The sequence below is a fragment of the Paenibacillus sp. Paensp111 genome (assembly GCF_059492195.1).
On the sequence record NZ_CP168527.1, the window covers coordinates 165,001 to 222,671 of the forward strand.

General features: G+C 45.2%; 51 protein-coding genes, 8 tRNA genes, 1 rRNA gene and 3 pseudogenes (2 of these 63 only partly in view). 55 read left to right on the plus strand and 8 right to left on the minus strand.

The window, feature by feature from the left end; translation table 11 throughout:
* The 15 genes from ACEN86_RS00895 to ACEN86_RS00965 form a co-directional block, all read left to right on the plus strand.
* Positions 1-2,114: ribosomal RNA gene (locus ACEN86_RS00895) — 23S ribosomal RNA — on the plus strand; it begins 815 nt to the left of the window's first position.
* Between the two features lie 87 nt (positions 2,115-2,201).
* Positions 2,202-2,293: transfer RNA gene (locus ACEN86_RS00900), tRNA-Ser, on the plus strand.
* Positions 2,294-2,356: 63 nt separating this feature from the next.
* Positions 2,357-2,430, plus strand: a tRNA-Met gene (locus ACEN86_RS00905).
* Positions 2,431-2,444: 14 nt separating this feature from the next.
* Positions 2,445-2,520, plus strand: a tRNA-Val gene (locus tag ACEN86_RS00910).
* Positions 2,521-2,525: 5 nt separating this feature from the next.
* A tRNA-Thr gene (locus ACEN86_RS00915) sits at positions 2,526-2,601 on the plus strand.
* Between the two features lie 16 nt (positions 2,602-2,617).
* Positions 2,618-2,694: transfer RNA gene (locus tag ACEN86_RS00920), tRNA-Asp, on the plus strand.
* A 77-nt stretch (positions 2,695-2,771) separates the two neighbouring features.
* Positions 2,772-2,847, plus strand: a tRNA-Phe gene (locus tag ACEN86_RS00925).
* A gap of 23 nt (positions 2,848-2,870) precedes the next feature.
* Positions 2,871-2,955: transfer RNA gene (locus ACEN86_RS00930), tRNA-Tyr, on the plus strand.
* 5 nt (positions 2,956-2,960) lie between these two features.
* Positions 2,961-3,033: transfer RNA gene (locus ACEN86_RS00935), tRNA-Lys, on the plus strand.
* 293 nt (positions 3,034-3,326) lie between these two features.
* On the plus strand, positions 3,327-4,448 hold the full coding sequence (locus ACEN86_RS00940) for a PucR family transcriptional regulator (protein WP_495632531.1): 1,122 nt from the start codon (positions 3,327-3,329) through the stop codon (positions 4,446-4,448).
* Positions 4,449-4,563: 115 nt separating this feature from the next.
* Entirely contained in the window at positions 4,564-5,685 is a 1,122-nt protein-coding gene (locus ACEN86_RS00945) for an ABC transporter ATP-binding protein (RefSeq protein WP_495632532.1), read from the plus strand.
* Positions 5,686-6,233: 548 nt separating this feature from the next.
* Positions 6,234-7,175 (plus strand): HPr(Ser) kinase/phosphatase, encoded by a 942-nt coding sequence (gene hprK, locus ACEN86_RS00950; protein WP_495632533.1) that lies wholly within the window; start codon positions 6,234-6,236, stop codon positions 7,173-7,175.
* Positions 7,176-7,187: 12 nt separating this feature from the next.
* On the plus strand, positions 7,188-8,249 hold the full coding sequence (lgt, locus tag ACEN86_RS00955; RefSeq protein WP_495632534.1) for a prolipoprotein diacylglyceryl transferase: 1,062 nt from the start codon (positions 7,188-7,190) through the stop codon (positions 8,247-8,249).
* Between the two features lie 7 nt (positions 8,250-8,256).
* Complete coding sequence (gene ppaX, locus ACEN86_RS00960) at positions 8,257-8,910, plus strand: pyrophosphatase PpaX (protein ID WP_495632535.1); 654 nt, start codon at positions 8,257-8,259, stop codon at positions 8,908-8,910.
* Entirely contained in the window at positions 8,910-9,407 is a 498-nt protein-coding gene (locus tag ACEN86_RS00965; protein WP_495632536.1) for an acyltransferase, read from the plus strand. The genes ppaX and ACEN86_RS00965 overlap by 1 nt, the downstream gene beginning before the upstream one ends.
* Before the next feature lie 81 nt (positions 9,408-9,488).
* Here the strand turns inward: ACEN86_RS00965 and ACEN86_RS00970 are convergent, their stop codons facing one another.
* The gene (locus tag ACEN86_RS00970; RefSeq protein WP_495632537.1) at positions 9,489-10,883 is read right to left on the minus strand and encodes a DUF4179 domain-containing protein; all 1,395 of its coding nucleotides are present in this window, start codon (positions 10,881-10,883) and stop codon (positions 9,489-9,491) included.
* Positions 10,876-11,400, minus strand: a complete 525-nt coding sequence (locus ACEN86_RS00975; RefSeq protein WP_495632538.1) for a sigma-70 family RNA polymerase sigma factor — start codon at positions 11,398-11,400, stop codon at positions 10,876-10,878. Before ACEN86_RS00975 ends, ACEN86_RS00970 begins: the two co-directional genes overlap by 8 nt.
* Positions 11,401-11,669: 269 nt before the next feature.
* Between ACEN86_RS00975 and ACEN86_RS00980 the strand changes: the two genes are divergently transcribed.
* The 10 genes from ACEN86_RS00980 (at position 11,670) to ACEN86_RS01025 (ending at position 20,189) form a co-directional block, all read left to right on the plus strand.
* On the plus strand, positions 11,670-12,845 hold the full coding sequence (locus ACEN86_RS00980) for an ATP phosphoribosyltransferase regulatory subunit (RefSeq protein ID WP_495632539.1): 1,176 nt from the start codon (positions 11,670-11,672) through the stop codon (positions 12,843-12,845).
* A gap of 41 nt (positions 12,846-12,886) precedes the next feature.
* Positions 12,887-13,513 (plus strand): ATP phosphoribosyltransferase, encoded by a 627-nt coding sequence (gene hisG, locus ACEN86_RS00985; protein WP_495632540.1) that lies wholly within the window; start codon positions 12,887-12,889, stop codon positions 13,511-13,513.
* A gap of 27 nt (positions 13,514-13,540) precedes the next feature.
* Complete coding sequence (gene hisD, locus ACEN86_RS00990; protein ID WP_495632541.1) at positions 13,541-14,848, plus strand: histidinol dehydrogenase; 1,308 nt, start codon at positions 13,541-13,543, stop codon at positions 14,846-14,848.
* Positions 14,849-14,851: 3 nt separating this feature from the next.
* Complete coding sequence (gene hisB / locus ACEN86_RS00995; protein ID WP_495632542.1) at positions 14,852-15,463, plus strand: imidazoleglycerol-phosphate dehydratase HisB; 612 nt, start codon at positions 14,852-14,854, stop codon at positions 15,461-15,463.
* A gap of 3 nt (positions 15,464-15,466) precedes the next feature.
* Positions 15,467-16,093, plus strand: coding sequence for an imidazole glycerol phosphate synthase subunit HisH (gene hisH, locus ACEN86_RS01000; protein ID WP_495632543.1), 627 nt, complete (start codon positions 15,467-15,469; stop codon positions 16,091-16,093).
* Between the two features lie 326 nt (positions 16,094-16,419).
* A complete protein-coding gene (gene hisA / locus ACEN86_RS01005) occupies positions 16,420-17,154 on the plus strand; it encodes a 1-(5-phosphoribosyl)-5-[(5-phosphoribosylamino)methylideneamino]imidazole-4-carboxamide isomerase (protein WP_495632544.1) in 735 nt (244 codons plus the stop codon).
* Positions 17,155-17,218: 64 nt separating this feature from the next.
* On the plus strand, positions 17,219-17,977 hold the full coding sequence (hisF, locus tag ACEN86_RS01010; RefSeq protein ID WP_495632545.1) for an imidazole glycerol phosphate synthase subunit HisF: 759 nt from the start codon (positions 17,219-17,221) through the stop codon (positions 17,975-17,977).
* A complete protein-coding gene (hisIE, locus tag ACEN86_RS01015) occupies positions 17,974-18,672 on the plus strand; it encodes a bifunctional phosphoribosyl-AMP cyclohydrolase/phosphoribosyl-ATP diphosphatase HisIE (RefSeq protein WP_495632546.1) in 699 nt (232 codons plus the stop codon). The genes hisF and hisIE overlap by 4 nt, the downstream gene beginning before the upstream one ends.
* A gap of 17 nt (positions 18,673-18,689) precedes the next feature.
* On the plus strand, positions 18,690-19,517 hold the full coding sequence (gene hisJ, locus ACEN86_RS01020; RefSeq protein WP_495632547.1) for a histidinol-phosphatase HisJ: 828 nt from the start codon (positions 18,690-18,692) through the stop codon (positions 19,515-19,517).
* A 276-nt stretch (positions 19,518-19,793) separates the two neighbouring features.
* Positions 19,794-20,189: a GNAT family N-acetyltransferase gene (locus ACEN86_RS01025; protein WP_495632548.1), complete on the plus strand. Its 396-nt coding sequence runs from the start codon at positions 19,794-19,796 to the stop codon at positions 20,187-20,189.
* Here ACEN86_RS01025 and ACEN86_RS01030 read toward each other — a convergent pair.
* A complete protein-coding gene (locus ACEN86_RS01030) occupies positions 20,186-20,569 on the minus strand; it encodes a hypothetical protein (RefSeq protein WP_495632549.1) in 384 nt (127 codons plus the stop codon). The two genes, ACEN86_RS01025 and ACEN86_RS01030, sit on opposite strands and share 4 nt — an antisense overlap.
* A gap of 113 nt (positions 20,570-20,682) precedes the next feature.
* Between ACEN86_RS01030 and ACEN86_RS01035 the strand changes: the two genes are divergently transcribed.
* Together ACEN86_RS01035 and ACEN86_RS01040 are read left to right on the plus strand one after the other, a co-directional pair.
* Positions 20,683-20,814 (plus strand): hypothetical protein, encoded by a 132-nt coding sequence (locus ACEN86_RS01035; RefSeq protein WP_495632550.1) that lies wholly within the window; start codon positions 20,683-20,685, stop codon positions 20,812-20,814.
* 4 nt (positions 20,815-20,818) lie between these two features.
* Positions 20,819-21,133 carry an HNH endonuclease gene (locus ACEN86_RS01040; RefSeq protein ID WP_495632551.1) on the plus strand — a complete coding sequence of 105 codons (315 nt, stop codon included), beginning with the start codon at positions 20,819-20,821 and terminating at the stop codon, positions 21,131-21,133.
* Positions 21,134-21,472: 339 nt separating this feature from the next.
* On the opposite strand, the gene ACEN86_RS01045 is transcribed toward ACEN86_RS01040, so the two are convergent.
* The 3 genes and pseudogenes from ACEN86_RS01045 to ACEN86_RS01055 form a co-directional block, all read right to left on the minus strand.
* Positions 21,473-22,495 (minus strand): MBL fold metallo-hydrolase, encoded by a 1,023-nt coding sequence (locus ACEN86_RS01045; protein WP_495632552.1) that lies wholly within the window; start codon positions 22,493-22,495, stop codon positions 21,473-21,475.
* Between the two features lie 432 nt (positions 22,496-22,927).
* A complete protein-coding gene (locus ACEN86_RS01050) occupies positions 22,928-23,563 on the minus strand; it encodes a response regulator transcription factor (protein ID WP_495632553.1) in 636 nt (211 codons plus the stop codon).
* Between the two features lie 267 nt (positions 23,564-23,830).
* Positions 23,831-24,662: pseudogene (locus ACEN86_RS01055) on the minus strand (transposase).
* Positions 24,663-25,359: 697 nt separating this feature from the next.
* On the opposite strand from ACEN86_RS01055, the gene fabD reads away from it, so the two are divergent.
* The 12 genes from fabD (at position 25,360) to ACEN86_RS01115 (ending at position 36,925) form a co-directional block, all read left to right on the plus strand.
* Complete coding sequence (gene fabD, locus ACEN86_RS01060) at positions 25,360-26,301, plus strand: ACP S-malonyltransferase (protein WP_495632554.1); 942 nt, start codon at positions 25,360-25,362, stop codon at positions 26,299-26,301.
* Positions 26,302-26,331: 30 nt separating this feature from the next.
* Complete coding sequence (locus ACEN86_RS01065; RefSeq protein WP_495632555.1) at positions 26,332-27,102, plus strand: SDR family NAD(P)-dependent oxidoreductase; 771 nt, start codon at positions 26,332-26,334, stop codon at positions 27,100-27,102.
* Positions 27,103-27,133: 31 nt separating this feature from the next.
* Entirely contained in the window at positions 27,134-27,535 is a 402-nt protein-coding gene (locus ACEN86_RS01070; RefSeq protein WP_495632556.1) for a phosphopantetheine-binding protein, read from the plus strand.
* A 10-nt stretch (positions 27,536-27,545) separates the two neighbouring features.
* Positions 27,546-27,926 carry a holo-ACP synthase gene (gene acpS / locus ACEN86_RS01075; RefSeq protein WP_495632557.1) on the plus strand — a complete coding sequence of 127 codons (381 nt, stop codon included), beginning with the start codon at positions 27,546-27,548 and terminating at the stop codon, positions 27,924-27,926.
* A gap of 5 nt (positions 27,927-27,931) precedes the next feature.
* The gene (locus tag ACEN86_RS01080) at positions 27,932-28,378 is read left to right on the plus strand and encodes a 3-hydroxyacyl-ACP dehydratase FabZ family protein (RefSeq protein WP_495632558.1); all 447 of its coding nucleotides are present in this window, start codon (positions 27,932-27,934) and stop codon (positions 28,376-28,378) included.
* Positions 28,379-29,629 (plus strand): beta-ketoacyl-[acyl-carrier-protein] synthase family protein, encoded by a 1,251-nt coding sequence (locus ACEN86_RS01085; RefSeq protein WP_495632559.1) that lies wholly within the window; start codon positions 28,379-28,381, stop codon positions 29,627-29,629.
* A 14-nt stretch (positions 29,630-29,643) separates the two neighbouring features.
* The gene (locus tag ACEN86_RS01090; RefSeq protein WP_495632560.1) at positions 29,644-30,102 is read left to right on the plus strand and encodes an ApeI family dehydratase; all 459 of its coding nucleotides are present in this window, start codon (positions 29,644-29,646) and stop codon (positions 30,100-30,102) included.
* Positions 30,099-31,367, plus strand: a complete 1,269-nt coding sequence (locus tag ACEN86_RS01095; protein WP_495632561.1) for a beta-ketoacyl-[acyl-carrier-protein] synthase family protein — start codon at positions 30,099-30,101, stop codon at positions 31,365-31,367. Before ACEN86_RS01090 ends, ACEN86_RS01095 begins: the two co-directional genes overlap by 4 nt.
* A 17-nt stretch (positions 31,368-31,384) precedes the next feature.
* The gene (locus tag ACEN86_RS01100; protein ID WP_495632562.1) at positions 31,385-33,823 is read left to right on the plus strand and encodes a beta-ketoacyl-[acyl-carrier-protein] synthase family protein; all 2,439 of its coding nucleotides are present in this window, start codon (positions 31,385-31,387) and stop codon (positions 33,821-33,823) included.
* Positions 33,824-33,838: 15 nt separating this feature from the next.
* Positions 33,839-35,344, plus strand: coding sequence for a phytoene desaturase family protein (locus tag ACEN86_RS01105; protein ID WP_495632563.1), 1,506 nt, complete (start codon positions 33,839-33,841; stop codon positions 35,342-35,344).
* Between the two features lie 29 nt (positions 35,345-35,373).
* Positions 35,374-36,084: a hypothetical protein gene (locus tag ACEN86_RS01110; RefSeq protein WP_495632564.1), complete on the plus strand. Its 711-nt coding sequence runs from the start codon at positions 35,374-35,376 to the stop codon at positions 36,082-36,084.
* A gap of 163 nt (positions 36,085-36,247) precedes the next feature.
* Complete coding sequence (locus ACEN86_RS01115) at positions 36,248-36,925, plus strand: HAD family hydrolase (RefSeq protein WP_495632565.1); 678 nt, start codon at positions 36,248-36,250, stop codon at positions 36,923-36,925.
* 415 nt (positions 36,926-37,340) lie between these two features.
* Here the strand turns inward: ACEN86_RS01115 and ACEN86_RS01120 are convergent.
* Positions 37,341-38,374: pseudogene (locus ACEN86_RS01120) on the minus strand (IS256 family transposase); the annotation flags it as partial.
* Between the two features lie 112 nt (positions 38,375-38,486).
* Between ACEN86_RS01120 and ACEN86_RS01125 the strand changes: the two are divergent.
* The 15 genes and pseudogenes from ACEN86_RS01125 (at position 38,487) to trxB (ending at position 56,895) form a co-directional block, all read left to right on the plus strand.
* Complete coding sequence (locus tag ACEN86_RS01125; protein WP_495632566.1) at positions 38,487-39,158, plus strand: HAD family hydrolase; 672 nt, start codon at positions 38,487-38,489, stop codon at positions 39,156-39,158.
* Between the two features lie 16 nt (positions 39,159-39,174).
* The gene (locus tag ACEN86_RS01130) at positions 39,175-39,813 is read left to right on the plus strand and encodes a histidine phosphatase family protein (protein WP_495632567.1); all 639 of its coding nucleotides are present in this window, start codon (positions 39,175-39,177) and stop codon (positions 39,811-39,813) included.
* Between the two features lie 115 nt (positions 39,814-39,928).
* Positions 39,929-40,456 (plus strand): annotated as a pseudogene (gene cysE, locus ACEN86_RS01135) (serine O-acetyltransferase); the annotation flags it as partial.
* Positions 40,457-40,719: 263 nt separating this feature from the next.
* Positions 40,720-41,325 (plus strand): TetR/AcrR family transcriptional regulator, encoded by a 606-nt coding sequence (locus ACEN86_RS01140; RefSeq protein WP_495632568.1) that lies wholly within the window; start codon positions 40,720-40,722, stop codon positions 41,323-41,325.
* 79 nt (positions 41,326-41,404) lie between these two features.
* Positions 41,405-43,108, plus strand: coding sequence for an MFS transporter (locus ACEN86_RS01145; RefSeq protein ID WP_495632569.1), 1,704 nt, complete (start codon positions 41,405-41,407; stop codon positions 43,106-43,108).
* A 921-nt stretch (positions 43,109-44,029) separates the two neighbouring features.
* Positions 44,030-44,869: a DUF3737 family protein gene (locus tag ACEN86_RS01150; RefSeq protein WP_495634178.1), complete on the plus strand. Its 840-nt coding sequence runs from the start codon at positions 44,030-44,032 to the stop codon at positions 44,867-44,869.
* 10 nt (positions 44,870-44,879) lie between these two features.
* Complete coding sequence (locus ACEN86_RS01155; protein WP_495634179.1) at positions 44,880-46,034, plus strand: MalY/PatB family protein; 1,155 nt, start codon at positions 44,880-44,882, stop codon at positions 46,032-46,034.
* 1,322 nt (positions 46,035-47,356) lie between these two features.
* Positions 47,357-48,205: a response regulator transcription factor gene (locus ACEN86_RS01160; protein WP_495634180.1), complete on the plus strand. Its 849-nt coding sequence runs from the start codon at positions 47,357-47,359 to the stop codon at positions 48,203-48,205.
* A gap of 18 nt (positions 48,206-48,223) precedes the next feature.
* Positions 48,224-49,351, plus strand: coding sequence for a sensor histidine kinase (locus ACEN86_RS01165; RefSeq protein WP_495632570.1), 1,128 nt, complete (start codon positions 48,224-48,226; stop codon positions 49,349-49,351).
* 241 nt (positions 49,352-49,592) lie between these two features.
* Positions 49,593-50,534, plus strand: coding sequence for an ABC transporter ATP-binding protein (locus ACEN86_RS01170; protein WP_495632571.1), 942 nt, complete (start codon positions 49,593-49,595; stop codon positions 50,532-50,534).
* A 30-nt stretch (positions 50,535-50,564) separates the two neighbouring features.
* Positions 50,565-51,704, plus strand: coding sequence for an ABC transporter permease (locus ACEN86_RS01175; RefSeq protein WP_495632572.1), 1,140 nt, complete (start codon positions 50,565-50,567; stop codon positions 51,702-51,704).
* Between the two features lies 1 nt (position 51,705).
* Positions 51,706-52,857: an ABC transporter permease gene (locus tag ACEN86_RS01180; protein WP_495632573.1), complete on the plus strand. Its 1,152-nt coding sequence runs from the start codon at positions 51,706-51,708 to the stop codon at positions 52,855-52,857.
* Positions 52,858-53,016: 159 nt separating this feature from the next.
* Positions 53,017-53,964 carry a ribose-phosphate diphosphokinase gene (locus ACEN86_RS01185; protein ID WP_495632574.1) on the plus strand — a complete coding sequence of 316 codons (948 nt, stop codon included), beginning with the start codon at positions 53,017-53,019 and terminating at the stop codon, positions 53,962-53,964.
* Between the two features lie 94 nt (positions 53,965-54,058).
* A complete protein-coding gene (locus ACEN86_RS01190) occupies positions 54,059-55,786 on the plus strand; it encodes a tetratricopeptide repeat protein (protein ID WP_495632575.1) in 1,728 nt (575 codons plus the stop codon).
* 152 nt (positions 55,787-55,938) lie between these two features.
* On the plus strand, positions 55,939-56,895 hold the full coding sequence (gene trxB / locus ACEN86_RS01195; protein WP_495632576.1) for a thioredoxin-disulfide reductase: 957 nt from the start codon (positions 55,939-55,941) through the stop codon (positions 56,893-56,895).
* Between the two features lie 188 nt (positions 56,896-57,083).
* On the opposite strand, the gene ACEN86_RS01200 is transcribed toward trxB, so the two are convergent.
* Entirely contained in the window at positions 57,084-57,467 is a 384-nt protein-coding gene (locus ACEN86_RS01200; RefSeq protein WP_495632577.1) for a RidA family protein, read from the minus strand.
* A 105-nt stretch (positions 57,468-57,572) separates the two neighbouring features.
* On the opposite strand from ACEN86_RS01200, the gene ACEN86_RS01205 reads away from it, so the two are divergent.
* Positions 57,573-57,671: the 5' end (the start) of a winged helix-turn-helix transcriptional regulator gene (locus ACEN86_RS01205; RefSeq protein WP_495632578.1), read on the plus strand. It continues 255 nt past the right edge of the window; the window shows 99 of its 354 coding nt (coding positions 1-99); the start codon lies at positions 57,573-57,575; its stop codon lies off the right edge, out of view.

Genomic DNA, 57,671 nt, shown 5'->3' on the forward strand with positions numbered 1-57,671 from the left:
GGTGGGGGTAGCGGAGAAATTCCAATCGAACTCGGAGATAGCTGGTTCTCCCCGAAATAGCTTTAGGGCTAGCCTCGGAAAATAGAGTTGTGGAGGTAGAGCACTGATTGGGTGCGGGGCCCGCCAAGGGTTACCAAGCTCAGTCAAACTCCGAATGCCATAAACTTGTATCCGGGAGTCAGACAGTGAGTGCTAAGATCCATTGTCAAAAGGGAAACAGCCCAGACCATCAGCTAAGGTCCCCAAGTGTGTGTTAAGTGGGAAAGGATGTGGAGTTGCACAGACAACCAGGATGTTGGCTTAGAAGCAGCCACCATTTAAAGAGTGCGTAATAGCTCACTGGTCGAGTGACTCTGCGCCGAAAATGTAACGGGGCTAAACACACCACCGAAGCTATGGCTTGATACATTGTATCAGGGGTAGGGGAGCGTTGTATGTAGGTTGAAGGTGTACCGTAAGGAGCGCTGGACAGCATACAAGTGAGAATGCCGGTATGAGTAACGAAAAGATCAGTGAGAATCTGATCCGCCGAAAGCCTAAGGGTTCCTGAGGAAGGTTCGTCCGCTCAGGGTAAGTCGGGACCTAAGGCGAGGCCGAAAGGCGTAGTCGAAGGACAACAGGTTGAAATTCCTGTACCACCGTAATCCGTTATGAGCAATGGGGTGACGCAGTAGGGTAGTGACGCGGACTGATGGATGTCCGTCTAAGCAGTGAGGCTGGTGTGTAGGCAAATCCGCACACCGTAAGGCTGGGCTGTGATGGGGAGCGAAAATTACAGTAGCGAAGGTCATGATCTCACACTGCCAAGAAAAGCCTCTAGCCAGGAGAAGGTGCCCGTACCGCAAACCGACACAGGTAGGCGAGAAGAGAATTCTAAGGCGCGCGGAAGAACTCTCGTTAAGGAACTCGGCAAAATGACCCCGTAACTTCGGGAGAAGGGGTGCCCCGGTAGTGTGAATAGCACGAGGGGGCCGCAGTGAAAAGGCCCAAGCGACTGTTTAGCAAAAACACAGGTCTGTGCGAAGCCGCAAGGCGAAGTATACGGGCTGACGCCTGCCCGGTGCTGGAAGGTTAAGGGGAGTGGTTAGGGGTAACCCGAAGCTATGAACCGAAGCCCCAGTAAACGGCGGCCGTAACTATAACGGTCCTAAGGTAGCGAAATTCCTTGTCAGGTAAATTCTGACCCGCACGAATGGCGTAACGACTTGGGCGCTGTCTCAACGAGAGATCCGGTGAAATTTTAATACCTGTGAAGATGCAGGTTACCCGCGACAAGACGGAAAGACCCCATGGAGCTTTACTGCAGCTTGATATTGGACTTTGATACGATTTGTACAGGATAGGTGGGAGCCTAAGAAGCAGGAGCGCCAGCTTCTGTGGAGGCAACGTTGGGATACCACCCTGATCGTATCGGAGTTCTAACCTGGTACCGTGATCCGGTATGGGGACAGTGTCAGGTGGGCAGTTTGACTGGGGCGGTCGCCTCCTAAAGAGTAACGGAGGCGCCCCAAGGTTCCCTCAGAATGGTTGGAAATCATTCGAAGAGTGCAAAGGCATAAGGGAGCTTGACTGCGAGACTGACAAGTCGAGCAGGGACGAAAGTCGGGCTTAGTGATCCGGTGGTACCGCATGGAAGGGCCATCGCTCAACGGATAAAAGCTACCCTGGGGATAACAGGCTTATCTCCCCCAAGAGTCCACATCGACGGGGAGGTTTGGCACCTCGATGTCGGCTCATCGCATCCTGGGGCTGAAGTAGGTCCCAAGGGTTGGGCTGTTCGCCCATTAAAGCGGTACGCGAGCTGGGTTCAGAACGTCGTGAGACAGTTCGGTCCCTATCTGTCGTGGGCGTAGGAAATTTGAGAGGAGCTGTCCTTAGTACGAGAGGACCGGGATGGACGCACCGCTGGTGCACCAGTTGTTCCGCCAGGAGCATAGCTGGGTAGCTAAGTGCGGAAGGGATAAGCGCTGAAAGCATCTAAGCGTGAAGCCCCCCTCAAGATGAGATTTCCCAATTAGTAAGACCCCTTGAAGACGACGAGGTAGATAGGCTGGGGGTGGAAGTGCAGTAATGCATGGAGCTGACCAGTACTAATCGGTCGAGGGCTTATCCAACAAGCTCGGAAGGACGCAGTCCAAGAAGAGCATACGCAGATTCGTTTCGTATCTAGTTTTCAAGGATTAATACCTTGATAATGCTTTGGAGAGATACCCAAGTGGCTATAAGGGGACCCTCTGCTAAGGGGTTAGACTGCGTAAGTGGTGCGAGGGTTCGAATCCCTCTCTCTCCGCCATTCTCATTATCTGGACTTAATAATTCAGATGAGAGTAGGACAAGCATTAAGGAATTTTATTATGGCGGCGTAGCTCAGCTGGCTAGAGCGTACGGTTCATACCCGTGAGGTCGGGGGTTCGATCCCCTCCGCCGCTATTATATTTACATATGGAGGCTTAGCTCAGCTGGGAGAGCATCTGCCTTACAAGCAGAGGGTCGGGGGTTCGATCCCCTCAGCCTCCACCATATGTGCCGGTGTAGCTCAACTGGTAGAGCAACTGACTTGTAATCAGTAGGTTGGGGGTTCAAGTCCTCTCGCCGGCACCATTTTTATGAATATTGCGGAACTGTGGTGTAGAGGCCTAACATGCCTGCCTGTCACGCAGGAGACCGCGGGTTCGAATCCCGTCAGTTCCGCCATTTATTCTAAATGGATATTTCCACAGTAAAGTGGGAAGGTACGACGACCACTTTATTTTTTATGAACAAATTTGTATGGCTCGGTAGCTCAGTCGGTAGAGCAGAGGACTGAAAATCCTCGTGTCGGCGGTTCGATTCCGTCCCGAGCCACCATATTTTTTTCTGAAAGTACATTTGGAGGCTTAGTGAAGTGGCTAAACACGGCAGACTGTAAATCTGCTCTCTACGAGTTCGGTGGTTCGAATCCATCAGCCTCCACCAGATAAGAGCCATTAGCTCAGTTGGTAGAGCACCTGACTTTTAATCAGGGTGTCGAAGGTTCGAGTCCTTCATGGCTCATCATACAAAACCGTCAATCTTTGGATTGGCGGTTTTTTTGTGCGTTCAGCCGTATTTTTGATGTTGTTTCACCTACAAGTATGCTTGCTAACTATACGAGATAGCTGATGAAGAGAACAACGGATCTAATTGGGCGCAAGCACGGGAGACTTAAATATGAAGGACGGAGCTGATAGATGACCGTGAGAGCGGGTTTGGAGAAGATGATTCGGGTAGATGGGTTATGCTACAATAGTGCTAACCATCGGAGTTAATCTTCTTTTAATGACATAGCTTAGAAAGGCGCCTTAATCATGGATATCCAAGTAGTGAGAGAGAAGCTTGAGAGAGTTGTCGGAGATACATTGAAGCAAAAGGAAGTACCTTTAAATGAATGGAGAACGCTGCAAAAGTCCAATCGAAATTCAGTAGGGAAGGGTCCTCACAGCCCGTTATTGAAGGGCAGCCAGCTGCTGTTCCCTTGGGCGCAGACGGATACTAAAGTTGTATGTCTAGTTGTGAACGCTGCTGATGTCTCTGACTCTGAGAGGGGACTCATTGAACTGGTCATTGAAGCCGCGCAGGAGTCCGGGATCGGCACTGTAGTGTCAGCTAAAGGCAATGAGGAAGAGCTGAATACTCAGCTTGGTAGCTGGCTTCAAACCCAACTTGAACAGGGGAACTTAAATGAGGAAATTCCTGATCGTATTGTAATAAAGTCTAGGTTAACCGGAACTGTAGTGCCTTTTCTCCTCAGTTATGAGAATCGGGCTCCTGACGAGATAACTTACGTCCAGTTAAGCAAACTGCTGAGCAGTTATTTTGATGGTGATATCACGTTAATCCCTTTGCAGAATAAAGAGTGGTTGATCTTGGTAGGTGAGTCCCTTCTAAGCGGATTCCGTGAGGAAAGTGATGAAGGACAGGATGCTGAGCGGGTCATGCTGTATGATCTGTGTCAGGGCATCTACGAACTCCTCTCGAATGAGTGGGGAGGAACAACCCATCTATCTGTATTGGAGCCTATTGTTGCCGTTCAGGGACTGGTATCCTCGCTTGCTCTATTAAGAGAAAGCTTGCAGCTTGGCCGGTTGTTTCATTTTACAGAGCATATCCATCTGCCATGGGCCTTATATCTGGAACGCTTGGTGTACAGCATCCCGGATGAACAGCGGAGACAATTCCTTGATCAGACTGTACCGCATAGCAGTACTACTGTATTCACAGATAATGAGACGCTATCTACGCTTGAGACCTTTTTCCAGCTGGATTGCAATGTAAGTGAAACGGCCAAGCGGCTATACATTCACCGAAATACCCTACTCTACCGTATGGACAAGATTAAACAGGAGACGGGTCTTGATGTGAGGAGCTTCCGCGACGCGGTTCTGGTGAAGCTTACTCTATTATTGTGTAAAGTGACGAAAAGAAAATAGGTTTTTTGTGCAGTTTGTGTATGGCGGTCTATAGCCCTATCGTTTAATATAAGAATATAAATGTATCCGATTACATTATTACTAATTATAAATTATGCTTAGGGGGCAATTACTCATGGCTGGTGTACGCTTAGAGCACATTTACAAGAAATATGCAGGATCTGATAAGGCAACTGTTGTTGACGTTAATTTGGATATTAAGGACAAGGAGTTCCTTGTACTGGTTGGTCCTTCCGGTTGCGGTAAGTCCACAACACTGCGTATGATTGCAGGTCTTGAAGAAATCTCTGAAGGTAAATTGTACATTGGCGACCGCGTCGTGAACGATGTAGCACCTAAAGACCGTGACATCGCGATGGTATTCCAATCCTACGCATTGTATCCACATATGAACGTATATCAAAATATGGCGTTCGGTTTGAAGCTTCGTAAAGTGAAGAAAGAAGAAATCGACCAACGTGTACGTGAAGCAGCTAAAATCTTGGACATCACTCACCTGCTTGAGCGTAAGCCAAAAGCTTTGTCCGGTGGTCAGCGCCAACGTGTAGCCTTGGGCCGTGCGATTGTCCGTGATCCACAAGTCTTCCTTATGGATGAGCCTCTCTCCAACTTGGACGCTAAACTTCGTGGTCAAATGCGTGCGGAGATCACTAAGCTGGTTAAACGTCTTGAGACTACTTGTATCTATGTAACGCATGACCAGATCGAAGCTATGACGATGGGTGACCGTATCGTAGTTATGCAAGACGGTATCATTCAACAAGCCGCTTCTCCTGAAGAACTGTACAACCAACCACAAAACATTTTCGTTGCTGGTTTCATTGGTTCCCCTACAATGAACTTTGTTACAGGTACTCTTGCTGAGTCCAATGGAGCAGTTCGTTTCAAAGCTCCTGGTCTTGATGTTGAGTTCCCACAAGGTAAAGCAGCGATCCTTAAAGAAAAAGGTTACTTTGGTAAAGAAGTTATCATGGGTATTCGTCCTGAGGACATTCACGAAGAGCCTGTATTCCTTGAAGCTTCTCCGAACACTATCTTCAATGCAAGTGTATTCCTGACTGAGAACATCGGTCACGAAATGCAATTGCACTTGAACGGTATCGGTAATGACTCCGTAATCGCACGTGTAGATGGACGTTCCAGAACACGCGAGGGAGACCAAGTTAAGCTGGCTATCGATATGAACAAAATTCATATCTTTGATAAAGAATCGGAATTGAACGTATTCTTCTCCTAAGAAGAATAATCAAGCCGAAACCGCCCTTCGGGGCGGTTTTTTTAGCTATATGGGTTATGCGGAGTGGCCAAGGGTCATAGTTAGAAATTTGGGGAACGCGGAGTTACCCAGGGTTGCAGTTAGATTTGAGCAACGTGGGTGAACTAGGGTTACAGTTAGAGATTTGGGAACGTGGGTGGCTAGGGTTACAGTTAGAATTTTGGGAGCGAGGGTAAGACCGGTTTGAAGATAGCAATTTATGAATGATTTAAGGAGTGCGCTCGGGTTAAAGGTAGAGATTTACGAAGGGATTTGAATTAAGCTCAGGATTTGAAGTGGGGCCCTGTTATGGGAAGTGCTGTATGGGCAGGTCGAGTGAGTGATAGGGGAATAGGATAGGGCTGTTGTGTTATATGGATTCAAACTGGCCGATGATTGATTTAACGGGCGATATCCATTACGATAAATACAATGTAAAAAAATGAGTATGAGCTAGAGCATGAGCAAGAGTATAAGAAGAAATTAGAGATCTGCAGTGAAAGGCCGACAGGTAGAAAGGGAGAGCACGTATGGCTAAAAAAGTAAAAGTATCGGAGCTCGTGAACCAATTTGGGTTAGAAGTACTTTCCGGTGAACAAGGCTTGAAACGCACGATCACTGTGGATGATTTATACCGTCCGGGCCTAGAGCTGGCAGGATATTTTGAATATCATCCTTCAGAGCGGGTACAGATTCTCGGTAAGACTGAGCTGGCTTTTTATAATATGCTGCCTGAGAAAGAGCGCCGTGAACGGATGGAGAAGCTGTGTCTAAGTCCGATTACGCCTTGCATTATCATCACCAGGGGACTTGATGTTCCAGAGGAGATGGTGCAAATTGGTGAAGAAAAGGAGATCCCGGTTCTTCGCAGCAATATGGCAACGACCATACTTTCGAGCCGCATTACAGGGTTCCTTGAGCGTAAGCTTGCTCCTACAGCGACCATTCATGGCGTGCTGGTGGATGTATACGGGGTGGGAATGCTCATCACGGGTTCAAGTGGAATTGGTAAGAGTGAGACGGCGCTTGAGCTTGTTAAACGCGGACATCGCCTGATTGCCGATGATGCTGTTGAGATTCGACAGACCTCTGATAACCAGCTTCACGGGACGGCTCCAGAATTGATCCGTCATCTGCTGGAAATTCGCGGAGTCGGAATTATCAATGTAATGACCTTGTTTGGTGCAGGGGCAATCCGCAATAATAAGAGAATTACTCTCGTGGTGCGTCTGGAAGCTTGGCAGCAGGAGAAGCAGTATGACCGCCTTGGACTGGATGAAGAGACCACCCGAATTATTGATACGGATGTGCCTCTTGCGACGATTCCGGTTAGACCGGGACGAAACTTGGCCGTTATTATTGAGGTTGCTGCAATGAACTTCAGATTGAAGCGTATGGGCTACAATGCAGCACTGCAGTTCACCACGAAGCTCACCGAGACCATCGCGGAAGATGTAGATGATTTGGATTAGGAGCGTGTAAGAATGGAAACGTTGTTATTAAATCCGATCGCTTTTTCCATTTTGGGGCTTCCTATCCGGTGGTACGGCCTGATACTAGGCACGGCGGCTCTAATTGGCATGCTGTTGGCGATTCGGGAAGGAAAGCGGTTCGGCATTTCGTCCGAATTTTTCATGGATCTCGTGCTGTTTGGAGTTCCTTCCGCAATTATTGGAGCACGGATTTATTTTGTGGCTTTCAAGTGGGATGATTACAAGAATAACCTGCTGAGTGTATTCAAAGTCTGGGAAGGCGGTATAGCCATATATGGGGCACTGATCGGTGCCATTATATGCGCGGTCATCTATGTCCGGCGTAAAGGATATAGCTTCTGGCGGATAGCAGATATCTGTGCGCCAGGCCTGATCGTCGGCCAGCTCATAGGCCGCTGGGGGAATTACGTGAACCAGGAAGCGTATGGCGGACCTACAACGGAGACGTTCCTGCGCGATCACCTTCACCTGCCTTCTTTTATCGTGGATCAGATGAATGTACAGGGTACCTATCACCACCCTACCTTTTTATACGAATCGTTATGGAATGTAGCTGGTCTTGTCCTGTTGCTGGTGCTGCGCCGCCAGAGGTTCCTTCGTGCAGGTGAACTGTTCTTGTCTTATTTCATCTGGTATTCAATCGGCCGTTTCTTCATCGAACGGGTACGTACGGACAGTCTGGCGTTCAAGGGTCCTGATTGGTTAGCTTCCTTCATGGATGCTCTATGGGCTCCGATGAGAGCGATGGGATTCGAACCTGGTGCGCTGGATCCCCAGTACGGAAATATACGGATTTCGCAGCTGCTGGCTATCCTCATCATTGTAGCTGCTGTCATTCTGATTATTTACCGCCGCAAGACTGGCTTGTCCGCCGCCCGGTATAGTGATCCGATTACCTCTACCAAGGTACCGGCTGAAGATCACCTTCCCGAGGCCGCGCCTGGGCCGGGTCCGGGAACGTATAGTGAAGTAGTTACGGCTAACAGCAGAATAGATTCGAATTTAGACATAGAGACAGAAGATAGGATCAAAATGGAGGATAAGAAGGAGTAGCGAACAAATGATTGAAACTGTACTGTTCGATTTGGATGGAACCATTGTAAATACGAATGAGCTGATCATCGAATCATTTCTTCACGTTATGGATAAGCATCACCCTGAACCTCCTTTCACCCGTGAGCAGATTATTCCCCACATGGGGCTCACGCTGGAGCAGCAGCTTCGGCAGTTCACGGGCAGGGAGGATGTAGCGGAGCTTGTTACCGACTATAGAGCTTACAATATGCTTCACCATGATGCGTTGGTTAGAGAGTTCCCGAATGTGCACAAGGTGATCTCAAGGCTTCACGAGAAGGGGATTACACTCGGGGTAGTCACTACCAAGATGAAGCCTTCAACGATTTTGGCTTTGGAGACCTTCGATCTATTGAAGTTCATGAAGGAGATCGTAACGCTAAATGATGTAGAGAATCCGAAGCCGCATCCCGAACCGGTCCTGACGGCCATTCAGCGTCTTGGTGCAGATCCAAAGACGACGCTCATGGTCGGAGACAGCCCTGCTGACTTGCAGTCGGCACGCGCTGCGGGAGTTAGGTCTGCAGGGGTTGCTTGGTCACTGAAGGGTGCCGAAGTACTGAAAAAGTATGATCCTGACTATATACTTAATGACATGACCGACTTATACGGTGTGCTCGGAATGGAGTCTGAAGGATAGTGAGAAAGGTAACCCGTTATCCGGTAGAGGGGCCAAATGCGCTTTGGCAGCTGTACCGTACGGTAAGTCCTTGGAAAGGCGTCTGGAATTTCATTGTGATACAGTTAACCCGCTACTGTCCGATCCTGCCGCTGAAGAATTGGATGTATCGCCGGCTGCTGCGGATGCGGGTGGGTGATCATACGGCCATTGGGCTTATGGTCATGGTGGATGTGTTTTTTCCGGAGAAAATTACGATCGGCCGTAATTCTGTGATTGGTTATAATACAACCATCCTGGCCCACGAGTATTTAATAAAGGAATACCGCCTGGGTGACGTCATCATCGGCGATGATGTGCTGATCGGAGCTAACTCCACCATTCTGCCTGGTGTTACGATAGGCGATGGAGCAGTGGTAGCTGCCGGATCGGTCGTACATAAGGATGTTGAAGCAGGCACCTTCGTGGGCGGGAATCCGCTGCGGGTGCTGAAGCGGAACAATCCGGAGGGTGATTGAGGTTGAAGAATAGAGGGTACTGTCCTGATGCGGACGGTACCCTCTTTTGGCATGCATGAACTTGTATGGTGGAACCGAAGATTATTGGATTGGAATCGTTATGGGCTGCCGAATCTCATTACCCGGATAACTGGTGATCGGGATGGTGAGCGGCTGCGGATAGGATTTCGTATCGATAAAATAATGATAGACGTCAAAGGCGTCATTACTGGAGCTGGTGATTAAGGGTTCAGATATATGACTCTCCGAACGTATAGTTCCACCCGGATGCATATTGCCTTTGCCATCCGTATAACTGTAATCCAAACCAAGGCTGCTTGGGGAGTTGGAACCTCGTTTGACATGAAACTGAATCTCTGTGGAATTGGAGTCGGTAATTACATTACCCAGCGTAACTCTATTATCGGGGGCATGAATAAGCTCGCGCTTGCTTGTATCGACTACGATACTTAAATGATCACCGATAGATTCTTCAATGCCATCAGAACGGAATTGCAGACTTGAGAAATCTGTATAATACAAGCTGTTAAAGTACATCCGATCCGGCTCATTCTCTGTGAGAGACGAGCCTCGGAAGGCCGACTCTAGAAGAACCTGGTCATGCAGCTTCAGAGTAAGTCTGGGCTTGATGAACTGCTGGATTTTGCGGCTGTTCTTCGGGTCATAGCTGAAGCCAAGCTCGGTAGATAAGGGATAAAGCGTGGCCTCATCCACGGCTGCCTTGAGACCATGGATCGTTATATCCTGATGAATCGGAATGTGCTTCTCCAGGTTTGTGAATTTGCTACGGTCAAGCTTCACTGGGATCTCGATCTGCTGTCTCTTGGCATCGGATGCTTGTTCAGGTCCTAAAGTCCCGGTAAAAGTGAATTTATCCGGTGTAGTATCCTTACCATAGAAGTTAAGAACATAACGCTCCTGGAGGACCCTCATATTGTTGGGGGGAGAGGAAGATTCAGATTCAATCGATGCGGGCAGACTCTTGCCGTCCGTGTCTAGAAATTTAGGATTATTCACTGCATGAGTGAAATTTCCGTCCATAATTTCAGTGGTATAGAAGAAGATCATCGTCCGCTTGTCTGCCAGGACCCCATCGACCGTAACCCTATAACCACCTTGCTCCCGTGTCTGATTAATAGGCTGGTACAGTCCGTGATTGGCAGCCTCCAGCCAGGCTGAATTGTGACTGATCTGGGACTTGACATATTCGGGCGCGGTGAAGTCCGCTTTGTCCGCAGCCGGCAAAGGGTCCTGATACGTGCGAGGCCATAATAAGATAAACAGACCGATACACAAGGCAAACGTTCCTGCCATAATTCCAGCGCGGTATCTGAACATGAAGCTGCGGCGTTTCCGGCCGCCCATTTGAATACCTTGCGCAACCGCTTTGTCCAGAAGAGTCTCTTCCACGGACTGCTCAGCTGTGTGACTGGATTGGAAGTAGTCGATTAACTGCTGTTCTTCGCGTCTAGTCATGATCCCATCTCCCTCCTTGTTCAATCTGACCCCGCAGCTGCTTGAGGCCTTGGTGAATCCAAGTCTTGATGGTGCCTTCGGGCTTCTCCAGTATCCTCGCTATCTCCGGTACGGTCATGTCTTGGTAATATTTCAGCATCAAGGCATGGCGATACTTTGGCTTCATCCGGTTCAGTACTCTCTCTATATCCAGCTTATTTACATCAACCATCTCTATGGTGCCATGCGTAGATTCCTGGGAGATTGCGTCTGCCCTTCTTCGCCGTCTCAGCTCATCGAGACAACAGTTCATAAGAATTCGATACAGCCAAGGGATGAAGGTATCTGGATCTTTTAACTTACTGCATTTCACCCAAGCACGGCATACCGTCTCTTGCAACACCTCAAGGGCATCTGCTTCATTACGCAAGTAGCTGTAAGCTATGCCATATAACTTTCTCTTCTGACTGTCGATAAGTTCGTGAAATGCGATTTCGTCCCCATTGCATGCATCAGCGGCCCACTGTCTCTCCTGCACTTCAAGGCCCCCTTCCCAGATATCCTCATATATAAGACGTGCGAGCAGACGAAATCGTTTTTTTGAAAAATAATAGCAAATAGAAACACGATTAATTGCTAAGCAAAGCGCTTTATCGGTATACTCAAAAGGGAACTTCTGGGGACTAGCCCTACATTGACGCTATAATTGAAGTATGATAAACTATCCCATACTCTTTAATTTGGTAGCATGGTAGCACTGTACCATGATAAAGTATACATTAAGAAAGCTGATATGAGGTGAACGGGTTGTCTAAACCGAAAGGATTTGAAAAACCAGCCGGCGTCCGCGACTATCTGCCGTATGCGGTAGAGCGTCTTCGTGCTATTGAGCGCAGTGTACTGGACTGCATGTCAGGCTGGGGATATCGCCAGATTATGACTCCTACTATGGAATATTACGATACGGTAGGTGTGGCTAGCTCCACATCGGATCAGAAGCTGTTCAAGCTGCTGAATAACCGGGGAACGACCATGGTGCTTCGTTCCGATATGACAGCTCCGATTGCACGTGTGGTGTCTTCTTTATTGAAGGAAGAGCCGCTGCCGATTCGCCTGTCCTATCATGCGAACGTGTACCGGGCGATTGAAGAAGAGGCCGGCCGGGAGTCGGAATTCTTCCAGACTGGTGTAGAGCTTGTGGGTGATGATTCGCCCGAGGCGGATGCCGAGGTAGTTGCTCTTGCAGTAGCTTCCCTGCAGGCGGCAGGTGTATCCACTTTCAAGATTGCGCTTGGACATGTTGGCTTCCTGAATGGGCTGCTGGAAGAAGCAGTGCCTGGGGATGAAGAAGCCCGCGAGGGACTGAAGCAAGGGCTTCTCCGGCGGGATTACGTCGGCTATCGCGAGGCTTTGACGAAGCTTAGTGTCTCTGAAGCCCAGAAGGAAGAACTGAAAGGAATACTGCGTCTTCGCGGCGGCAAAGAAGTGTGTAGTGAAGCCCGCGGACTCAGCCAAAGTCAGCTGGCACAAGACTCCATCGACCATCTGTGCAAGGTATGGGAAGCACTGGAGGATTACGGCGTGGCCGAGCATGTCCTGATCGATCTAACGATGATCGGGGATTTCTCATACTACACAGGCCTAATCTTCGAAGGATATGCAGCCGAGCTTGGGTTCCCGGTATGCAGCGGCGGACGTTATAACAATCTGCTTCAGCAGTTCGGTCGTCCTGTTCCGGCAACGGGCTTTGCCCTCAAGACGAACCGGATTCTTGACGGAGTAGACGGCATCAAAGCTGTGCAGAAGCTGCCTATTCTCGTGCAGTATAATGCGCAGGGACGGAAGCCAGCCCTTCAGGAAGCCGCGCGCCTGCGCCGTGAAGGCAAGGTTGTGGTGACGCAGCATATCGATACGGAAGGCGAATTGCGCACGGTAGAGGAGACTGCCGGGAAGTACGCGGATGTCGTAAGTTTTGTGAATTAACAACAGGTTAGGATTGTTTTAGAGAGGCGGACTGATCTCAATTGGCTGAAATTATAAAAGTAGCGATGCCGAAAGGCCGTATTTATAAAAAAGCATCAGCATTATTCCGGGAAGCGGGCCTGAACATCCCGCTGGACGTGGATGACACGCGCAAATTGGTTATCCCCCTGCCGGAGGTAGGTATGGAGTTCATTCTGGCCAAGCCGGTCGATGTTCCGACCTATGTGGAGTATGGCGTAGCCGACATCGGGATCGTCGGCAAGGACGTGCTCATGGAAGAGAAGCGCGATGTATATGAGCTGCTGGATCTCGGGATTGCCCGCTGCCGGATGTCTGTCATTGCCCTTCCGGATTGGAAGCCAGGCATTCAGCAGCGCGTAGCGACCAAGTATCCTAATGTGGCATCCCAATATTTCAGGGAACAGGGTCAGCAGGTGGAAGTCATCAAGCTGAACGGTTCCATCGAGCTGGCGCCGCTAATTGGGCTTGCGGACCGGATCGTCGATATGGTGGAGACCGGGCAGACGCTGCGGGAGAACGGACTTGTGGAGATGGAGAGTATCTTCGAAATCACCAGCCGCCTTGTGGCGAACCGGGTTAGCTACCGAATGAAGAATGCAGAAATTCAGCGTGTATGCGATGCTCTGCAAAAGGTTATAGGCGTGTAGGCGAGGAGTAGCGAGGAGGAAAAGCGGATGAGAATATTACCGGCACAGGAATTTGATCTGCGGCGTGAAGTGGAGTACGGTTCACCTGAGCAGAACGAAGCCGTGAAGCAAATTGTATCTGATATCAAAAAAGAGGGCGATACCGCGCTGCTGCGTTATACCGAGCGTTTTGACGGCATGAAACTTAGGGCTGCAGACCTCAGAGTCACACAGGATGAGCTGAAGGCAGCTTATGAAAAGGTGGAGCCTTCTTTCGTTGAAGCTATAGCCGCTGCAGCGGCCAACATTCGCGCTTTCCATCAAAAGGAGAAGCGGAACTCCTGGATGGACCTGCAGCCGGATGGCAGCATCCTGGGTCAAATTATCCGTCCGCTGAAGCGTGTGGGTGTGTACGTACCCGGCGGTAAGGCAGCTTATCCTTCCTCGGTACTTATGAATGTCATACCAGCCCAGGTTGCGGGCGTGCCGGAGATTGTGATGGTCACGCCGCCAGCTACCGGCGGGAAGGAAGGCATTGACCCGTATATTCTCGTCGCCGCTGCGGAAGCTGGCGTCAGCGAGATTTACCGGGTCGGCGGAGCTCAGGCGATCGCAGCCTTGGCTTACGGCACCGATACGATCGAGCCGGTAGACAAGATCTGCGGCCCGGGCAACATCTTCGTCGCGCTGGCGAAGCGCGAGGTGTACGGCGCTGTCGACATCGACAGCATCGCCGGGCCGAGCGAAATCGCCGTGCTGGCCGATGACAGCGCGAACGCGGCCTATGTGGCCGCCGATCTGCTGTCCCAAGCCGAGCATGACGAGATGGCCTCGGCCATTCTCGTGACGACTTCGGCGGACTTCGCTAAGGCGTGCGCAGCTGAGGTGCAGCGCCAGCTGGCGGAGCTGCCGCGGCGGGAGATTGCCGCGGCTTCCATTGACAGCTATGGCGTAATCCTGGTGGTGGATTCCATTCAGGAAGGAATCCAGGTCATTAACCGGCTCGCTCCGGAGCATCTGGAGCTGATGATCGAGGAGCCGATGGCTTACCTCGGTCTGGTGGAGAATGCCGGGGCGATCTTCCTCGGCCCGTACAGCTCGGAGCCGGTAGGGGATTATTTTGCAGGACCGAATCATATTATCCCGACCAACGGCACAGCGAGATTCTCCTCGCCAGTGGATGTGGATGATTTCATTAAGAAATCCAGCATGATTTACTATAGCAAGCAGGCGCTCCTGGAGAATGGTGAGACCATCATGGAGCTTGCAAGACGGGAAGGGCTCGAGGGCCACGCCCGGGCAATTGAAATCCGGCTTCAGCAGGAAGCCAAGGCAGATAGAAAGGCAGGCGAATAGACGATGACAACAGCTAACGGGGCTAATGGTGCACGCCAGGCGAGCATCAGCCGGAAGACGAATGAGACCGATATTAAACTTAATTTTAATGTGGATGGAACCGGGGATTCCCGTCTGGAGACGGATGTGCCGTTCCTGAACCACATGCTGGATCTGTTCACGAAGCACGGTCAATTCGATCTGGCGGTCGATGCGAAAGGCGATATTGAAATTGACGATCACCATACGGTGGAAGACATCGGGATCTGTCTGGGGCATACGATTCGTGAAGCATTGGGCGACAAAAAAGGCATCAAGCGCTATGCCAGCGTGTTCGTTCCGATGGACGAAGCACTTGCACAGGTTGTTATTGATATCAGCAACCGTCCGCATTTCGAATATCGTGCGCAGTATCCTTCCGCACAGGTAGGCAGCTTCAGTGTGGAGCTGGTTCAGGAGTTCCTCTGGAAGCTGGCGCTGGAAGCCCGCATTACGCTGCATGTCATTGTCCACTACGGACAGAACACGCACCATATGATTGAAGCGGTGTTCAAGGCGCTCGGACGTGCGCTGGACGAAGCGACCAGTGTGGATCCACGCGTAACCGGCGTCCCATCAACGAAAGGGGTGCTGTAACCCGTGACCATCGCTATTGTCGATTACGGAATGGGCAATCTGCATAGTGTGAGCAAAGCCTGCGAGCGCCTAGGTTTTGATACGGTGGTTACCGGGGATCCCTCGGTCATCCTGAATGCCAGCGGCGTGCTGCTGCCGGGCGTGGGCGCCTTCGGCGATGCGATGGACCATCTTCAGGGGAGTGGGCTGGATGCTGTAGTGCGCGAGGCCGCTGCCAGCGGTAAGCCGCTGCTCGGCATCTGCCTCGGCATGCAGCTCCTCTTCGACAGGGGCGAGGAGCACGGCGATCACCAGGGCCTCGGCATTCTGCCAGGCCGGGTAGTCCGGTTCGAAGGCGGCACCTATAAAGTGCCGCATATGGGCTGGAACAAGCTCGAGTATACGAATGCCTCGAGCCCGATTTTTGAAGGGCTGGAAGAGGGGCACGTCTACTTCGTGCACTCTTACCATGTTCTCCCGGAGCGCAAGGAAGATCTGCTTGCGGTGACGGACTATGGGCAGCCGGTGACTGCGATCGTGGGTCGCGGGAATGTGTACGGCATGCAGTTCCACCCGGAGAAGAGCGGGGAGATGGGCATGTCGCTGCTCCGCAATTTCATGGAGCTGGCCGAGGGAGCGAAGCGGGTCTAAACTCTGCGCTTGGAGCTGGGTAGAGCGGCTGGGGGCGCGGCTTGCTGCTTAAGGATCCGAGGATTACGGACCTTCTAACAATTTGAGGCAGAGTCCTGAGATCTGGCAGAAAGCCAACATGCTTTGAAGAGGATTTGAGGGGACTGAAAGGATCCTTTGGAGGGGCTTTAAAGTTCAAAGTGCTCAAAGTGCCCAAAGCACTCAAGTCACTCAAGTCACTCAAGTCACCCAAGTCACTTAAAGGACTTCTTTTAGTGCACCGCAAGGTGCTTTTCTTTTATTGAATTACGGCTGACCGTTAACCATATAGAACAGGGGGAGAATGGATGTCTTCTTTTATTATTTATCCGGCGATTGATATCCGGGATGGCAAGTGTGTACGTCTGGTGCAGGGGGATTATGCCCGCGAAACGATCTATAACGACAATCCGGTAGAGGTTGCTAAGTCTTGGGAGGCTCAAGGCGGCGAGTTCATTCACCTGGTGGACCTTGACGGGGCAAAAGCTGGACACCCGGTTAATGACGCACTGATTGGCGAGATTGCGCGCAGTGTGCAGGTGCCCGTTCAGGTAGGCGGCGGTATTCGAACGCTAAGTGATGTGGAGCGCCTGCTCGGTCTTGGTGTGAGCCGCCTGATTATTGGAACCGCGGCAATTGAAGACCGTGAGTTCACGGAAAGCGTGCTCGGACAATACGGCGATAAGGTTGCCATCGGCATTGATGCGCGTAATGGCTTGGTAGCCACTCGCGGCTGGCTTGAGACCTCTGAAGTCCAGGCTGAAGTACTGGCGAAGGAACTGGCTGCAAAGGGTGCGGAGACGTTCATTTTTACGGATATCTCGCGTGATGGTATGATGCAGGGACCGAATGTTGAAGCGATTCGTGCGCTGGCTGCGGCTTCCGGCAAGACGGTCATTGCATCGGGCGGAGTTACCGTTCAGGAAGACCTGATTAAGCTGGCAGCACATGCCGGCCAGGGCGTAGGCGGAGCGATTGTGGGCAAGGCCCTGTACACGGGCAGCGTGGATCTGGCCAAGGCCATTCAGGCCCTGAAAGCTTAACTATATATATGATGATACCTAAGGAGCCTGTCCTACGAGGCTTCAGAGGAAAGGAAGAGAAGTAATGCTTACAAAGCGGATTATTCCTTGTCTGGACGTGAAGGACGGGCGGGTAGTGAAGGGCGTTAATTTTGTGAACCTTCGGGATGCTGGAGATCCAGTAGAGCTCGCGGCACTGTATGATCGTGAGGGAGCCGATGAGCTTGTGTTTCTGGACATCTCCGCTTCTAATGAAGGCCGTGCTACAATGATTGAAGTAGTTCGGCAGACTGCGGGCGAGATCTCCATTCCGTTCACGGTGGGCGGCGGTATCTCCCATGTGGATGACATGAAGCGTCTCCTGCGTGCAGGCGCGGATAAGATTGGCATTAATACGGCGGCGATTGTGAATCCGAGTCTGATCTCGGAAGGAGCGCGGCGCTTCGGTTCCCAGTGTATTGTTGTGGCTGTAGACGCCAAATACAACGAGGCCTGGGGAGAATGGGAAGTGTACACGCACGGCGGGCGCAAGCCGACCGGCATCCGGGCTCTAGAATGGGTGAAGGATGCAGAATCGCGCGGAGCAGGCGAAATCCTGCTGACCAGTATGGATGCGGATGGCACGAAGGATGGATTCGACCTACCGCTTACCAAGGCGGTAAGCAGCCTGATTGGAATACCGGTGATCGCCTCGGGCGGAGCCGGGAACAAAGAGCACTTCTATGATGTGTTCACAGAGGGCCAGGCGGATGCTGCGCTTGCGGCTACGATTTTTCACTACAAGGAAATTGCTGTGCCGGATTTGAAGAGGGATTTGAAAGCCAGAGGGGTGGAAATACGATGAGTCAATCTTTAGAGCAGCGGCTTCCTCTTGCGAAGCTGCAGGAAATTATTAAATGGGACGCCCATGGCCTCGTACCTGCTGTAGTGCAGGATGCGGACAGCAAAGACGTGCTGATGGTTGCGTATATGAATAGTGAATCCTTGCAGAAGTCCATTATCACCGGAGATACCTGGTTCTGGAGCCGCTCCCGCGAGGAGCTGTGGCACAAGGGCGCAACTTCAGGCAATACCCAGCGTATTACAGATCTTCGCTATGATTGTGACGGCGACACGCTGTTGGTTCTGGTGAAGCGCAGCGGACCGGCTTGCCATACTGGCGAGGACAACTGCTTCTACCGCTCAGCGGCTGCTGTACAAAGCGCTGATTCCGTGACTGGCTCCTCCGATTCATCCGCCAGCCGCTTCGAGGTGCTTGGTGAATTGGAGCAGATCATCAAGGAGCGTTATGAGGAACGCCCGGAAGGCGCCTATACTACGTATTTGTTCGAGAAGGGCATCGATAAGATTCTGAAAAAAGTCGGCGAAGAGACCGCCGAATCCATCATTGCCGCCAAGAACGGCGATAATGATGAGCTTCGTCTTGAGGTCAGCGATCTGATCTATCATCTGCTCGTGCTGCTGCGGGAGCGGAACCTTCCGCTGGACGATATCATGAGCGAGCTGGATCGCCGTCACGAGCGTCCACGCCGCGACTAGGGGCGGAGGAAAGCGCCATGCTGATCGATTACCATACCCACCATGTCCGCTGCGGACATGCCGTGGGCGAGCTTGAGGAGTATGTGCAGCGGGGCATAGAGATCGGCTTATCCCATATTGGACTGTCCGATCATATGCCGCTTCTTCATGTGAATCCTGCGGAATATTATCCTGAGATGGCCATGGCTATGGAGGAGCTTCCCCGTTATGTGGAGGAATGCTTTCTGCTTAAGGAGAAGTACCGTGGGCAAATTGAAGTACGTGTCGGCCTGGAAGGCGACTATATCGAGGGCTGGGAAACCGAGATTCAGCGGATTGTCAGTGCCTATCCGTGGGATTATGTGATCGGCTCGGTTCATTTTCTCGGGGAATGGGATATTTCGGACTTCCGTCAGACGCACAACTGGGAAGGCAAGGACATCCTGACTGTGTACAGGCAGTACTATGAGGCTGTTCAGAAAGCCGCTCGAACCGGCTTCTACGACATTATGGGGCACCTGGATGTGATCAAGCGCTTCGACTACAAGCCGGCACCGGAGCTTGCGGGTGAGGTTATTCAGCTGGAAAATGCCGCGCTTGAGGCCGTTCGTGAATCCGGCGTGGCTATGGAGCTTAACGCATCTGGGCTGGCTAAAGCCTGCGCCGAGATGTTCCCCAGCCGCCGCATGCTGGAGCGGGCCTATGAGCTGGGCATTCCGCTGACAGTAGGCTCGGATGCCCATGATCCGAAGAAGCTGAGCGAGAATCTGGATCAGGCCCGCAGAATGCTGCATGAAGTCGGATTCCGTGAGCTGGCGACCTTTGAAGGCCGCCGTAGATCGATGATTCCATTGGAGTTAGAATAATAGTCCAAGGTTAATAGCTATAACGCCGCACTGGAGAGAAGGAGACACCTGGAACAGGGGTTTCGCTCCAGATGCGGCTTTTTTGTGCTAGGAAGGAGCGGGTTCGCTTTGTTCCGCTGGTTCGGAGATAACCTAGACTTGTTCAACTACCCAGTCGTTTTTGGTGAAAATGTATTGTATTGCCGAAATATTAGATATAGCGAATTGAGGTCTTAAGCAATGTCAGGAAGAACTATTAGGGAGACTTAGGTAACCGATTATCATGATATTTATGAGTTGAACCAAATCTTTAATCCCAATCTAAATGCTTTTTCCAAGGAGAAAGTAAAGGAGAAGATTGAACAAATTACAAAGAACACAAAAGATATCATCTTTGTGTGTGAAGAGAACAACGTAGTGATTGGATATATTCATGGAAGCCCATATGAATTGCTATTTGCTGAATCATTAGTGAACGTCTTGGGATTTGTGGTTAGAGAGAAGGATAGAAATCAAGGGATAGGCAGCATGCTGATGGAGCGTCTTGAGCAATGGGCGCAGAGTAAAGGATATTCTGGAATCAAGCTGTTATCCCATCCAAGCGGGGTTCAGGCTCATAGGTTCTACGAACGACGTGGCATTATTTTACTAAGGGCCAGAAAATTATATAAAAGACTTCAAGTAGAGCGCTAGATCGAAGTCCCAATCCATACAAGAACAGATACAATGGATAAGCCAAGCCATCCTGGATGCTTCCCCTTTGTGCCGATCAAAACCAAAGCTGCGCACACGAGCATAGAGGTTGCAATTGTGTGCTCAAGGACGATGTATTTACCCCTAGACTGCTGCGCAAGCCAGAATAGAAGAAAAGCTAGGGCCCATCCGAAGATCGTCAGCGCGTGCCAGCTGGCCCACAGGATGCGAACGTTAGATTCGCTTAGCAGATTTCCTCCATTTGTTGGTATAAATCTACCCTTCCTCAACTTGCGGAAAATTAGAACCTCGCCTAATACCGTGTGAACGAGCCCGACGACAAAGGCCAGAAATGAAGCGCCAAGAAAGTATCCGTTCATAATTGAGACCCCTCCTTATCAAACTAACGTTACAGTGCTCATGGTCTTTTACTCCAATCGGATATGTCTATGAGCATAGTAAAGATGTTGTCGTTTGGCATTAAGATGGAAACATGGATCAAGTTAAAGAAGGCTCGAAGAAAATTGGAATGGTTGCAACAGTAGGCGTATTGGCTGTCGGAATCATCGATGTTGTTGATGGGGTAGATGGGGTAGCTGAGGCGGCAGATGCTCCAGAAGATTGATTCCTTGAACACCGACATAGATGTGGGAATTCAGATGTTGATTGTCCCTGAATTTAATGAGGTGTACGCCTATGATCTCCCCGAAAATCTGTACCTGCAAACAGATGATGTTCAGTTTTCCTGTTTAAAAAATCAATTAGCTAATGACATTGTATACCATTCAGAATTAGCGGTGACCTTTACTGCTGACCAAGTTCAAGAAATACGACACGGTTATACAACTAAAGGTTATGTTTGGCATCATGCCGAGGAACCAGGTCATATGGAATTGGTTGAAATAAAGGAGCATGTCCATTCTGCACACACAGGCGGTCGATAACTTTGGGGTAGCGGTTCAGAATATCGATAAACAGTAGATATATTCTGAGAAGGATAAAAAGGAAAATACTAAAATGACAGATCAAAAAGGATGGTAATGATACATCCTATTAGTACATATGCAGCAAACATATATATATTTTGCTATGAAGCTATTGAGAGGGCGAAAATCGGAATGAGAGGGTACAATGTCCGATGAAAATAAGCATTTATTAACAGAATGGATGGATCCATACATGATTACACTCTAACTTTTTGTAAAAAAGGCGAAGCGATCAACAATAAAATCGCTTTTTTTGTTCAGCATCGCCCGCAAATAGCAGTCTTATTCTGTTCTTCTTCATAGATCCTGCCACCAAAAATCCAGCTTTGGAGATTGCGGAATCTGATCCAGATAGACCGCTTCGCCGATTCTAGGTATATGATATGGGACGCCCTGCTCTTCGGCTGCGGCCGATAACCTTTTTGCAGGGTCGTTCCAATCATGCAACGCCAAAGCGAACCCCCCCCAGTGTACAGGCAGCAGAACTCCTCCTTGGACGTCACGATGCGCTTGTACCGTCTCTTCGGGAAGCATATGCACGCCACTCCACCGCTTGTCATATTGCCCACATTCCATATATTGCCCACATTCCATAAAAGCCAGTTCGAACGGTCCGTGCTGACGACCTATTCGCTTAAAGTGAGGACCGTAACCCCCGTCCCCGCTGTAGAAGAGACTTCTCTTCTCTGTTTTGATTACCCACGAGCACCATAGAGTGGAATCCTGATCAAACAGCCCTCTTCCCGAGAAATGTCTCGCCGGCGTGCAAGTAAAGCGAATGCCCTGAACGATCCGCTCTTCTCCCCAGTCCAGCTCGATAACGGTACCTGGCGAAGCTCCTCTTTTCCGGATTAGCTTGCCGACTCCGAGCGGAACGAGGAAAGTGCCAGTTTTCGGAATAAGCTTGCGGATAGAGGAAGAATCCAGATGATCGTAGTGATCGTGAGACAGAACAACAATATCGATCGGAGGAAGTTCCTCAATTGTAATTGGCAGCTTGAGGCTGAATCTGCGATTGCGGGAGAAAGGAAGCGGCGACGGGTTCTTGCCAAGCATCGGATCAAGCAGAATCGTTTTGCCTGCAATCTGTAGCAAGGACGCCGAATGTCCGAACCAAAAGGTCTTGTCTTTTCCGTCGTTAAGCGTGCCATGCTGAAGAGGGAAGATAGGAAGCGGTTGCTTCGGTCTTCTCTGAGTCTTAGCTGATAGGAATTCACGAAGCATGGATACAATGTCTCCTGCCTTAAATTTAACGATCACTGGGATTTCATTCTGGAATTTGCCATTCTTAGCTCGCCTCGATCGATTCCATTCGTCCATCTATTTACTCTCCTCATAATCATTTTGCGCGTCAGTAAACGCGAGCTTTTGAATAAACTTTTAACGACTTTCAGCCCTGGCGTGGTTTCATGTTTAATTTATTTCGGTATTTTGGTTATTGACCATTGAAGCACATACGCTTCAAGCAATCCGAGCAATGAAGAAGCTTCTTGAGTAGCGACATTTTCGCCGCATCAAGCAACTGCACTGCTCGTTTGGGTCTTAGCATGTCTGCTCCGACTAAAAGGTTGAATCGGCAATTAGTTCATTACGTTGATTCTGTCTCCTAGCAAATTTATATTCATTGTAGAGTGCCTTCGGGGCGGGGATTTGTTATTTGAGCGAAACGTTCCCCAGTATACTGAGTGCTTCTTTCATTCAATCCTCGAATTCATTAATTACAGAAAAGGCTCCAACATTCTATAAAAAAATCTATTTTTTTGGGGACACAAGTCCATTTTGAGTCGCGAAATTTATTACTTTAAGCCGTTCATTTAATCCAATTTTTGAATATAAATTTGAAACATGATTTTGAACAGTATATATACTATTATTCAAAACTTTTGCAATTTCGGCATTATTTAATCCTTGAACCATTAATGTTAAAACTTCATGCTCTCTTTGAGTCAGATGAATGGATGAGTTACTATTATTTTTTTTCGACATAATATCCATAATATTTGCTGATAGCTCTGGTGAAAGCCATTTTTTATTGCAACTAACTTTAGTAATAGCATCTAATAATTGTTCTTCAGTACAAAAAGGCGTAATAAAACCATTTACATCGTTGAGATATAATCTATCTTTCTCTTCGAAATAATTTGAACACTTAAATACAAGAACAGGTAAAGAGGCTTTATTAAATTCATTTACTGCATTTAAACCAAAACTATCAAAAATAAACTCGTCTATGATGATGAGATTTGCATCTTCTGCATGAACAAAACTAAGCATATCCTTATATTCAACTTCTTCTACTATCTGATAACTGCTTTGATTTTCTAAAAAAAGTTTGAAGCATGATTTCCAAAAATATTTTTTATAAACAACTAAGATGATTTTTACCATATGTACTTGTACTCCTCGTACTCAAATTTGTTACAATTTGCTCTTAATACTTGATGTTTTAATGTTTCTAGGTATTTTTCCTTACATCATGAAGTAGAAAGTTTTCAACAAATCCTAGATGTACTTGGCAGTACTTGGGGGGGGGGTAATACTTGACAAAACCAAAGATAAGTATCCAGGCAACCGTTTCTGAATGTACTAAGTCTGAAGAAAGGGCTGGTCGATACGATCTGGATAAAAGATGGACAGTTGGAGCAGCAGTTGACCTCAATTCTGGACGCGGCCTGTCCACTTTCGAGTGACGGTCACGGTGGACAAATAGAGTCTTCTTAAAAGCGCTTCGTCCGTCGATAAAGTACTTTGCCCTTTGGTTACCTTTCGAAGCTGACGAAAGTAATAACCATGAACTTACGAATTTATGGTGGATACTTAAAAATGTCGCCAGTTCATTCAAGTTATTACAAATAGAACGAAGGATGAGCGGGTACTTAGTTCCCCAGGGTTCCTCAAATCAATCAAGTTCCACGAGTGCCATTTCTTCAGAAGCAGTCTTGGAAATGGGCCTAAGATCGCCATTATCTTTTTTAAGTCTTTGTAAAAGACATAGTGGGTCGAGTTACGTATCCGGATGGATAAGGTACTTTTGGATTTCTGTCTTAAGATGGTAGGCCGAGATGGCTTGTGTGAAGCCGGTTGGATTGTCTACACAGGTAATGAGTGCGGTTTTGCCACTCCTGATGAGGGGAACACTCTTGTTCGTTACGTTGGAAATGATCGTTGGTGAGATCTCAATCCAGTACATATTTTCGAGATGATCCTGAATGTCTCTTGTGCTGACTCCCTTGGCGTACAAGGTAAGAATTTGGTCTTCGATTCGATACCCGTTACATTCGAATAATGCTTCTTAACCACGAGCGGTTCAAACTCGCCTTGGCAATCCCTCGGAACCATGATTTCTTGCTCTCCACACTCACTGTTGTGGTCTTATTCTCCACTTTATGTTTTAGTGGCCCAGATGTGTGTCCATTTCCGTTTCCAGCATTTCCTGAATCGTTGATGCGAAGAGATTCTTCAATGGTGGAGTTGCTGCTTTGTCCATAATCCCATGTGTTCTAACCAACCCTTCTCTTACTACCATTTTATAGGTTTAGGGGTTTACACAATCTATTTTACAGACTCCATTTCGAGGTCTTACAAAGCGTTTCCATAATTAAAAACGCCGAATGGAAGTTACCGGGTAGATTTGACAAATGCTGTTGTCTTTATGATCGAAGTAAGATTACCAAAAATATCATTATATGTAAAGACATGAATTCATCTATGCATTTTGACTTTAATTAGACAATTTTTAATTTGAGTCCGGATAATTGTGTGAAATGGGAAATCTCTAAAAGTAAAAGAGCAGGGCTTGCTGTAAGAAGAACCCTTTATGATAATTCGAGCAAACGAATTGTGAACTTCACAAACAGAGAACACGTAATCTTTTCGAGATAGATCACTAACAGTTGTAGTCCGATCACAGTTTCGCTTGCCGTTTGAAGGTATCCTCAAAAACTGCCTAGACCATAGTTGCGATTAACTTCTTCAAATTTCCCTTCATGAGTTATGCGTTGAAATATTGATAGTTGAATTAATTTACTAATGATTCAACTAGTAGATTTTAATTATGAAATAGATTGATTTTAGTTGTTGTGAAAAGGTTTCAATATTGGATATATTATCAATATAATAAATAGTAAATTTTTGGATTATATAGAATTTTTAATATATTATGTTAAAAAGCGCAGGTGAAAAAAGTGAGAAAAAAAATAGCTTTATTGTTTCCAGGTCAAGGTTCTCAAAGAGTTCAAATGGGATTAGATTTGTATGATCAAGATGTTACGATTAGAAAAAATTTTTTTGAAAAAGCGAATGATATTTTAGGTTATTCTTTGACAAATCTATGTTTTTCTGGTTTAGAGTGTGATCTCCGCCGTACAGATATGGCTCAACCTGCTATTTATACTGTTTCGCTTGCACTTCACTCACTTTTAATCCGTGAGGGTTTAGAAGTTAGTGTTGTAGCCGGTCATAGTCTCGGGGAGTATACAGCAGTTACTGCTGCGAAAGGACTTACGTTCGAAGAGGGGTTACAAGTGGTAGCAGAAAGGGGAAGACTTATGCATGAAGTGCAAAGTCGACGGCCCGGCGCGATGGCTGCTATTGTGGGACTTTATCAAGGGCAAATTGAAGAGATATGCATAGAATCTCAAAATTATGGTTTGATAGTTCCGGCTAATTATAACAGTCAAAATCAAATGGTGATCTCTGGTGATCAGCGTGCAGTGGAATACGCTATGATACTAGCACAAAAAATGAATGCCGAAAAGGTGGTTCGTTTACAAGTAGGAGCTGCATTTCATAGTCCGTTGATGGAAGAGGTTGTAGAACCATTAAAAAATAAAATATCTAGTTTTAAGTTAAATAATCTAGAAGTCCCTTTAATTAATAATGTAAATGCTAAGAAAGTATATAGAGCTTCTGATGTGGTTGATGGGTTATTAAAGCAAACTGTTTCTACTGTGAAATGGGTTCAAATAATTCAAAGTTTAGCCAAAGAGGATGTATATTTTGTTGAAGTAGGCCCAGGTAGAGTTTTAAAGGGACTGGTAAGGCAGATTTGTCCTGATGCAGAAGTGGATAATATTGATTCATATAAAAACATTAACAAATTTATTGATAAAGCACTTACCAAATAATGTGTTTCTTATAGAGAGGGGGTGTTTAAGTTGGGATTAAGATTACAGGATAAAGTAGTGTTAGTAACTGGTGGATCTCGTGGGATTGGAAGAGCGATTGCGCTAAAAGCAGCCGATGAAGGTTCAATAGTAGTTGTAAACTATCGAAATGGTGAAGAGCAAGCAAAAGAAGTAGTGGACATAATAAGGAAAAATGGTGGAGAAGCAGTTGCGATCCGAGCAGATATAAGTGAAAAAGAACAAATAAGTCATATGGTATCTGAAATTTTAAATCAATACGGAAGTATTCATGTATTGGTCAATAATGCAGGTATTTCAAAAAATAAGTTAGTTTTTGATATGAATTATGAAGAAATGATGGATGTCTTTCATATAAACTTTGGTGGAGTATTCCATTGTACAAAAGCAGTACTAGAAACCATGATGTCTCAGAGACAAGGTTCTATAGTTAATATTTCATCTGTTATGAGTAAGGGTGGGTATATAGGCCAATCTAACTATGCTGTATCTAAAGCTGCTATGAATGCGTTTACTCGTACAGCGGCCTTAGAATTAGCTAGATTTAATATACGCATAAATTCAATTCTTCCAGGATTTTGTTCAACTGATATGGTAGAGCAGCAAATGAAGGATGGCAGACGAATTACTAATCAGATCGCCCAGAAGAGGGCTGGAGATCCTGCAGAAATTGCTAATGCAGCTATTTTCCTTGCTTCAGATGAAGCTTCCTATATTACAGGTACTGATCTTGTCATTGATGGTGGATTAATAAACTTGGTTGGTATTGGTAAACCACTATAAAACATAATTATTAATTTAGGAGGAACATAAAATGGAAAAAGAACAAGTTTATGAAATCGTAAAAGAAGCATTGATGGAGGCAATTGGTCTAGATGAAGATGAAATTTCACCTGAGGTAACAATTTTGGGGGATCTTGGAGCAGAGTCCTTAGATCTTTTAGATGTACTATTCAGAGTTAGTCGTCAAATTACGGTTAAGGTAACTATGGATGATATTACACAAATGATCCAAGGCAATATTCCGGATGAAGAATTTGCAACGGCAGATGGGGTTCTTTCCGAAACAGGAATAGAGCAGTTGAAGAAAAGTTTACCACAAATAGATGTTGAAAAATTGCGTGAAGGTTTTGAGGCAGAGCGAGTACTTACACTATTTACAGTAGACAACTTAACTTCATTAATTGAGAAACGGCTTTCAATTTTAACAGTGTAACATTCTTGAGATGCACATTAAAACAGGAATCGATATTGTTTCCGTGTCAAAGATAAAGAATGTCATAGTAGAAAATCCTGATTTCATCGATGAAATATTTACACCCTTAGAAAAATCCTATTCCTTAAATAAAAAGAGATGCTATGAGCATTTTGCTGCTCGATTTGCAGCGAAAGAAGCATTTGTTAAGGCAATTGGAACAGGCATAGGAAAAGGAATTCATTTAAAAAGCATTGAGGTTAGAAATGATTTTATTACCGGAAAACCGCATGTATCCATTTACGGACAAACAAAAAAAATTGCCGAGAATTTAGGGATATTTTCTATGGACATCTCTTTATCTCATACGGATGATCTTGCAATTGCACAAGTTGTATTACTTTTGGAGTGATTAAAATGCGATTTTATATGGTAGATCAGATTACACATATTGAATCTGGAAAAGAAATTCGTGCAACTAAATTGGTTACACGAGATGCCCCTTTTTGTCAGGATCCCGTCAATGTTGAATCCTACCTCATTGAAGGAATAGTAGTAGAGGCATTGTGCCAAGCTGGAGCATGGTTAATTATGTATACAACTGAGTTTAAACAGAGAGCTGTTTTGCTAAGTGCCGAAGAGATAATTCTACATGAAAGAGTATATCCTGGTGATGTACTAACCCTCCATGGATTTATAGACTCCTTGGATAAGAATTCAGCTGTATTTTCTGGAAAAGTATATGTGGATGAAAAATGTGTTTCCGAGATACGTTTTATGATGTGTTCTCTTATATCAGTTGATGAATTAGAGAAAACAGAGGATGTTAGAAGAACCTATAGTCTCCTAAGGCGGGAGATATAAATGAAGACACGAGTTGTTGTGACTGGAATAGGGGCTGTAACACCAGTTGGAAATAATATTAAAACGACATGGTCAAATCTCCTTGCAGGACAGTCTGGCATTAATCAAATTGACTTATTTGATACCAGGCATTATGACACAAAAATCGCAGCGCAAGTAAAAGATTTTCGTTTGGATGAAGAGATCGAGAAAAAAGTAAAAAAGTATACTCATCGTTCATCTAGATTTGGTATACAAGCTTTTTGTGAAGCTGTACAGGATGCCGCCTTATCAGACAGAGACTATCATTCTGAGGAAATAGGTTTAGCAATAGGGGGTGGTTTGGTCTATCCGGATCTTGATGAGCTTCATGAGTTATTTCAAAGTTTTCTATCCCTACAAGTACAAGAAAACATCTATATAAGTCCTAATGATGTAATGAAGAGAAATCTAACAACTGGTATCTCATTGATGGCAGAATTAGTAAATGCTAAAGGACCTATGATCTCCTTAACAACTGCATGTACATCTAGTGCACATGCTATTGGAGAGGCATTTCGACGAATTCAATGTAACGAAGCCTCTGTGATGATAACTGGTGGCTACGATTCAATGATTAACTACATTGATCTAATGGGATATGGTCTGAGCGGTGCACTTTCTACTCAAAATGATACCGCCGAGCAAGCCTCGCGTCCATTTAGCCGAGATCACGATGGATTTGTGATTGGAGAAGGAGCTGCAGTTGTTGTATTAGAGAGCTTAGAATCTGCTATTAAACGTAGTGCAAAGATATATGGAGAGATAGTAGGGTATTCTTCCACATTGAACGCTTATCGTTTGACAGATTCACCTCCAGATGGTGGTGCTTATATTACTGCAATGAAAAATGCTATGTACGATGGGGGCTTAACACCAGAATTAATAGATTACATTTCAGCACATGGGACAGGTACTCCATGCAGTGATCTTAGTGAAACGAATGCAATCAAAGCTGTCTTAGGTGAATATTCGCATCATGTATCAATGAGTTCTGTTAAATCTATGATAGGCAACTTAACAAGCGCGGCAGGTGCAATTAATTTCATTACAACACTGTTAGCAATGCGAGACAAAGTGATTCCTCCTACAATTAACTTAGACATTAAAGATCCTAAGTTGGATTTAGATTATGTGCCTAACCATAGTAAATCTAAGTCGATTCGAGCAGCACTAAGTAATGCTTTTGCTTTTGGAGGAACCAATACTTGTATAGCAGTTAAGAAATTCTGAACAGGTGATTATATATGAATCTAGGACTAATAGATAAAGTAGTAAGTTGGACGAATGGGGTAGAAGGAATAGCTGTGTACAATATTAGCATGACCCATTCTTTTTTTAATACGCACTTTCCACTAAAACCGATCTGGCCGGGCGTTTTAACAATGACAGCTGTGAGTCGATTAGCGGAGGGTGTAATAAGAGCAACATCGGGTTTTAAGAAACGCGTTGTACTAACAAAAGTTTCCAATGTAAAATGGCGTAAATATATTGTTCCTGGTGACCAATTGTATATAGAAGTAAAAGTTTTGTCTATGAGTGAACAAGAAGCATTCGTGAGAGGTACAGTAAAGGTGAATGATAAAATTGTAGCTACTTTCGGAGAGTTCCAATTTTCCTTTTGTGACACATTAAGAAACTCTGAGGCAGATGCAAAGGCATTTTGGGATGAGCGTGGTTTAATTCAGGGGGAATCTACAGAATGAGACGTGTGGTTGTAACAGGTATAGGAACAGTCTCATCTTTAGGTAATAATGTGGAAAAAGTATGGACTAGAATGTTGAATGGAGAGAGCGGTATACGTAGAATCTCTTCAATGAATCCAGATAAGTTTATGACTAAGTTTGCAGGTGAGGTGGATGATTTTAACCCTGATGAATATATTACATCTAATGAAAATAGAAGATTAATGTCACGTGGCGAACAAATGTGTTTTGCATCGGCTACGATAGCTTTTAAAGATACTGGATTAAATTCAAATCAAGTGCTTAAGGAACGCATTGCTTTGTATGTAGGTGGAAACAAGGAAGTTGACACAATACCCCAAGAGTTGGTTGAGTCTGTTTTGCTCTCAAAAGGCTCACTAACAGAGTTTGCAAAGATGGCTAAGGATATTTTGCCGACCTCATTCATTGTTAAAGCTTTACCTTCTGCCGTTCTGTATTATTTATCAGCTCATTTTGATATTCAAGGTCCTAACGCTTATTTTGTTGGCACCTCAAATGCTAGTGCCACAGCTATCGGAAGTGGCTTTAGATCTATACGGTATGGTGAAGCAGATGTAGCTTTAGTGGGTGGATTTTCTGATTCTATTACATGGTGGAATTATATGAAAATGGATGCAATGGGGGTTTTACATAGAGGGGAAGCGAACGATAGCCATAAACTTTATGCCCCGTTTGATAAGAAAAGAAATGGAACACTTATAGCAGAGGGATCGACAATGCTCGTACTAGAGGAATTAGAACAAGCAACGAAGCGTGGCGCAAACATTTATGCTGAAATAATTGGCTTTGGTAATGGATATGACAGCGGCGCAATAGCTAAGCCGTCCCCAAATGGTGTAGGCTTACAAGTTGCTCTGAGAAAAGCGATGAGAGAAGGACGCGTTTGTTCAGAACAAATCGACTATATTTGTGCACATGGCAGTGGTACAAAATTGGGAGATGAATCTGAAGTGAGAGCAATTGAAACAGTATTTGGAACAGATAGAAAAGTAATGGTAAGTTCTATTAAACCAACTACAGGACATATGGTTTCTAATGCTGGAGCATTTAATGCTTTAGCATCTGCTATTACACTTAAAGAACAAGTTGTTCCATTTACATTAAACTGTGAGACACCTGAAGACAACTGGTCAGTAGATTTAATTAGACATGAACCACGTGCAACAGACGTGAATTATGTGATGTCTGTTGCACGTGGTTTAGAAGGTCAGGATACTGCGTTACTATTTGCAAAATGGAAATAGGAGGTGCTAAATACAGTATGAGAGAACAAAGTAGTCGTAGAGTAGTAGTTACTGGTTTAGGAGCTGTGACTGCTTTAGGGAATAACGTTGGGGATTTATGGGAGTCTGTACTAGCTGGGAAGCATGGAATTAAGCCAGTAGATCACCTGGATATGACAGGTTACATGAGTCAGATTGCTGGTGAAGTGAAAGAAGACCTTACGCTTGCCCATTCAAAAAAACGTCCTGTATTAGATCGAGCTACTTTATTCGCTCTTAAAGCTTTGGAGGAAGCTTTGGAAGACGCTTCCTTAAAGAAGAGTAGTCTTAAAGAAAATGCTGGTTGTGTGATTGGAACTTGTCTTGGAGGAATGAATAGCGGGGAATTGTGGTATAGAAAACAGGAAGATGGAGAAAAAGGAAATCCTCGTTTATTACAAGAGTGGAGACTTAATAGTATCGCAGAATCATTAGCTAGCGAGTGGGGGCTTGGCGGACCTGTATTCACTTTTTCTACTGCATGTGCTGCCGGAGGTAATGCCCTCGGGTATGCGGGCGATTTAATTCGTACTGGCAGAGCGGAAATTATGATAGTAGGTGGTGCTGATGCTCTTGCACATATGGGAGTCGCAGGTTTTCATGCATTGCAATCTCTAGATCATGAGCCATGTCGTCCTTACTCAAAGGATCGTAACGGACTATCTTTAGGAGAAGGAGCTGGAATCCTGATTCTAGAGAGTGAAGAAAGTGCTGTTCGGAGAGGAGCAAAGATATACGCTGAAGTGCTTGGTTTTGGTTTGTCGGCTGATGGTTATCATCCAACCGCACCTAAACCTGACGGAGAAGGCGCAAGTCGTGCCATTGCTAATGCTTTAAATAAAAATAATATTGAGCCTTATCAGGTTAAATATATTAATGGCCATGGTACAGGAACTCCTAAAAATGATAGTGCTGAAACTAATGCAATTAAGCGAGTATTCGGGGAAGCAGCTTCGTTACTTAAAGTCAGCAGTACCAAATCTATGATAGGTCATTTACTAGGTGCGGCAGGGGCAGTAGAAGGAATTGTCACGGTATTGTCGATCCATCATCAGATTATTCCTCCAACAGCTAATTTTACTACACAAGATTCTATTTGTGATTTAGATTACACACCTAATCAACCTTACTATTCAGAAAATATAGACTATGCTTTATCAAACAATTTTGCGTTTGGTGGAAATAATTGTTCTGTATTGTTTGGTAAATATCAAGTTACACATCCTAAATTAGAGGAGTTAAATGAAGAACGTATTGTGATCACTGGAATGAGTCAATTCAGCTCTATTGGTGGGGATTTAGATCAATTTTGGACAAAGTTGCTTCGTGGTGAACCCAATTGGCATGAGGCTAGAACAAGCGATGGAGTTGTTAGAAGAATTGGTAAAGTACAAGATTTCGATATTCATACATATATATCGAAACGTGATGCACGTAAGATGGATCGATTTGAACAGTTAACGGTTGCTGCTGCTATGAGTGCATTTAATCATGCAAATGTTGAAATTAATGAAGAAAATGCACATCGAATCGGGATTATAGTCGGAACCGCTAACGGAACAGTCGAAAGTTGTGTCAACTTTTATCAACCTATCGTTCGTGAAGGAGCAGAAGGCGCAAATCCAGTTCACTTTCCTAACACCGTATTTAATCAAGCCAGCGGTTTAGCTGCAATTCATACAAAAGCAATTGGAGTGAATACTACTGTTGTAGACGGACATGCCTCTACGTCAGCAGCTCTATGCACAGCCTATGAGCATTTAAAAAATAATGATGCAGATATTATTGTAGTAATTGGTACAGATACGATTGTTTCAACTGTGTTGGAAGCTTATGAATGTTTAAATGTGCTAGCTGATCGATCACCTAAAGGCTCCCAATCTAATGCTATGACATTGAGTGAAGGTACAGTTGCCTTAGTATTAGAGAGATTATCGAACGCTAAAAATCGAAAAGCACATATTTATGGACAAATTAAAGGATATGGGAAAACATTTGATGGCAAAAAATATTCAAGAGTTGATAAAAAAGGACTAGGTCTCAAGCGGGCAATGGAAATGGCTGTAAATAATGCTCAATTACAGTTAAACGACATTCAGGCCATTCTTGCAACAGCAAATGGAATAAAAAATATAGATAATATGGAAAAAAGGGCAATTGAATCTTGTTATTCGAATAATGAATATAAGCCATATATTACATCGGCCAAGTATTTAGTAGGTGAATCGCAAGGGGCGTCTGATGGATTTCAATTTATCACAGCTTTACTCGCTTTGCAACATCAAACATTACCACCCATGTTAAACCATTTAGAGCATAACGAGCTACATACTTTAGATGAAGCTAAAAAACTCGAAGACTTGAATAATATATTAATTAATAGTTCCTCATTAACTGGATCAAATGTATCCGTAGTATTGTCTAAATATAATGAATAGATGGGATGAGTATAAATGGGAGGCAATTTAATAGAGACATATGATGCGATCATAATTGGATCTGGTTTAGCTGGACTAACGGCAGCTGCACTATTAGCTCAAGAGGGGGCTAAAGTATTAGTACTTGAACAGCATTATATTGTGGGGGGATGTGCAAGTACATTTAAAAGAGGTAAGTTCCTTTTTGACGCTGCAGTTCATCTTATAGGTGGCTGTGAAAAAGGTGGAGAAATAAACACTATTTATGAGAAATTAGGCTTGCTAGATCAAATTGAGTTTATAGAATCTAAGCCTATGTGTTATATCACACTAGGACAAGTCGAATATGAAATACCTGCGAATTTAAGACAATTATCAAGTAATATGGAAAGTTGGTTTCCTGAGGACAAACTAGCTATTAGAGAGACTATAGAAGAAATTATACAGTTAGGCGGAGCAATTTTAAGAGGAAATTATGAAGATGATGAGCAAATTACTCAAAGAATACTTGAATTAAAAAAGGTATCTTTTGCAGAATATCTAAGTAATCGTTTCTCTCACCCTCATACATCAATAGTATTGGGCTCTTTACATCCTTATATAGGAGTACCGACCAAACAATTGTCTGCTTTATATATGGTGACTACAATGATGTCTTATCATGGTGGTGCTTTTTATACTCGCGGTAGTTCTCAACGGATGGCAGATGTTTTAAAAGATTATATCCAATCAAATAATGGGATTGTAAGAATTAAACGTAGAGTAGAAAAAATTATTTGCAGTGAGGGCAAAGTACAAGGAGTAATAGATCATAAGGGAAATCAGTATAACTCTTCAACTATTATTTCAAATTCAGATATAAGGACAACGCTATTTAAACTTTTAGGAGAGGAATTTCTACCACAATCTTATAAGAATCGAATAAACCGGATGGTTCCTTCTTATTCTGCTGTCATACTTTATGGGGCTATTCAAAATGATGATGCATATATCGACTTTCCACATGAACATTTTTTCCTACCAGAAAATGAACTTGATAGTGAACAAAAATATTTGTTTGACCCGCTCAATGATGAGACTGATCCTGGTATTTCTATTTGTTGTCCATCTACACTTGATTCTAGTTTAGCCCCTGAAGGGTATTCAGTGCTTTCATTTATGGCAATCTGTGATCCAGATGTTGTGGAACAAGTTCGAGAAGAAAAGGGAAAGTCATTTATACACGAGAAGTTTTTAAATTTATTAGAAAAAAAACTACCTGGTATTAGAAATCGATTAGTTATACAAGAGTTTGCTACCCCAAAAACAATTGAAAGATATACATCTAATAATAATGGTGCAATTTATGGCTGGATGAAGTCGTCTGATCAACGATGGACCTCTGATTTAGGTCCTAGAACCCCTATACAAGGCTTGTATCTAGCAGGACATTGGACACGTAATGCACATGGAGTTTACGGTGTAATGAAATCAGGAAAAACGACAGCTAATTATATTATCAAACAAAATCCTAACACTAATTACAATCTTCAATTGCATTAATGTTTTTTACTACAGAAAGGAGGGTCTTTATGCCAGTAGAAGAGGTTAAGGAAGTACGTTACACTTTAACTTTTGATAAGGCGAGGAAAAAAGAAGAAAACGTACTTGTCGTATCTGATAAAGAATGCCTGACAGCATATCGCTATATGTTTGATAATTGTTTGATAGCTCAAGATTCTAAAACTCAAAGCTTTCTAAAAAAAAATAATTTAGATGATTCTCTAAAGTACAGTACCGCACCTCCTGATAAAGAGTATATGCTTCGCTTTTTTGAAAAAATCAATTTAAGTGGCTCATTGGGAACAAAAAGGCTAGTAGATAAAAAGCTAGTTCATAAAACATCTCAGGCTAATGTTATGATTTCAGAAATTGAGATTCGAATAAAAACAAAAATAGGTTTATTTTCAGGTGATGTTACAAGCACAACAGAAATAAATCTAGATCATGTCAATCAGGAACACATTGAAGCAATTCTATTAACTGAATTAAGTAAACAAGCTTCTATGGTGAGTATTTTTAGATTTTTAGGTTCAGATTCCGAGTTTTATGTCATAGATGAATTTAGAAAATATAGACGAATTGTTCAAAGAAGTAACGATATATTTATTCACGCGTTACCAGTAATAGAAGACGACGGAAGTAAAACAGGAATGGGATATTGTCTCTTTACTGTGTATCAGAATTCTAAATTATGTGCAAGTGGTTATAGTTCAGGCATATACACTAAGAAAGGGATGTGACATTAATAAACAAAAACAGAGTATTTCAGAAAAACTAAATATGCTTGTTTTAAGTGTAAAACGAATGGTCAGATTGAAAATTACAATTATAACCAGATGGAAAACATGTTCTTTCAGAAACGATAAGCAGCTATCCCGTACAATTTAAAATGAAGGAGAAAAAATGATGAAAAATATTAAACTAATTGCTGTTGATTTAGATGGAATTATTCTAGAGGATATTTTCACTCCTGTTCTTCATATTCAAGCGAAGAAATATGGAGTTGAATATAATGCTGAATTGGAATATAACACCGTTTCACAAAGAAGAGAGGATTCAGCATCTTACGCTTTACGTCTCATAAGATCTCCTAAAGAAATGTCCTTAGAGCAAATTTTAGAAGAGTTCTATAAAGAGAGAGAAAAGTTTTTGGTGACTGGTGAAAATCCGCTTAATTCAGGAGTTACAGAGTTTTTGGAAATATTGAAAAGCTTGAATGTTAAGTTAGTTTGCTATGGTGGATTAGAAGAAAATTTGATTGATTTAGGAGTTAGACCGATTCTGGAGAAATATTTCGAACAATATATCTGCACAGATGCTTTTCGACCAGGTCTTAAGGAAATCACGAAAGATATATATGGCCTAGATTATTCTGAAGTTTTGTTCATAGATGATGTTAATCGAATGGCTGAGGAAGCAAAAAAGTATAAGATTCCATTTATCGGGGTGCCCGCTCAGCATTCGTGGGGTTTTCAAGAGAAAGAGATGAAAAAAACAGGTGTTAAATATCTTGTTAAATCAATTAAAGAAATAACAAAAGATTTGTTGGAGAAGGTCGACTCAGATAAAGCAATTTGGTAAAGTTCAGCGGTATGATATCAAGTTTTGATTTTTTTATACAATTCAGCGTCATTGTGCTCTTTCTTCTTCAAAATGTGAGATGGTCGTTAACAACATCAGTACCTTTGCAATAATAACACTGATGAGGCCTCGAAGCTTTTTAAGCTTTAAGTAATGGTTGCGGATTTCAGGATGCTTTTCGGCTGTTGCACATTGCACCGAACCACGGTAATGACGGAGAAAGGCAAACAACGGAACAGTTAGGAGTAAGTTGATCCTGTTGTGGAGGACTCGGGAAGAGAAAGAATAATCGCTTCAAATTCTGCTTTACAGGATTTAGACCTTCATAGTATTTTTTATCAACTTTAATTCTTCCGCTTGCTTGGGTGTAATTGATCCATCTAAGGGGTCTGTCAAATCTTTGGTGTAAACTCTTTTACAGCGCTGATGTATGCTGACCAATGTGATCTGGATAGATAACAGCTAGCTGAAGCAACATCTGTCCCCAGTACTTTCGGGTGACATCCATTGTGGCCAGGTAGAGCATCTTTAATTGAGCATCATCCGTGGGGAAGATGCTCTTCCATTTTGTTACCTTTTGGAGTTGACGATGGTAGCTTTCAATGATGATAGTTGTGTAAATGAGCTTCGGTATTTCCGGCGATATTTAAAAAGGTAGCGAATCCCAGTTATTACGCCATAAACGAAGGATGAGCGCTTTACCGCAGACTTCCTCAAATCGATCGAGTTCAATAGAAGCCATTTCTTCGGATGCGGCCTTGTAGATGAAATGGCTTCAGATCGGTAGCTCCCTTTTTTAAGTCTTTATAGGAGACATAGCGGGTGAAAATGAGCAACTAGTGAATGATGCACTTCTGAATATCTGTTTTCGGATAGCAGGCTGCAATCGCTGTGTATATCTGGTTAAATTGTCCACACAGGTGATAAGAAAGTTCTGTACACCGCGATTTTTCAGATCATTGAGGACGCTTAACCAGAACTTCGCAGACTCATTATCACCGACCCACATACCGAGTACATCTTTGCCACCGTTTAGGGTCAATCCCGATCACCAAATAGGTGATTTGTTCAAAATAGCCCCGTACTGCTTAACTAAAAAGTGAATTGTATTCAAAAATACAACAGCATAAAAACCCTGTGGATGGTGGTTTTGCCACTCCTTGATCAATGGAACGATTTTGTTCGTTACATTGGAATAAGAGTCGGTGAAACCTCAATCCCATACATGTTTTCTAAATGATCCTGAATGTCTCTGGTGCGTACCCCTTTTGCATCTAGAGCGATAATTTGGTCTTCAATGCCCCTTACATTCGATTGATGCTTCTTGACTACCAATGGCTCAAACTCGCCTTGGCGATCACAAGGAACCAAGACTTCTTGCTCTCCGTACTCACTGGTTACACGCTTCTTACTCTTTCCTTTGTGGCTATTCGTTGTAGTTTTGTTCTCAAATTCATAGTTAATTGGTATCCCTATGGCTTTAAAATAATAATAAAAATCGCTCCCACACACGATTTCAACGTATTGTGCCTTGAGCGAAGCGAAAGGAATGGGTATAAAAATGATAAATATAAAACTAATTGCTTGTGATATAGATGGAGTTCTATTAGTAGATACGTTTAGTCCTATACTTCAGATTCTAGCCAAGAAATATGGAGCTGAGTATACTGCTGAATTAGAAAACAATACATTTTCTCAAAGAAGAGAGGATGCAGCAGCTTACGCAATACGTTACTTAGGACTTCCTGAAGAAACGTCCACTAAGGAAATTTTAAATGAGTTCTTTAATGAGAGAAAAAACTTTATGCAGGAAGATGAAGATCCCATTATTTCAGGAGTTACAGAGTTTTTGGAAATGTTGAACAGCCTGAATGTTAAGTTAGTTTGCTATGGTGGATTAGAAGAAAACATGATTGATTTAAGATTTAGACCGTATTTAAAATATTTCGATCAATATATTTGCACAAACTCTTTTCGACCAGGTCTTAAAGAAATCACGAAAGAAATATATGGCCTGGATTATTCTGAAGTTTTGTTCATAGATGACGTTAATCGAGTGGCTGAGGAAGCAAAAAAGTATCGGATTCCATTTATTGGGGTGCCCGCTCAGCATTCGTGGGGTTTTCAAGAGAAAGAGATGAAGAAAACAGGTGTCAAATATCTTGTTAAATCAGCTAATGAAATAACAAAAGATCTATTGGAAAAAATTGATTCAGATAAAGCAATTTGGTAAGGAGACAAAATCATTTATGCTCAATTTCTATTTAGTGCGACATGGTGAGACGCTTGCTAATGTTGAAAATAAAATTCAAGGGCAATCAGATTCATCTCTTACTGAAAACGGAAAATTTATAATTGAAAATTTAGCTTTAAAGTTTAAAAATAGAGGTCTCCAATTTGATTTAGTTTACTCTAGTAACCAAAAAAGAGCGATTGAAACAAAAGAGATTATATTAAAAACTTTATCTAACGAAAGTATCATTTCTCAAGCAGATGAAGGGCTCAGGGAATGGGAATTTGGTTCATTCGATGGTCAAGATATTGATGAAAGCTTTAGTTATTTGAAAAATTTAAAGTCTCAGAATTTAACGGATGAAGAGCCATCGGAGCTGACTTTGAAAGAAGTAGCGAATGTCGTTTTTAACGAGGATAAGTCTGGTCTAGCAGAATCTTGGAAAGTTTTAAAAGATAGAATATGGTCAAGTTTTTCTTCTATAGTTTCAACGGCATCCACTTCTGGCGCTAAGAATGTTTTAATTGTTAGTCATGGTCTTACGATTTTAACTTTACTCTACATGATTGACAATAATAGGAATAAATTTAACAACTTATCTAATGGTTCAATAGTTGTAGTGAGCTATGAAAACAGTATGTTTAAAATTAACTGATAGATAACTAGTAACATTAGAAGATACTAAAGTTTCATAAAGGATTGAAGTGATTAAGATGCCTGCTAATGCATCTTAATTTAATTTATGCTACTTAACTTGAGAGGAGGACTTTATGTTCAGGCAAATCCAAAATGAAATTAAATCCATACTCGATCGAGATCCTGCAGCGTCAAGTGTATGGGAAGTTATTCTTTGTTATCCTGGCTTTCATGCGGTTATGTTGTACCGTGTTGCCAATTTCTTTTATAAACGAAATTGGCGATTAATTGCAAGGATGATATCTCACTTTAGCCGATTTATAACAGGTATAGAAATTCACCCAGGAGCTCAGATCGGATTTGGTTTATTTATCGATCATGGCATGGGTGTAGTAATCGGGGAAACGTGTGTCATAGGAAATAATGTAACAATGTATCAGGGAGCTGTACTGGGGGGAACGGGTAAGAGTGCTGGTAAAAGGCACCCAGACATAGGCAATAATGTAATCATAAGTTCTGGTGCACAAATTTTAGGAAACTTTAAAGTAGGGGATAACTCAAAAATTGGCGCTGGCTCCATCGTTTTGAAGGAAGTGCCCCCGAATTGTACTGTTGTTGGCGTGCCCGCACAAATTGTAAAGAAAGATGAGGTGGATCGTCTACAATTAGTTGGACAATAAAAATGAGGGTTTGTAGAATAAACCTATTATTTTAAGGATACCTCTGTGCGGAGCTGGACATTTATCAGCTGTTCGGCCTTGCTTGGCAAGTTGATGACTTCCATTACTTTTTAATGAGGACTCTCCTTTGCGGATCGACTATGGATACAGTAAAGATTATCGACATATATTTTTTAAAGTACCATTGACCGGCGGTCGGTCGGTGAGTTATAATTTGGTAAAATTGGAAGGTGATGTGGTGAACGATGGTCAGGACACGTGACGAAGGGTTAAATGAAATTATACAAACGGCCGAACGTCTATTTTTGGAAAAAGGCTTCGAAAAAACAACAATTCAGGATATTGTGCAGCGAATGGGCATTGCAAAAGGAACGTTTTATCATTATTTCAAATCTAAAGATGAGTTAGTAGATCACCTGCTTGAGCGTTACTCTGATCGCCTTATTCACGTATTGGAAATGACTGCTCGTAACGGTCAAATGGATGCGATTCATAAATTTGAACAGATGGCCAAATCTTTTATTTATTTTGAGGGTTGGAATAGCGAACTCATGAGTTATATCCATCAAAATGAAAGTTTAGTGCTGAATCATTTGTTTGAAATTCGATGTAATAACGAAATTAAGCCACTTGTACAATCAGTTATCGAAGAAGGCGTTGAGGCTGGTTTGTTCGATGTGGAATTTCCAAAGCAAACTGCTTATATGATCGTAGCGGTATTTGACTGTATTTTTGAAGACGACAATTTACGATCGGGGATTATTGAACCAGAGGTTCTTGCTGCGATAGAAGATTTTTCAAATCGATTACTAGGGGCAAAACAAAAATTTAAATTTTCTAAAGATGAATGATAGGGGTTACAGGCAACTGAAGTTGCAGGACAACAAATGTTGCAAAACAATAATATTATAGAGATGGAGATGGCGGCGAGTGAAAAATTTGAGTAGGGGTAGAACGATATTAACATTTATTGGTATTATTCTAGGATATTTTATCGCACTGCTGGATACAACGATTGTGAATATTGCATTGCCGAAAACGGCTGAATATTTTAATCGTGATGTGAGCGATATTAGTTGGATCATGAATGGATACAATATTGCTTTTGCGGTATTGATGTTAACAGCTTCGCGCATAGCGGATCAATTTGGTCGCAAAAAGCTGTTTCTCATCGGACTAATATTGTTCGCTCTGACTTCTTTTTTGTGCGGAATCGCATCAACACTTGATTTACTCATTTTGTTCCGTGTGCTGCAAGGCTTAAGTGCGGCCATTATTGTACCCGTCACTATTCCACTTGCCATTCAACTTTTTCCGAAAGAAAAACATGGCGCTGTTCTAGGGATCTGGGGCGCAATAGCAGGCGTGGCTAGCGCAAGCGGACCAGCACTTGGAGGAATTTTGACCGAGTACTTCAATTGGCAGTCTGTATATTTCGTAAACCTTCCGATTGCTATCATTTCGTTTATCGTTTCTTACCTATTATTAACAGAGTCTTACGACAAAACCGCTAGCAAAAACTTGGATATTGCCGGAATGTTAACAATTTCAGCCACCATTTTCTGTTTCACATTAGGATTAATAGAGACATCGGATTATGGATGGAGTTCCTTCTATGTCTTATCGTTATTCGCAGGATCATTATTGTCACTTATATTGTTTATAGTGGTCGAAAGAAGATCAAAAGATCCGATGCTCCCCTTGTCATTGATGCGCATTTCAACCTTTAACGCTTCATCCACTGCGCTGTTATTTACTTCGATTGGAACGTCTGCTGGAAGTTTTTTAATCGCCTTTTACTTAACGAGTTTACGTAATATGTCCGTGCTAGAAGCGGGAATGACGATTATTGCAAGCTCTTTGACTGCAACGGTATTTTCGGTATTTTCCGGACCGGTGTCTGAAAAAATAGGTGGCCGCTTATTGGCAAGTATCGGTTTGGCCATTATCACGTTATCGGTTTATTTATTTGGCAGCCTGGATGCAGATTCGTCTCGCTTTGACGCAGTGTGGCGACTTTCTCTGTTAGGTGCAGGGCTTGGTATATCGGTTGTGCCGCTTTTTGGTTCAGCTGTTAACAATATTCCTGCCGACAAGCTTGGGATCGTGTCAGGTGTTACCAATGTGGCTCGTACACTCGGGATGGTAGTCGGTGTCGCTTTATTAGCTACGATACTGAGCAGTAATATGAAGAACGAACTTTCAACTGCTCGTGACAAAGCTATACACACGATTCAAGCTTCCACACTTGATACGTCTATGAAAGACGGAATGATTACAAATATTCAATCCATGAACAATGAATCGCTACAAGAAGGAAACGCCCAGCAAAAGATGACATTAGAGAAAGTATTGGAACAGGTCGATCAACGAGAAAAAGAAGCAATTGTTCAAGCACCAAGTCAAAAGCAGGAAACGATTAAATTAGCTTTTGAACATAATCGAGAACAGATTAAACAGTTGTGGCCAGTTATCAATGCTGAAATACGATCGGATATGGCAAAGGGTTTTAGCTCAACTTTTCAATTGGTTAGTTTCTTACTTATTCCAGGCATTTTTATCGCTTTCTTCTCAGATAAACGTAGGCAAAGGGTCAATGGTGAACCCAAGAGAACGGCTGTCAGTTCACATTGAATGCCATGAAAAAATTCCTTTATTACGCCCCCAGTCCGAAAAATAGAAACAAAGGCTAATAACTAGCTTCTTAGAAGTATTTTTATTTGAAAATAAAAGTTTTGAATAGTGAACTCTGACCTGGAAGGTGGACATTATGAAACTAGTGCCCATCTTCCGGGATTCCTCTGTTTGACGAAAGCAGACGTGGTTGTGGGCGGGTTTTTACGCGTATTCATTCTGGGCGAACGCGGCGAATAGGCAAAATTTTTTTGCGAATCAGTGCTCCAAAATGCCCTGAAAGAGGTTTCAATACCCCATGCAGGTTAAAATGGACTTGAGTTTATCGGTTGGAAAATCGATGGCAGAATATCTTCCGGGTCGTCTATTCACCGGAATTTAAAGTAAGGGCTCTAAAAGCGCAAAAAAGGTGCAACATGTCGAAAACCAACAGTGGCGTTATTTGTGAAAATTAAGAAGCTTGTGCTAAAAGTTGTTGCATTCCTGAGCAGCACTAAATATTGGGCTTACATCGGTTGAAATTAAAGAGGCTGTTTACCAATGTGCGCCATATATCGGATTTCCTAAAACGCTGAATGCCCCTACTGAGGTCAAGGAAGATTTTAGAGAAAGAGATATTGTACTACTGAGGCGAGGAATGGTATCAGGAAGAAGGGGAATCGCCCCGTTACTTAAGACTGGTAATGTAGTCAAGATCCCGCCCTCATTGACCTGGAGCAACAAGGGTTAGCCGGCTTGTTCATTTGACTCTGACCCCTGGGCAAACCGACAGGTTAGAACCTGTAACGGATGAAGAATTTAACAATCTCAAGATGAAATCAACACAACGGTAGCCAGATCAAAGCTGCCGTTCATTAAATAAGTAAAATATCTACTAAAGTCTGGAGAAGTGAAGTGATAATGCCATCCATTGACCAACAAATGCTAACCGGAGAACGTGCTCTTTTTAAGAGTAAAGATCTATTCATTAAGAATTCTGTTTTTGCTGATGGGGAGTCTCCTCTAAAGGAAAGCAACAATATTGATATCATTAATAGTATTTTTAAATGGAAATACCCATTGTGGTATTGCAAAGGTATTCGTCTAAACAACAGTACTTTATTAGAAATGGCCCGGTCCGGAATCTGGTATACCCATCAGATTTCAATCAGCGATTGTGTGATTGAGGCCCCAAAGACATTCCGGCGTTCAAGCGGAATCCGACTGATAAATGTGTCCCTCCCTAACGCGCAAGAAACCCTGTGGAATTGTAGTGATATTTATATGAAGCATGTTACGGCAAGAGGCGATTACTTTGGCATGAACAGTGAGGATATGATCATCGACGATTTCACCATAGCAGGGAACTATGCTTTTGATGGAGCGAAGAATATTGAAATCCGTAATGCAAAGCTGCTTTCAAAAGACGCGTTCTGGAATTGTGAAAATGTGACTGTCTATGATTCGCATATCATAGGGGAATATTTAGGCTGGAATTCCAAGAACCTTACCTTCATTAACTGCACGATCGAAAGCAAACAAGGAATGTGCTACGTGGAACGGCTAGTGATCGAGAACGGTACCATCCTAAATACCGATCTGGCATTCGAATATTCAACGATTCAGGTGGAAGCCAAGACCGCGATCGATAGTGTGAAAAATCCGATCTCCGGAAAAATCACCGCGATGGATATTGGCGAGATTATCATCGATGACGAGAAAATCATTGCGTCCGATACTCTATACGAATTGAGTAAGGAGAGTGAAAATTCTGTCGGTTGATTTTGATTATATGACAAATCGGTTAGAAACAAACTCGTATAAATGGGAGGTCGGTTCCGGAGAGCTCCCTATGTGGGTCGCGGATATGGATTTTGAAACATCCCCTGCAATCGTAGACGCCCTGCAGAAGAGATTAAACCACCGCATATTTGGTTACACTTCTATACCGGATACGTATTACAATGCAGTCGCCCATTGGTGGGAAACAAGACATCAATTCCCAATCAAGAAAGAATGGATCATGTTTTGTACAGGTGTAGTGCCGGCTATTTCTTCGATTGTGCGCAAGATGACCAAACCAGGAGAGAAAGTGCTTGTGCTCTCGCCTGTTTATAATATTTTTTTTAACTCTATAAAGAACAATCAAAGAGAAGTCCTTACAAGCGAGCTGATCTATAATGACAATCAATATTCAATCGATTATGAGGATGTGGAGTGTAAGTTAGCCGATCCTAATACTTCCCTGATGATATTTTGCAACCCGCATAACCCCATAGGCAAAGTCTGGGACAAACAAGTTCTTGAGATTCTTGGTAATCTATGTATCAAGCATCAGGTTCTTATCCTTTCCGATGAAATTCATTGCGATTTATCACATTCTGGCCACTGGTATACTCCTTTTGCTTCCGTATCAGAAGAAATCGCTCAAAATTGCATGACCTGTGTGGCCCCAACCAAAACGTTCAATCTTGCGGGCATTCAAACCTCGAGTATTATAGTGCCGAATCCCGAAATCCGAAAACTTGTTGATCGTGGCATTAATACGGATGAGGTGGCTGAGCCTAATGTTTTTGCGATCGAAGCTGCAATCGCTGCGTATACGGAAGGGGAACCCTGGCTGCATGCCTTAACGGAATATCTTCTGGCCAATAAGCTGTATCTGGAACAATTTCTGTCCAATCAGCTTCCGCAGCTTCAAGTTATCCCTTCGGAAGCCACATACTTAGCCTGGATTAATTGCAAAAATGTGACTGATAATGTTAACCAACTTTGTACGTTTATTAGGCAAGAGACAGGATTGTATGTCTCAAGCGGAGATATTTATGGTAAGAATGGAAATGGCTTTATTCGATTGAATTACGCTTGTCCTAAAGACCGACTAGCGGACGGACTACAGCGTCTGAGAAGGGGGGTCGAGGCATTTCAACGAATAGACTTCATTTAACGAACCTTCTCATACGGTTATCTACGGCTTGTTCCCCTTAAGGTACTCTTGCTTCTATAGGAGATATTTCATACTACGCTCCATAGGGGGAACTTAGAAGACGGACTGCTTGTTGCTTGCAAGCAGCAACAACAACAAATCATCGTCGGACAGCCACCGCCGATGACGACTCAACATATGTACAAAATTCTAATTTGTGAAAATGTATGTTTTTACTTCGCCAGGAGGTAGAGTGAGTTAGTTCATCATAGAATGGTGGTTTGATCCGAATAATACTGTAACCGACCTGAGAAGAAAAACTAAATCACAAGCAGCTGTCTTTTTAAGAAGAGAAATACAGATTACAATCAAGCTAGCAAACTTGACAAAAAATTCAACTCGCTAGAGATTGTGCTTATTTTAGTCATTAGTACGTCAACGTATGCCTCTAAGTCAGTCTTAGTAATCGACATAAAGTATTCATTCTCGTGTTCATTTGCAAGTTTTCTCTAAGGCGAGAAATTCGAGCTGGCTTCGAAGAACAGAACTGAAACAGTTGATCTGACAAAAGTGTGTTTAAGAAAGACTTGTTGGAGCGTTTTTTGGAAAACCGTTTCTTCTTTTCGATTCTTCTCTTCACGTTTGCTTCTAATCTCACTCAATTCGTCTAGGTACTTGTCAAAGAAACTTCTCCTAATCAATCCAATCTTCAAAGTAAACTAAGTTGTATACTGTTTCATTTAGGATGAAGAACAATGCAAGGGCGTTATTGAATTCTTTAGCGTCCTTCAACACACACTTATACAGTGAGCCATACTCATTTTCAGTAATTTCCTCTAGTTCGACAACATAGTCATTAGAGGAAAAATATACTCATCGTATAGAAAACTAAACTGTCATTTTTAGCTTTAGCTAACTTCAAAAAGTTTTCGATACTGTCGGTATGCTTGTTGCTTACACAGACTGTTTGTTATTTTTACTATTAGTATCAATGTGGGCTTCGATTATAATGACGTCCTGCTCAGAATTTCTTCAATTTTGGGGAATCCCAAAGTCACATACCACCTATAATTTTATTCTAGTTTACATTTTAAAAATATGATTTGGAAATCTTTTTATTGTTCAAGCAGTTGAAGATACCTTACTAGAACGATCAGGTAGATGTGTAGTATGTTACTTATTCAAAATCCTAATTTTGTTAGATAGTTTTATTAACGGATACTCGCATCTTCTTTATATCGAGGACAAGCTCTTCAACTTCTAGTATAAATATGAAAAAGATCCTTTCTTCCAATCCCTGCCTGTTGTCATGTAAAATAGTTCCACAAGGGAGTGAATCCATGGTGAAGATCAAGGTGCTGATTGCGGATGATAATTCGTTCATCCGGGAGGGCATGCGGATTATTCTGTCTACGTTTGGTGACTTTGAAGTCGTTGCAACCGTAGGAGATGGTCAGGAGGCCGTTGACTACTGCAAGGCTCATGAGGTAGATATTGCGCTGCTGGATGTCCGGATGCCAAATATGAACGGGGTCGAGGCTACACGTCAGCTGACCGAGGGGACGAAGACGCGTCCGCTGATCTTGACGACATTTGATGATGATGAATACATACTGGATGCCATTCGCTACGGTGCGAAAGGGTACCTGCTCAAGAATAATGATCCCGAACGGATTCGGGATGCGATCAAGAGTGTGCACTGCGGCCATAATGTGCTGCAGGATGTGATCCTCGACAAGCTGAAGTCCTCGATGGAGCTGCTGCGGCCAGAGAAGCCGGCCGCCGGGGGTGCCCAGGCGGGAATGCAAGCTGCCGGGGATGTCCAGGCGGGAGTGCAGACCACGGGGGCGATCCAGGCAGAAGCCCGGGCCGCCGGGGCACTCTCTACAGCAGCGGCGCCTTTGAGCGGTAGAGGCTCCACGGCGGCACAAGCATCGGTGCCCGGCGCGACTGAAGCGGGTTCACATGCACACGCGGGCAGCGGGCTGCCGTTCGACCGCAGTCCTTTTACCGATCGGGAGCTTGATGTGATGTCCAAGGTAGCTGAGGGACTGTCTAATAAGGAGATATCCAAAGAGCTGTTCATCTCCGAGGGAACAACGGCCAATTATATTACCTCGATTCTGAACAAGACCGGGCTTGAGCATCGAACCCAAATTGCAATCTATTACTTGACGGGCAGGGTCCGCTAGGCTGGAAGGTTGTGACTCATGATGGAGCAATGGACCGTCGGCAACAAGACGATCGTCCTGTTCTTTGTTATCTACGTATCGTATTTCGGAGCCCCGGCCCCTTCGCTGTGGCTCATTCTCTACTTCCTGCTGTACCTGTCCATGAATCTGCTGCTGCACACCGTCAGGAACGGACGGCTTAAGCAGGGAATTATCTTGGTGATCCTCGCGGGCATAGTCTGGTGCTCGGTTCATGTGGATGCGCATTTTCTGCTGCTGCTTCCTTTCAGCGTATTTGAATTGGCCTCGTTCTATGTACGGCGGAATATCTTCGTGCTTCCCGTAGTCCTGCTCCCGGCCTTGTTCCTGAGGGATTACGTCCTTGTCGGACTGTATCTGTTCGCTGCTGTGTTCAGCTGGTTTAACTTCATACGTATCCGGTATTATATGAACCTTGTGAATCAGCTTGACGATCAGGCTGAGCTGCAGCGGATAGACCGGCAGCGCCTGGCCAGGATGCTGAGCGAGAATCAGGAATTCCTCCGCACCGCGGAGTATACGACCAAGCTGGAAGAGAGGAACCGGCTCTCGCAGACGATCCACGATGGAATTGGACATGCCATGACGGGGGCCCTTATTCAGATGGAGGCAGCCAAGCGGCTGATCCGCAGCGATCCGGACAAGGCGGAGGAGCTGATCCAGAATGCGATTGGGATATCGTCGGAAGGAATCGAAGAAATTCGGCTTACGCTCAAAAATATAAAGCCGCCCACCGAACAGCTGGGCTTCAGCAGGCTCAAGACGGCTGTCGAAAGCTTCAGCAGCCGTTCGGACCTCCATATCACCCTGGTTCATGAGGGGGATATGGGCGTGATTACTCCGCTGCAGTGGCGGGTTATACAAGGGAACGTCACAGAGGCACTGACCAATACGGCCAAATACGCTCAGGCGACGGCGGTACATGTGGAGATCCGGGTCCTGAACCGGCTGGTTAAAGTGGTGGTCTCGGATAACGGCCGGGGCAACCCGAAGATTGTAAAAGGGCTGGGGCTGATCGGAATGGAGGAGCGGACCGCCGCCGTTCAGGGCACCATCATTGCCGATGGCACCAAAGGCTTCAGTGTAACCACGCTGCTGCCGTTCGAACAGGCAGATCCTGTTACATGAGAAACTGAAGCATGAGTTAGTACATAAGATTATTAGCGCTAAATTTGTTCTATAAGTTGAACTTCAGTATGGCACATGAGAATTCTCATGCCCAAGCTGGTCTGGTTCAGCTTCTATAAACATGAAATTCCTCATATCTAAAGGATGAACTTATGCACTGACATAGGGGCATCCTTTTTCTTTATGATAGAGTCAGGAAGAACAAGAAGAGACACCTTCAAATTCTAAGGAGTGAACGGAAATGAACGTACTGGATATTCGCGGACTTACCAAGAAGTTTGATAATTTCATCGCGGTGGATAATATCTCGCTGAGTATCAGGGAAGGAGAGATTTTTGGATTCCTGGGTGCGAATGGAGCCGGCAAAAGCACCACGATTAATATGATCTCCTCCCTGCTGCGTCCCACAAGCGGAGAGATCCTCATTCTGGACCGGGATATTGCGAAGCAAAGCCGGTTCGCCAAGATGAACTTAGGGATTGTCCCGCAGGACTTGGCGATCTACGAGGATATGACCTCTTATGAGAATGTGAGCTTTTTTGCCGGATTGTATGGGCTTCGGGGGACGGAGCTGAAGGACAGAACAGAGGAAGCTCTGCAGTTCGTGGGCCTTGCGGATAAGGCAAAGAGCTACCCTAGAGATTTCTCGGGCGGTATGAAGCGGCGCCTCAACATTGCCTGTGCCCTGGCGCATAAGCCCAAGCTGATCATTATGGATGAACCTACGGTGGGGATCGATCCCCAGTCCCGCAATTACATTCTGAACTCCGTCCGTAAGCTCAATGAGGATGGATGCACCATTATATATACCAGTCACTATATGGAGGAAGTTGAAGAAATCTGCACCCGCATCGCTATCGTGGATCACGGAAAAATCATTGCCGAAGGGACCAAGGAACAGCTTACCGCGACCATTACCGATGTGAAGGATATCCGCATTGAAGTGAAGACGCTGACGGGCGTGCCTGCGGATCAGCTCCGCCTGATTCCCGGTGTCCGTACCGTCCGGCTGGATGAAATCGAGCCTGTCATCCGTATTCATAGTGACGCGGCGGTAGATAACTTGAACCGGATTCTGAAGGAACTGATTGAAAGCGGAGCGGAGATTCGTTCGGTGGAAGAGCAGGAGCCGAACCTGGAGACTGTGTTCCTGACTTTGACCGGACGCAACCTACGGGATTAATAAGCGTGGAGAGGAGGCTGAGGTAATCGAATGAATAATATCGTGAGAATTGCGGTTAAGGAGATCAAGCATGATTTCCGGGATAGACGCACGCTGCTGTTTATGCTGGCTTTTCCTATCGTGCTGATGCTGATTCTAGGCTTTGCTCTTACCAATGCTTTCAGCAGCAATGTGAAGCTGGGTGAGATGAAGGTGCTCGTTAAGGACACCAGTCACGGCGGACCCCTGGCCGATGCGTTCACGTCCTTCCGTACAGAGCTGAAGAAGTCGGATATCCATTTTGAGACTATAAAAAAGGGTATAAACGGCATGGAGGAAATCCGGCAGAACAGGTATGACGGGTATATGGAGCTTACCGACTCCGGAATTTCGCTATACAGCAACAATCAAAGTGCCATAGAAGGCAATGTGATCGAAGGCATGCTCAAGGCCTTTACCGATAAGTATAATGCCGTCTCTGCGGTGGCCAAGGTAGAGCCAGCCAAGGTCAATCAGCTGTTCGTCCCTGGGGCTTCCGCTAGTGGAAGCTACATCAAAGAGACCTCTGTGGATGCGAACCGGCAGCCGGGTTCCATGGACTATTATGCGGTGGCGATGTCGGTGATGGTTGGCCTATGGGGCGCCATGTCGGCCGGCAGGCTGATTCGAAGTGAGCTTGTGCAGGGCACAGCTCCCCGTCTGATTGCTTCTCCTGTTCGGCGGAGCGAGCTGTTCGCGGGGAAAGTGCTGGGAAGTATTGTGCAGAACTATTTATGCGTACTTGTTGTCGTATTGTTCAGCAAATTCGCATTTGGAGCGTACTGGGGAGAGCACCTGGGTATTGCGCTGCTCATCTTGTTATCCGAAGTGATTATGTCTGTCAGCCTGGGCCTCGGGGTGAGTTACTTGTTCAAAGGGAAGGCGTCGACGGGGATTCTCCTGCTGTTCGTACAGCTGGCCTCCTTCTTCGGGGGTGCTTACTTCCCTGTTAGCGTATCGGGTACGGATATGGCAAATTACATTGTTCTCGCGTCCCCTATCCGGTGGGCGAATCATGGTCTGACCGAATTGATCTACGGTCAAGGTTCGGTGTTCTCGGCGGCATGGCCAGCCATCAGTCTTAATATCGGCTTGGCAGTTCTGCTGCTGGCGGTATCAGCGGTATTTATGCGGCGCAAGGAGGGGTTGTAGAATGTGGAGAGATATTGTCTGGCTGATGATGAGCACACTGCGGAGAACGTTCCGCAAACGGTCGAATTGGCTCTTGTTCTTCGGGCTTCCGGTGGCGGGGATTCTGGTCTCAACTGTGCTCTACGGAGGAGCTGGCCAAAATGTGCTTCGAGTGGGGATTGTTAATCAAGACAACGGGCAGCGAATTGCAGCGGATACCATTCAAATGGTACAGGGGCTGAAGAACATTAAGGTGGTACAGCTCAGCGAAAAGGAACTGCGGAGCGAGCTTGCCGCCACGAATCTGGATACAGGGATTATTCTCGGCTCCGGTTATTCGCAAAGTGTGCGCGGCGGCAATCCGGATCATATCACGATCCAGTCCGTTAAGGGAGCCACGGTGACCGCCTATATCAAAGCTATGCTGAATCAATATATCGATAATATTTCTTCGATCAGCAGGGTAGCGGGCACGGACTCCGCGAAATTCGACCAGCTGTATGGGGCATTTCAGTCCAAAGAATTCAAGCTGTCGGTCAGCACGGTTCAGGATACTTCGAGCACCAAGCGAATGTCTTATCAATCGATCGGCTTCCTGATCATGTTCATGATGACCTCAGCGGTCAATTTATCGGAACTCATTCTGATCAACCGCGAGAATCGCACCTATTTCAGGATTCTGTCATCTCCCATTAGCTCCAAAACCTATGTACTGTCCAATATTCTGGTGAATTTGTGTGTGATGCTGGCTCAGATCATCGTCGCGTTATTCTTCCTTACGTATGTATTTAAGCTGAGTACCGGTATGAGCATGGGGCCGATGCTGGTCATTCTGGGCCTGTTCTCCCTGACCTCGGTGGGCATCTCTCTGGTCGTCGTGGCCTTCTCCAAGAACAGCGCCTCGGCGGGTGCCCTTCAGAATTTCATTGTCACGCCAAGCTGTCTGCTGTCGGGCTGCTTCATCCCGCTTGAGATCATGCCGAGCGCGGTTCGCCGGATCGCGGACTTTCTTCCCCAGAACTGGGTGCTTGAGTCGTTCCAGAAGCTTCAAACAGGCGGAGCCCTAGCCAGCATCTGGTTCAACCTGCTCCTCCTTGTGGCTTTTGCGGCATTGTTCTTCCTGATTGCCAGCTACAAGTTCGGACGGAATAACGATACCCGGAACTTTGTATAGAAATTATGCTATAACCTCAGGCTCGCAGCCTGGGGTTATTTTGCTGTTTACAGGGAAAAGAGACTTTTGGAGCATGGCCATTTTATTGTATAATTATTGAGAAAGCGAATACACGTAACTGGCATCCTAGACAGCTGCAAAGTTAAAGAGGAGGTTCTCATGCAAACCAGGCTGCAAATTTTTAGCGGATCATCCAATCCGAAGCTGGCGGCACAGATTTGTGAGCGGCTTGGCGTACAATTAGGCAAAATCAAGCTCTCCCGGTTCAAAAGTGGTGAGGTCTATGTTCACTATGAGGAGAGCATCCGTAATTCGGATGTCTTCATTGTACAGTCGCTGTCCCACCCGATTAACGAGCTGTTCGTAGAGCTGCTGGTCATGATAGATGCAGCCAAACGGGCGTCGGCCCGGACGGTCAACATTATTATGCCTTACTACGGATATGCCCGTCAGGAACGCAAGTCCGCACCCCGGGAACCGATCTCGGCCAAAATGGTAGCGGATGTGCTGACGACTGCAGGCGCCACTCGTGTCGTGACCATCGATCTTCACGCTCCTGCGATACAAGGATTCTTCAATATTCCGGTCGATCACCTTACTACCCTGGATATTATGACTTCATACCTGAAGTCCAAGTCGATTACGAATCCGGTCGTGGTCTCCCCTGATGCTGGACGGGCCTCCATGGCAGAGAAGCTGGCCAGCGGGCTGGATGCCCCTTTTGCCATGATGATCAAGAAGAGACCTGCTCATAACCAGTCGGTCATCACGCATGTCATCGGGGATGTCGAGGGCTACACACCGATCATTATTGAGGATCTGATCGACACGGGATCGACCATTGTCAATGTGGTGGAAGGCCTGAAGGAGCGCGGAGCGGAGGATGCGTACATCTGTGCGAGCCATGGACTGTTCTCCGACAACGGGATGAAGCGTCTGGAGCATCCGAATATACGGGAAGTCGTCGTGACAGACTCCATTGCCCTCCCGGAGGTGCATGCGGACGTATTTAAAGTGCTGTCGGTTGCGCCTATGCTGTCGCAAGCCATTCAAATTATAATCGATGGTGGTTCCATTGCCACCTTGTTCAAGGATCGCGGGATATAAGATATCCCGCTTTTTCTTTTACCATGGGACGAAAGGCCTCTCTATGGTATAATACCTGAGAGACTTTTAGGGATATTAGAAGGAGGTGCCTTGCTTGAAAGAGAAAAAACAGCATAGTGGCGGTGTACCCCGTAAAGTGGTGCCAATCCGCATGGATGCGGGCTTTTTCTTTGAGAGAGCCGTCTCTTCACTGGACCGCTATCATTACGACAAGGCATTGAAATATTTTCGCAAGGCTGTCGAATATGAACCGGAGAATCCGGTGAATCACTGCAATATGGCGGGTATATTATCCGAAATGGGCGATTACGAGGGCTCAAATGCCGTTCTTTCTTCGATTCTGGAGAAGGTCGATCCGTCCATGACGGAATGTTATTTCTATCTGGCGAACAATTACGCCAATATGGAGCAGTTCGAAGCGGCTGAAGAAGCGCTTGTCACATATTTAGAGCAGGACGTCAGCGGTCAGTTCCTGACCGAGGCAGAAGAGATGATGGAGCTGCTGCATTATGAGCTGGAACGGCCGATGAAGCTGAGTTCCATTAAATCCCGGGAGGGCATGGTTGAGCACGAAAGTGCCCGCGCCCTGCTGGAAGAGGGGAAGTTCACCCAGGCTGTGAAGCTTCTGGAGGATATCCTGAGCAAGAATCCTGATTTCCTCGCTGCGCGCAACAATCTGGCATTGGCGTACTATTACCTTGGATTATTTAATAAAGCCCAGGGCACGATCGATGATGTGCTGGAGCGTGAACCGGGCAATCTGCACGGTCTGTGCAATCTGGCCATCTTCTATCAGCACCAGGGGGATGAGAAGGTTCTGGCTGAACTGACGAGCCAGCTGCGCAACATTGTGCCTTTTCATCAGGAGCATGTATTCAAGCTTGCAACCACCATGGGTATTCTTGGGGAGCATGAGTCGGCTTACGGGCACTTCAAGCGGCTGATCAAGGACGATGAGCTGAACTTTGATCCCTGCCTGTTCCATTATGCCGCGGTAGCATCCTATAATACCGGCCGCTATGCGGAAGCCCGGAAGTACTGGCAGCAGGTACAGAAGCTGGACCCGGCTACCGAGATCCCCCGCTTCTACCTGAACCGCCTAGATGCTCTCCATGAGAGCGGAGAACAATTTCAGGTCAGCTATCACTATCATCTTCCTTTCGAAGAGCAGTTCAAGCTGTGGGAGAAGCAGGATGCAGGGATACCTTCAGGACTGAAGGAAGACCCGCTGATCCGGTCGTCCTTCTTCTGGGCACTCCGTCACGGAGATGCCAGAACCAAGCTGCAGGTTATTCAGGCCTTTGGCAGTATTGGAGACGTAGAGGTCATTGAAGCTCTCCGGGCTTTTCTGATGGAGCCTGAGGAAGAGAAGTATTTGAAGAACATTGCGCTATTCGTGCTGCGAAGTCTGGGTGTGAAAGAGAGCATTCCTGTCGTTGATCGGGATGGCACAAGAATGGCTGATCCGCAGTTGATCTCTTCCGAGCTCCCGGTATGGGAGGAACGGTGGCAGGCTGTCATTGATACGGCTGCGCAGAATATGAATAAGCGATATAACCTGCTGCAGCAGTACGATCTTGAGATTCTGTGGGTCGAGTTCCTGACCCGCCAGTATCCGAAGACACCGGTGATCACCACCGTAGCAGGCTGGGCAGCGGCGCTTGAATATTTGACAGCCAAGATGCACCGCCGGACCATCACGTATGAAGAGGTTGCCCGCCGCTATGGGGTATCCGTATCTACAGCGAGTAAGTATGCGCGCCGCGTGGATGAAGTATGCGGAATCAAAGAGAAGATGAATGTTATTTTTCCTTCGGTCTAATCCGTTTAAATATACGTTATATACAACAAAGTTACAGCTGTCTCAAGTAGAATAACAGCACGTGGAATAAGGTCTTATGTTTACGCTATACAGGCAAAAGGGTATAAGATTATCTGAAGCAGGAGAAACCAATTCCAAGGAGGTTATCCATAATGTATAAATCAATCGTGATCGGAACGGGGCCCTCCGGCCTGACAGCCGCTATCTATTTGGCCCGTGCGAACCTGAGCCCGCTGGTCATTGAAGGTATGGAGCCAGGCGGTCAGCTTACCACGACTACCGAAGTAGAGAACTTTCCTGGATTTCCGCAAGGGATTCTAGGACCGGAGCTTATGGACAACATGCGCAAGCAGGCGGAACGCTTCGGTGCTGAATTCAGAAATGGCTGGGTGGAGGAAGTGGACTTCTCGGGGCGTCCTTTCAAGGTCAAGATTACGGGTCAGGCGGAGACGCTTGAAGCAGAGACCGTGATCATCTCGACCGGTGCATCGGCCAGATACCTGGGAATTCCGGGGGAACAGGAGAATGTCGGGCGCGGAGTCAGCACTTGTGCAACCTGTGACGGCTTCTTCTTCCGCGGGAAGAAGATTATCGTGGTCGGCGGGGGCGATTCCGCCATGGAGGAAGCGAGCTTCCTGACCCGTTTTGCCTCGGAGGTTACACTGGTGCACCGCCGCGATGAGCTTCGTGCTTCGAAGATCATGCAGGATCGGGCCCGGGATAATGAGAAGGTGAAATGGGCGCTGAACCGCACCCCGCTTGAAGTGGTCACGGACGAGAAGGGCGTTAAAGGGCTGAAGGTTCGTAACAATGAGGCTGGTCAGGAGGAAATCGTAGAAGCGGATGGCGTGTTCGTAGCTATTGGACACACCCCGAATACGAAATTCCTTGGCGGCCAGATCGAGACTGACGAGCATGGCTACATTGTGGTGAAGCCGGGTACAACCGAGACCAACATTCCAGGCGTGTTCGCCTGCGGAGACGTCCAGGATACGAAGTACCGCCAGGCGATCACTGCCGCAGGCTCGGGCTGTATGGCTGCCATGGACTGCGAGAAGTTCCTGGAGGGCGCCATGGTGCACGACTGGAGCGAGACACTGGATCTGTAAGCATTCTATATTGGGAGACCCTATACCTTAGAGGTATAGGGTCTTTTTTCTCATATTAGCACGCAAGGCGGAGGTCCCTTCGATTTATAAAAGCTGCCTTCCAGGCTCACGCCAACCTGAGTCTGCTGGTCGCTGGAAGCTGGAAGCAGTCTGCGCACCCGTTACGGCGGCGAGGAGCAGCGGCCGGATTAGTCCGTATGTGCGATGGCGCTAACTTCAATCAGCTGCTCGGGATAAGCAAGATAGGTCACACCGATAAGGCTGCCCGCGGGCCTGTGTTCTCCCACGTATTCCTTGAACAGCCGAACTACGGACTCAAAATGCTCCTGCGGGTTCGTAAGATAGATCTCCACATAAGCAAGGTTCGACTTCGTTACATTAAATTCAGCCAGTACGCGGTCGAGATTGTCCAGCGTATGACGGATCTGTGCCTCGATATCGCCCTCGCCTACGAATGCACCCTCCTTATCGTGGGAGAACTGCCCCGATATGTAGATCGTACCGTTCACATTGTAACCCTGGGTAATACCGTGATCCCACAGATTGTGGTGGTATGTTTTAACTAAACTCATGCTTACCACTCCTTTACTTCAAAGTAAGGTTAGTATAGACTGACCTCAAATAAAGCGGTAGTACGCACTATTATGATAGATACTACCCGAAAGGATAGTGTTAATATGAGTATGGCCGAATTTAAAGGTAAAGTTAAAAACATTCAGGATACCCCATTTGGTTACACCCTGTCTGTGATTGGGGGAAAGTGGAAGATGGTCATC

Excerpts from the sequence above, each read along its gene's own strand:
- ACEN86_RS00940 (WP_495632531.1), top strand. The coding sequence starts at position 3,327 with ATGGATATCCAAGTAGTGAGAGAGAAGCTTGAGAGAGTTGTCGGAGAT.
- ACEN86_RS00945 (WP_495632532.1), top strand. The coding sequence starts at position 4,564 with ATGGCTGGTGTACGCTTAGAGCACATTTACAAGAAATATGCAGGATCT.
- hprK (WP_495632533.1), top strand. The coding sequence starts at position 6,234 with ATGGCTAAAAAAGTAAAAGTATCGGAGCTCGTGAACCAATTTGGGTTA.
- lgt (WP_495632534.1), top strand. The coding sequence starts at position 7,188 with ATGGAAACGTTGTTATTAAATCCGATCGCTTTTTCCATTTTGGGGCTT.
- ppaX (WP_495632535.1), top strand. The coding sequence starts at position 8,257 with ATGATTGAAACTGTACTGTTCGATTTGGATGGAACCATTGTAAATACG.
- ACEN86_RS00970 (WP_495632537.1), bottom strand. The coding sequence starts at position 10,883 with ATGACTAGACGCGAAGAACAGCAGTTAATCGACTACTTCCAATCCAGT.
- hisD (WP_495632541.1), top strand. The coding sequence starts at position 13,541 with ATGAGAATATTACCGGCACAGGAATTTGATCTGCGGCGTGAAGTGGAG.
- hisB (WP_495632542.1), top strand. The coding sequence starts at position 14,852 with ATGACAACAGCTAACGGGGCTAATGGTGCACGCCAGGCGAGCATCAGC.
- hisA (WP_495632544.1), top strand. The coding sequence starts at position 16,420 with ATGTCTTCTTTTATTATTTATCCGGCGATTGATATCCGGGATGGCAAG.
- hisF (WP_495632545.1), top strand. The coding sequence starts at position 17,219 with ATGCTTACAAAGCGGATTATTCCTTGTCTGGACGTGAAGGACGGGCGG.
- hisIE (WP_495632546.1), top strand. The coding sequence starts at position 17,974 with ATGAGTCAATCTTTAGAGCAGCGGCTTCCTCTTGCGAAGCTGCAGGAA.
- hisJ (WP_495632547.1), top strand. The coding sequence starts at position 18,690 with ATGCTGATCGATTACCATACCCACCATGTCCGCTGCGGACATGCCGTG.
- ACEN86_RS01030 (WP_495632549.1), bottom strand. The coding sequence starts at position 20,569 with ATGAACGGATACTTTCTTGGCGCTTCATTTCTGGCCTTTGTCGTCGGG.
- ACEN86_RS01035 (WP_495632550.1), top strand. The coding sequence starts at position 20,683 with ATGGATCAAGTTAAAGAAGGCTCGAAGAAAATTGGAATGGTTGCAACA.
- ACEN86_RS01045 (WP_495632552.1), bottom strand. The coding sequence starts at position 22,495 with ATGGACGAATGGAATCGATCGAGGCGAGCTAAGAATGGCAAATTCCAG.
- ACEN86_RS01050 (WP_495632553.1), bottom strand. The coding sequence starts at position 23,563 with ATGGTAAAAATCATCTTAGTTGTTTATAAAAAATATTTTTGGAAATCA.
- ACEN86_RS01070 (WP_495632556.1), top strand. The coding sequence starts at position 27,134 with ATGGAAAAAGAACAAGTTTATGAAATCGTAAAAGAAGCATTGATGGAG.
- acpS (WP_495632557.1), top strand. The coding sequence starts at position 27,546 with ATGCACATTAAAACAGGAATCGATATTGTTTCCGTGTCAAAGATAAAG.
- ACEN86_RS01080 (WP_495632558.1), top strand. The coding sequence starts at position 27,932 with ATGCGATTTTATATGGTAGATCAGATTACACATATTGAATCTGGAAAA.
- ACEN86_RS01085 (WP_495632559.1), top strand. The coding sequence starts at position 28,379 with ATGAAGACACGAGTTGTTGTGACTGGAATAGGGGCTGTAACACCAGTT.
- ACEN86_RS01090 (WP_495632560.1), top strand. The coding sequence starts at position 29,644 with ATGAATCTAGGACTAATAGATAAAGTAGTAAGTTGGACGAATGGGGTA.
- ACEN86_RS01095 (WP_495632561.1), top strand. The coding sequence starts at position 30,099 with ATGAGACGTGTGGTTGTAACAGGTATAGGAACAGTCTCATCTTTAGGT.
- ACEN86_RS01100 (WP_495632562.1), top strand. The coding sequence starts at position 31,385 with ATGAGAGAACAAAGTAGTCGTAGAGTAGTAGTTACTGGTTTAGGAGCT.
- ACEN86_RS01105 (WP_495632563.1), top strand. The coding sequence starts at position 33,839 with ATGGGAGGCAATTTAATAGAGACATATGATGCGATCATAATTGGATCT.
- ACEN86_RS01110 (WP_495632564.1), top strand. The coding sequence starts at position 35,374 with ATGCCAGTAGAAGAGGTTAAGGAAGTACGTTACACTTTAACTTTTGAT.
- ACEN86_RS01115 (WP_495632565.1), top strand. The coding sequence starts at position 36,248 with ATGATGAAAAATATTAAACTAATTGCTGTTGATTTAGATGGAATTATT.
- ACEN86_RS01125 (WP_495632566.1), top strand. The coding sequence starts at position 38,487 with ATGATAAATATAAAACTAATTGCTTGTGATATAGATGGAGTTCTATTA.
- ACEN86_RS01130 (WP_495632567.1), top strand. The coding sequence starts at position 39,175 with ATGCTCAATTTCTATTTAGTGCGACATGGTGAGACGCTTGCTAATGTT.
- ACEN86_RS01140 (WP_495632568.1), top strand. The coding sequence starts at position 40,720 with ATGGTCAGGACACGTGACGAAGGGTTAAATGAAATTATACAAACGGCC.
- ACEN86_RS01150 (WP_495634178.1), top strand. The coding sequence starts at position 44,030 with ATGCTAACCGGAGAACGTGCTCTTTTTAAGAGTAAAGATCTATTCATT.
- ACEN86_RS01155 (WP_495634179.1), top strand. The coding sequence starts at position 44,880 with ATGACAAATCGGTTAGAAACAAACTCGTATAAATGGGAGGTCGGTTCC.
- ACEN86_RS01165 (WP_495632570.1), top strand. The coding sequence starts at position 48,224 with ATGATGGAGCAATGGACCGTCGGCAACAAGACGATCGTCCTGTTCTTT.
- ACEN86_RS01170 (WP_495632571.1), top strand. The coding sequence starts at position 49,593 with ATGAACGTACTGGATATTCGCGGACTTACCAAGAAGTTTGATAATTTC.
- ACEN86_RS01175 (WP_495632572.1), top strand. The coding sequence starts at position 50,565 with ATGAATAATATCGTGAGAATTGCGGTTAAGGAGATCAAGCATGATTTC.
- ACEN86_RS01180 (WP_495632573.1), top strand. The coding sequence starts at position 51,706 with ATGTGGAGAGATATTGTCTGGCTGATGATGAGCACACTGCGGAGAACG.
- ACEN86_RS01185 (WP_495632574.1), top strand. The coding sequence starts at position 53,017 with ATGCAAACCAGGCTGCAAATTTTTAGCGGATCATCCAATCCGAAGCTG.
- trxB (WP_495632576.1), top strand. The coding sequence starts at position 55,939 with ATGTATAAATCAATCGTGATCGGAACGGGGCCCTCCGGCCTGACAGCC.
- ACEN86_RS01200 (WP_495632577.1), bottom strand. The coding sequence starts at position 57,467 with ATGAGTTTAGTTAAAACATACCACCACAATCTGTGGGATCACGGTATT.